Annotated in this window: 51 protein-coding genes, 1 tRNA gene and 2 pseudogenes (1 of these 54 running past the window's edge); 39 read left to right on the top strand and 15 right to left on the bottom strand. The window is 70.4% G+C overall.

What is annotated here, in order from left to right; genetic code table 11:
* From ACFCY7_RS15760 to ACFCY7_RS15700, 13 genes are all read right to left on the bottom strand, one after another.
* Positions 1 to 547: the 5' portion of a TauD/TfdA family dioxygenase gene (locus ACFCY7_RS15760; RefSeq protein WP_376485142.1), read on the bottom strand. Its footprint begins 209 nt before the window's first position; 547 of the gene's 756 nt are visible here — the first part of the coding sequence; the start codon lies at positions 545 to 547; the stop codon falls past the left edge of the window.
* A gap of 106 nt (positions 548 to 653) precedes the next feature.
* Positions 654 to 860 carry a hypothetical protein gene (locus ACFCY7_RS15755; RefSeq protein WP_376485139.1) on the bottom strand — a complete coding sequence of 69 codons (207 nt, stop codon included), beginning with the start codon at positions 858 to 860 and terminating at the stop codon, positions 654 to 656.
* A gap of 178 nt (positions 861 to 1038) precedes the next feature.
* Complete coding sequence (locus tag ACFCY7_RS15750) at positions 1039 to 2136, bottom strand: dipeptide epimerase (RefSeq protein ID WP_376485137.1); 1098 nt, start codon at positions 2134 to 2136, stop codon at positions 1039 to 1041.
* Between the two features lie 97 nt (positions 2137 to 2233).
* Entirely contained in the window at positions 2234 to 2917 is a 684-nt protein-coding gene (locus ACFCY7_RS15745; protein WP_376485134.1) for an RraA family protein, read from the bottom strand.
* Complete coding sequence (locus tag ACFCY7_RS15740) at positions 2914 to 4245, bottom strand: hypothetical protein (protein WP_376485132.1); 1332 nt, start codon at positions 4243 to 4245, stop codon at positions 2914 to 2916. Before ACFCY7_RS15740 ends, ACFCY7_RS15745 begins: the two co-directional genes overlap by 4 nt.
* Positions 4238 to 5179, bottom strand: coding sequence for an aminotransferase class IV (locus tag ACFCY7_RS15735; protein ID WP_376485130.1), 942 nt, complete (start codon positions 5177 to 5179; stop codon positions 4238 to 4240). The genes ACFCY7_RS15740 and ACFCY7_RS15735 overlap by 8 nt, the downstream gene beginning before the upstream one ends.
* Complete coding sequence (locus ACFCY7_RS15730; RefSeq protein WP_376485128.1) at positions 5163 to 5936, bottom strand: TenA family transcriptional regulator; 774 nt, start codon at positions 5934 to 5936, stop codon at positions 5163 to 5165. Before ACFCY7_RS15730 ends, ACFCY7_RS15735 begins: the two co-directional genes overlap by 17 nt.
* A 1-nt stretch (position 5937) precedes the next feature.
* Positions 5938 to 6939, bottom strand: coding sequence for a hypothetical protein (locus ACFCY7_RS15725; protein WP_376485126.1), 1002 nt, complete (start codon positions 6937 to 6939; stop codon positions 5938 to 5940).
* The gene (gene dapE, locus ACFCY7_RS15720; RefSeq protein ID WP_376485124.1) at positions 6936 to 8048 is read right to left on the bottom strand and encodes a succinyl-diaminopimelate desuccinylase; all 1113 of its coding nucleotides are present in this window, start codon (positions 8046 to 8048) and stop codon (positions 6936 to 6938) included. The genes ACFCY7_RS15725 and dapE overlap by 4 nt, the downstream gene beginning before the upstream one ends.
* Complete coding sequence (locus tag ACFCY7_RS15715) at positions 8045 to 9394, bottom strand: hypothetical protein (RefSeq protein WP_376485122.1); 1350 nt, start codon at positions 9392 to 9394, stop codon at positions 8045 to 8047. The genes dapE and ACFCY7_RS15715 overlap by 4 nt, the downstream gene beginning before the upstream one ends.
* Positions 9391 to 10791 carry an MFS transporter gene (locus ACFCY7_RS15710; RefSeq protein WP_376485121.1) on the bottom strand — a complete coding sequence of 467 codons (1401 nt, stop codon included), beginning with the start codon at positions 10789 to 10791 and terminating at the stop codon, positions 9391 to 9393. The genes ACFCY7_RS15715 and ACFCY7_RS15710 overlap by 4 nt, the downstream gene beginning before the upstream one ends.
* Entirely contained in the window at positions 10792 to 12201 is a 1410-nt protein-coding gene (locus tag ACFCY7_RS15705) for a DUF6025 family protein (protein ID WP_376485119.1), read from the bottom strand.
* Entirely contained in the window at positions 12198 to 12953 is a 756-nt protein-coding gene (locus tag ACFCY7_RS15700) for an aspartate/glutamate racemase family protein (RefSeq protein WP_376485153.1), read from the bottom strand. Before ACFCY7_RS15700 ends, ACFCY7_RS15705 begins: the two co-directional genes overlap by 4 nt.
* A 190-nt stretch (positions 12954 to 13143) precedes the next feature.
* Between ACFCY7_RS15700 and ACFCY7_RS15695 the strand changes: the two genes are divergently transcribed.
* From ACFCY7_RS15695 to ACFCY7_RS15630, 14 genes and pseudogenes are all read left to right on the top strand, one after another.
* The gene (locus tag ACFCY7_RS15695; protein WP_376485116.1) at positions 13144 to 14871 is read left to right on the top strand and encodes a B12-binding domain-containing radical SAM protein; all 1728 of its coding nucleotides are present in this window, start codon (positions 13144 to 13146) and stop codon (positions 14869 to 14871) included.
* A 16-nt stretch (positions 14872 to 14887) separates the two neighbouring features.
* Positions 14888 to 15484 carry a (S)-2-hydroxypropylphosphonic acid epoxidase gene (gene hppE, locus ACFCY7_RS15690; RefSeq protein WP_376485113.1) on the top strand — a complete coding sequence of 199 codons (597 nt, stop codon included), beginning with the start codon at positions 14888 to 14890 and terminating at the stop codon, positions 15482 to 15484.
* A gap of 103 nt (positions 15485 to 15587) precedes the next feature.
* Complete coding sequence (locus ACFCY7_RS15685) at positions 15588 to 16307, top strand: DUF402 domain-containing protein (protein WP_376485112.1); 720 nt, start codon at positions 15588 to 15590, stop codon at positions 16305 to 16307.
* 3 nt (positions 16308 to 16310) lie between these two features.
* Complete coding sequence (locus tag ACFCY7_RS15680; RefSeq protein WP_376485110.1) at positions 16311 to 17111, top strand: isopentenyl phosphate kinase family protein; 801 nt, start codon at positions 16311 to 16313, stop codon at positions 17109 to 17111.
* 12 nt (positions 17112 to 17123) lie between these two features.
* Entirely contained in the window at positions 17124 to 18116 is a 993-nt protein-coding gene (locus ACFCY7_RS15675; RefSeq protein ID WP_376485108.1) for a FomB family phosphonate monophosphate kinase, read from the top strand.
* Between the two features lie 31 nt (positions 18117 to 18147).
* Complete coding sequence (aepX, locus tag ACFCY7_RS15670; RefSeq protein WP_376485105.1) at positions 18148 to 19455, top strand: phosphoenolpyruvate mutase; 1308 nt, start codon at positions 18148 to 18150, stop codon at positions 19453 to 19455.
* Complete coding sequence (gene aepY, locus ACFCY7_RS15665; protein ID WP_376485103.1) at positions 19452 to 20603, top strand: phosphonopyruvate decarboxylase; 1152 nt, start codon at positions 19452 to 19454, stop codon at positions 20601 to 20603. The genes aepX and aepY overlap by 4 nt, the downstream gene beginning before the upstream one ends.
* The gene (locus ACFCY7_RS15660; protein ID WP_376485101.1) at positions 20600 to 21748 is read left to right on the top strand and encodes a phosphonoacetaldehyde reductase; all 1149 of its coding nucleotides are present in this window, start codon (positions 20600 to 20602) and stop codon (positions 21746 to 21748) included. Before aepY ends, ACFCY7_RS15660 begins: the two co-directional genes overlap by 4 nt.
* A gap of 1 nt (position 21749) precedes the next feature.
* Positions 21750 to 22568 (top strand): hypothetical protein, encoded by an 819-nt coding sequence (locus tag ACFCY7_RS15655; RefSeq protein WP_376485100.1) that lies wholly within the window; start codon positions 21750 to 21752, stop codon positions 22566 to 22568.
* A gap of 49 nt (positions 22569 to 22617) precedes the next feature.
* Positions 22618 to 23535 (top strand): ArsR/SmtB family transcription factor, encoded by a 918-nt coding sequence (locus tag ACFCY7_RS15650; RefSeq protein ID WP_376485098.1) that lies wholly within the window; start codon positions 22618 to 22620, stop codon positions 23533 to 23535.
* Positions 23536 to 23592: 57 nt separating this feature from the next.
* Complete coding sequence (locus tag ACFCY7_RS15645; RefSeq protein WP_376485096.1) at positions 23593 to 24561, top strand: phosphate/phosphite/phosphonate ABC transporter substrate-binding protein; 969 nt, start codon at positions 23593 to 23595, stop codon at positions 24559 to 24561.
* A gap of 37 nt (positions 24562 to 24598) precedes the next feature.
* On the top strand, positions 24599 to 25396 hold the full coding sequence (locus ACFCY7_RS15640) for a phosphonate ABC transporter ATP-binding protein (protein WP_376485094.1): 798 nt from the start codon (positions 24599 to 24601) through the stop codon (positions 25394 to 25396).
* Complete coding sequence (gene phnE / locus ACFCY7_RS15635) at positions 25393 to 27195, top strand: phosphonate ABC transporter, permease protein PhnE (RefSeq protein ID WP_376485093.1); 1803 nt, start codon at positions 25393 to 25395, stop codon at positions 27193 to 27195. The genes ACFCY7_RS15640 and phnE overlap by 4 nt, the downstream gene beginning before the upstream one ends.
* 745 nt (positions 27196 to 27940) lie before the next feature.
* A pseudogene (locus ACFCY7_RS15630) lies at positions 27941 to 28796 on the top strand (nuclease-related domain-containing protein).
* Between the two features lie 1358 nt (positions 28797 to 30154).
* On the opposite strand, the pseudogene ACFCY7_RS15625 reads toward ACFCY7_RS15630, so the two are convergent.
* Positions 30155 to 30756, bottom strand: a pseudogene (locus ACFCY7_RS15625) (YdcF family protein); the annotation flags it as partial.
* A gap of 305 nt (positions 30757 to 31061) precedes the next feature.
* Here ACFCY7_RS15625 and ACFCY7_RS15620 point away from each other — a divergent pair.
* Complete coding sequence (locus tag ACFCY7_RS15620) at positions 31062 to 31484, top strand: hypothetical protein (RefSeq protein ID WP_376485091.1); 423 nt, start codon at positions 31062 to 31064, stop codon at positions 31482 to 31484.
* Positions 31485 to 31701: 217 nt separating this feature from the next.
* Here the strand turns inward: ACFCY7_RS15620 and ACFCY7_RS15615 are convergent.
* Positions 31702 to 31773, bottom strand: a tRNA-Arg gene (locus ACFCY7_RS15615).
* 159 nt (positions 31774 to 31932) lie between these two features.
* Here ACFCY7_RS15615 and ACFCY7_RS15610 point away from each other — a divergent pair.
* The 24 genes from ACFCY7_RS15610 to ACFCY7_RS15495 all read left to right on the top strand — a co-directional run bounded on the left by ACFCY7_RS15610 (position 31933) and on the right by ACFCY7_RS15495 (position 57230).
* The gene (locus tag ACFCY7_RS15610; protein WP_376485088.1) at positions 31933 to 32595 is read left to right on the top strand and encodes a response regulator; all 663 of its coding nucleotides are present in this window, start codon (positions 31933 to 31935) and stop codon (positions 32593 to 32595) included.
* A gap of 210 nt (positions 32596 to 32805) precedes the next feature.
* Positions 32806 to 33831, top strand: a complete 1026-nt coding sequence (gene nrtL / locus ACFCY7_RS15605) for an ArgS-related anticodon-binding protein NrtL (protein WP_376485086.1) — start codon at positions 32806 to 32808, stop codon at positions 33829 to 33831.
* 13 nt (positions 33832 to 33844) lie between these two features.
* On the top strand, positions 33845 to 35236 hold the full coding sequence (lysA, locus tag ACFCY7_RS15600) for a diaminopimelate decarboxylase (RefSeq protein WP_376485085.1): 1392 nt from the start codon (positions 33845 to 33847) through the stop codon (positions 35234 to 35236).
* A gap of 140 nt (positions 35237 to 35376) precedes the next feature.
* Positions 35377 to 36669, top strand: a complete 1293-nt coding sequence (locus ACFCY7_RS15595; RefSeq protein WP_376485083.1) for a homoserine dehydrogenase — start codon at positions 35377 to 35379, stop codon at positions 36667 to 36669.
* Between the two features lie 6 nt (positions 36670 to 36675).
* Positions 36676 to 37746: a threonine synthase gene (thrC, locus tag ACFCY7_RS15590; RefSeq protein WP_367822041.1), complete on the top strand. Its 1071-nt coding sequence runs from the start codon at positions 36676 to 36678 to the stop codon at positions 37744 to 37746.
* A gap of 302 nt (positions 37747 to 38048) precedes the next feature.
* Entirely contained in the window at positions 38049 to 38966 is a 918-nt protein-coding gene (thrB, locus tag ACFCY7_RS15585) for a homoserine kinase (RefSeq protein ID WP_376485080.1), read from the top strand.
* Between the two features lie 430 nt (positions 38967 to 39396).
* Positions 39397 to 41451, top strand: a complete 2055-nt coding sequence (rho, locus tag ACFCY7_RS15580) for a transcription termination factor Rho (RefSeq protein WP_376485078.1) — start codon at positions 39397 to 39399, stop codon at positions 41449 to 41451.
* A gap of 195 nt (positions 41452 to 41646) precedes the next feature.
* Positions 41647 to 42738, top strand: coding sequence for an LCP family protein (locus ACFCY7_RS15575; protein ID WP_376485076.1), 1092 nt, complete (start codon positions 41647 to 41649; stop codon positions 42736 to 42738).
* A 134-nt stretch (positions 42739 to 42872) separates the two neighbouring features.
* Positions 42873 to 43094 carry a 50S ribosomal protein L31 gene (gene rpmE / locus ACFCY7_RS15570; RefSeq protein ID WP_351861495.1) on the top strand — a complete coding sequence of 74 codons (222 nt, stop codon included), beginning with the start codon at positions 42873 to 42875 and terminating at the stop codon, positions 43092 to 43094.
* Positions 43095 to 43187: 93 nt separating this feature from the next.
* Entirely contained in the window at positions 43188 to 44264 is a 1077-nt protein-coding gene (prfA, locus tag ACFCY7_RS15565; RefSeq protein WP_376485073.1) for a peptide chain release factor 1, read from the top strand.
* Between the two features lie 37 nt (positions 44265 to 44301).
* Entirely contained in the window at positions 44302 to 45147 is an 846-nt protein-coding gene (gene prmC, locus ACFCY7_RS15560) for a peptide chain release factor N(5)-glutamine methyltransferase (protein ID WP_376485071.1), read from the top strand.
* 49 nt (positions 45148 to 45196) lie between these two features.
* Positions 45197 to 45844 carry an L-threonylcarbamoyladenylate synthase gene (locus ACFCY7_RS15555; RefSeq protein WP_376485069.1) on the top strand — a complete coding sequence of 216 codons (648 nt, stop codon included), beginning with the start codon at positions 45197 to 45199 and terminating at the stop codon, positions 45842 to 45844.
* On the top strand, positions 45841 to 46488 hold the full coding sequence (locus ACFCY7_RS15550) for a protein-tyrosine-phosphatase (RefSeq protein WP_367822025.1): 648 nt from the start codon (positions 45841 to 45843) through the stop codon (positions 46486 to 46488). The genes ACFCY7_RS15555 and ACFCY7_RS15550 overlap by 4 nt, the downstream gene beginning before the upstream one ends.
* Before the next feature lie 36 nt (positions 46489 to 46524).
* Positions 46525 to 47772, top strand: coding sequence for a serine hydroxymethyltransferase (gene glyA, locus ACFCY7_RS15545; protein ID WP_376485066.1), 1248 nt, complete (start codon positions 46525 to 46527; stop codon positions 47770 to 47772).
* 107 nt (positions 47773 to 47879) lie between these two features.
* Positions 47880 to 49193, top strand: coding sequence for an MraY family glycosyltransferase (locus ACFCY7_RS15540; RefSeq protein WP_376485063.1), 1314 nt, complete (start codon positions 47880 to 47882; stop codon positions 49191 to 49193).
* Between the two features lie 264 nt (positions 49194 to 49457).
* A complete protein-coding gene (locus ACFCY7_RS15535; protein WP_367822019.1) occupies positions 49458 to 49871 on the top strand; it encodes a hypothetical protein in 414 nt (137 codons plus the stop codon).
* Positions 49872 to 50093: 222 nt separating this feature from the next.
* Positions 50094 to 50903 carry a F0F1 ATP synthase subunit A gene (atpB, locus tag ACFCY7_RS15530; protein WP_015036204.1) on the top strand — a complete coding sequence of 270 codons (810 nt, stop codon included), beginning with the start codon at positions 50094 to 50096 and terminating at the stop codon, positions 50901 to 50903.
* Between the two features lie 91 nt (positions 50904 to 50994).
* Positions 50995 to 51228 (top strand): ATP synthase F0 subunit C, encoded by a 234-nt coding sequence (atpE, locus tag ACFCY7_RS15525; protein ID WP_010474382.1) that lies wholly within the window; start codon positions 50995 to 50997, stop codon positions 51226 to 51228.
* A 38-nt stretch (positions 51229 to 51266) separates the two neighbouring features.
* Positions 51267 to 51812 carry a F0F1 ATP synthase subunit B gene (locus tag ACFCY7_RS15520; protein WP_367822016.1) on the top strand — a complete coding sequence of 182 codons (546 nt, stop codon included), beginning with the start codon at positions 51267 to 51269 and terminating at the stop codon, positions 51810 to 51812.
* Positions 51809 to 52624, top strand: a complete 816-nt coding sequence (locus tag ACFCY7_RS15515; protein ID WP_376485059.1) for a F0F1 ATP synthase subunit delta — start codon at positions 51809 to 51811, stop codon at positions 52622 to 52624. The genes ACFCY7_RS15520 and ACFCY7_RS15515 overlap by 4 nt, the downstream gene beginning before the upstream one ends.
* A gap of 140 nt (positions 52625 to 52764) precedes the next feature.
* Positions 52765 to 54363, top strand: coding sequence for a F0F1 ATP synthase subunit alpha (gene atpA, locus ACFCY7_RS15510; protein WP_033206791.1), 1599 nt, complete (start codon positions 52765 to 52767; stop codon positions 54361 to 54363).
* A gap of 20 nt (positions 54364 to 54383) precedes the next feature.
* On the top strand, positions 54384 to 55301 hold the full coding sequence (locus tag ACFCY7_RS15505; protein ID WP_376485057.1) for a F0F1 ATP synthase subunit gamma: 918 nt from the start codon (positions 54384 to 54386) through the stop codon (positions 55299 to 55301).
* Positions 55301 to 56743: a F0F1 ATP synthase subunit beta gene (gene atpD / locus ACFCY7_RS15500; protein WP_017236133.1), complete on the top strand. Its 1443-nt coding sequence runs from the start codon at positions 55301 to 55303 to the stop codon at positions 56741 to 56743. Before ACFCY7_RS15505 ends, atpD begins: the two co-directional genes overlap by 1 nt.
* 112 nt (positions 56744 to 56855) lie before the next feature.
* On the top strand, positions 56856 to 57230 hold the full coding sequence (locus tag ACFCY7_RS15495) for a F0F1 ATP synthase subunit epsilon (protein WP_366307668.1): 375 nt from the start codon (positions 56856 to 56858) through the stop codon (positions 57228 to 57230).
* Positions 57231 to 57278: the final 48 nt, after the last annotated feature.

Below are 57278 nucleotides of genomic sequence, written 5' to 3'. Positions count from 1 at the left end.
TGTTGTACGAGAAGCGGAACACCCGGCCGCCGTTGCGGTTCTCCAGGACCGGGTGCGCGACCCGGACGTCCACGCCGCGCCGCGAGAGGCCCTCGGTCGACTTCCACTCGTACGTCGTGTCGAACAGGCGCTGCCGCTCGTCCTCGGTGAACTCGTCGAGGATCTGGTTCCCGTCGAGCATGGTGGTCTCGCCGCCCTCGCCGGACGCCGGCGTGACGCACCACAGGCCCAGGTAGCGCGGCGGGACGCCGCGGAACTCGTAGCCCTCGCTGTGCGGCAGCAGCGACTTGCGGTTCTGCGCGTGATAGGTGTCGTCCATGTCGGCTTCGGGCTTCAGATCGCCGACGACGGTCCCCGTGGGCGTCGGCTGGAAGTCGCCGAGCTCCTTCAGGAACGCGACGTGGTCGAAGGACTTCGGCACGTTGACCACGTGCACGTACCCGTTGTTACCAAGCAGCTGGTGGAATGCGTAGCGGAGGACGCCGTCGGACAGGAGATCCCCGTTGACGTCGGTGCAGGACAGGACGCTATCCGGCAACTTGCTCACGATTCTTGACTTTCCGTTCTCTTGATGGATCGGTCGGATTCGAGTGCGTTTGCCGGAAGGTGAGACCCGGAGCTGCTTCGGACGTCGCCCCACCGACGTGCGCGCGCTAACCCCAGATGAGGTCCTCGAGTATCAGAGCCCCGTCCGTCGCGGCGCTCGCCACGTGATGACGGTCGTTCTCGGCGGCCGGTGCGGCCTGGGCCACCACGAACAGCGCCAGAATCACGGTCGCCGCCAGGTTCGTGGCCACCAGGAAGGATCGCTTCCCGGCAAGCTGGTCGTGGGTGTTGCGGGTGTGTGAATTGCGTGCCATGTTTGTGCTTCCGCTTCTCATGTTCGGGAAACGGCAGCGCCTTTGGTGAAGCGCTGCGAATTACGTAGGTGCTCAAGATTCTTGTGGAGCACCCGAACAGGGGCAAGGCTTCGAGCCTGGCGCGGAGAGGCCGTGGCAGCAATGGGCCGAGGTCCCCCCGGCCCCGCTCCCGACGCGCTCAGCCCAGCGGCTCCGGCACCGGCAGCACGCCGTCGACACCGAGGCCCGCGGCCTCCGGCAGTTCCAGGACAGGACCGCGGTAGGCGACTCCGCCCCGGACGGGGGAGGCGCCCAGCCACAGCGGCGCGTCGAGGTCGACATGGGTCACCGCGGTGCGCGCGGCGACCACGCTCGCGGCGGCGGTGATGGAGATCTCCGTCTCCAGGGAGCAGCCGATCATGCAGGTCAGCCCGGCCGCCTCGGCGATCGAGACGATGCGCAGCACGCCCCGCACGCCACCGCTCTTCTGCACCTTGACGCTCAGGATGTCCGCCGCCTCCTGGCGCACGACCTCCAGGGCGTCCTGCGGGGTGAGCACGCTCTCGTCGGCCACCACGGGGGTGGCGACCCGCTCCCGCACGAAGCGCAGCCCGCGCAGGTCCCGCGCCGCGACCGGCTGCTCGATGAGCTCGATGTCCGCCCCGCGGTCCTCCAGGAGCTGCACCGCCCGCACGGACTCCTTGGCGTTCCAGCCCTGGTTGGCGTCGAGGCGGAGCCGGATGTCGGGGCCCACCGCCTGGCGCACCGCCTCCACCCGCTGGACGTCGTGCGCGATGGCGTGGCCGACCTTCAGCTTGAGCGCCGTGAAGCCGTCCTTGACCAGCTCGGTCGCCCGCAGCGCCATCTCGTCCGGGGTGCCGAGGCCCACCGTGATGCTGGTCTCCATGGTCCCCCGGGCGCCGCCGAGCGCGCGGTAGAGCGGGACCCCGAGGCCGCGGGCGAAGGCGTCGTGCAGGGCGATCTCGACGCCGGCCTTGGCGCCGCCGTTCCCGAGGATGCTCCGCTCGACGAGGTCGCAGGTCTCCTCCAGGTCCTCGGTGCGCCGGCCGACGACGGCCGCGCGCAGCGGCCCGTTCAGCGCGGCCACCACGCTTCCCGGGGTCTCACCGGTCACGGCCGGCATGGACACGGCCTCGCCCCACGCCGAACTGCCGTCCTCCAGGACCAGTTCGACCAGGGTGACGTGGGCCACGTCGACGGTTCCCCGGATGACCGAGGAGTACGGCATCCGGAGGGGGACCTGACGGTGGTGGACGACAAGGTCGGTGATGCGCATGAACTGCCTTTCCTGTTCTCGTTCAACGTGACGCGTCGGGGCGCGCGACCGGGCACGCGGTCGCACGGCCCCGCCGTCGGATGCGGGAACGCCCCGCCTACGCCGTCCCGGGGCGCGACCGCTCCACGGGGCGGGACAACTCGTGGTACCCGAACTCCTGACGGGCGGCGGCCAGCGACTGCCCGGCCAGCACCGCCGCCACGATCCGCTCCTCGCGGTCCCTGATGTCGGCCACCAGACGGGCCACCTCCGCGGCTCGGTCCCGGGGCACCACGACCACCCCGGACTCGTCGGCGCAGACGAGGTCGCCGGGAGCCACGCGGACGCCGCCCACCTCCACGACGCCGCCCACCTCCCGCAGGCGCACCCGGTTCTTCCCGGAGCGCATGAACACCCCGCGGGCCCACAGCGGATGGCCCACCTCGCGACTGCCGCCGACGTCCCGGCACACGCCGTCGATCACGGTGCCGGCCACCCCCCGGTGACGGGCGACCCGGCTGAGCACGTCGCCCCACACCGTGGCCTCCGTCCGGCCGGAGTTGGCCACGACGACGACGGCCCCGGCGGGCACGTCGTCGAGGAAGTCGCCGGCGGGCCCGGCCTCGCCCTCGCGCACCGGCTCGAACCGGACCGTGAAGGCGGGGCCGGCGACGAACCCCCGGCCGGAGAGGTGGCGCAGCCCCGGCACGCAGCCGTCGAGCCGCAGCATGTCCAGCGCGTCGCTGACCGCCGCCGTGTCGGCGGCCGACAGCTCCGCCGGTACCGTCGCCGACTCGTTCACGAGGTGCTCCCCGAGACGCGGACGGACAGTTTGCGCCCGCCCTGGAAGACGTTCACGCGGTCACCGGTCGAGGCCTTCGCCCCGAATCCGACGAACCGCCCGCCCCAGACGAACGAGTCGAGGCTCACGGCCATCGGCACCGTCCTGCCGTCCTCGCACAGCACCGGGCAGGTCAGAGGCGGCACGTACTCCTGCAGCAGGCGGCCCTGCGCGGCCCCGTCGGCGACGGCGTCGCCCCAGACGTCGCCGCGCGTCGCCCGGCCCACGAGGACCCCGTCGCCGCGGATGTCGTACGGCTCCTTGAGGACGAAGTCCGCGGCCCGGGCCCGGATCTCCGCCTCGGGCGGCAGGCCGGCGCCCCCGCGCAGGGCGCGCGACCAGGGGAGGACCTCCGCCACGAGCGCGCGCTCGGCCGCGTCGAAGCGGTCGGCGAACCGCGGGTCCTGCACCAGCGCGAGCGCCAGCTTGCTCTCCGCCACGTAGCGGGCGCCCATCGGGTTGAGGTGCAGGAACCCCTCGTGCGCGAGGGCCAGGCACCACCGGTCGACCAGGTCCGCGGAGTCCTCCACGAGCCCGCGCCACAGCACGGTGTTCACCTTGTTCCAGCACAGGTCGGCCGGCCGTCCGGCGAACCGCACGGCACCGTCGACGAGCTCGATCTCGCGCGGGTCCGCCAGGAACGCCGTGGCGCCCCGCGCGTTCAACTGCGCGACCAGTTCCACCGATTCGATGCCGGCTGCGTCCCGGGGCTGGAGCACCGCCACCCGGATGCCGGCGGAGGGCGCGCCGTGCCGTCCGGCCTCGGCCAGGAGGTGGGCGGCGAAGGCGCGGTCGTCCCGGAAGGCGAAGTCGCCGGGATCGCCGCCGTCGAGGCCCAGCTGCCGGTGGACGTCCGCCACGACGGCGTTGATCCGCGGGGTGAAGACGGCGCCCGCCGGCGCGTCCGCGTTGTTCTCCAGGAACCGCGGCCGGCCGGTCCGCGCGTCCACGTAGCCGTCGATCCGCGCGACGCCCACATGGTCACGGCCGGCGTCGCACGCGAGGATCAGCCGCTCCGCGGCGGGGGAGAGTCCGAAGAAGGCCCGCACCTCCGGGTCCGCGCGGTACAGCGCGAGCACCCGGTCGAGGAGCGCGACATAGGCCTCGACCCGGGACACGTGGTCCGCGACGCGCGACGCCTCGACGAACAGCGCGCTCGGCGAGAGGGGGAAGGGGCGGTTGCGCAGCGGCGGGCCGGCCTCGACGCGCTCGGAGGTCAGGCCCAGCGCCCGGTCGGGGTACCGCGCGAGCTCGGCGGTGGTCACCCCGGTCCTGATCCAGTCAATCAACGGGGCTCCACGACACGTCGGTGGCCGGGACCTCGCCCCGTACCTCGGCGAAGTACCGGTCCACGAGGCGGCCCGTGACCGGGGACGCCGGCCACGCCCGCACCTCGGCGGCGTCGATCGCCCGCACGGTCGCGAACTCCAGGCCCGTGCCGCACAGGAACACCTCGTCGGCGCCGCGCAGGCGGTCCGCGTCGATCGCCGCCGGCGCGGCCGGGATGCCGAGGGTCCGGCACGCGGCCAGCACCCAGGCGCGGGTGACGCCCGGCAGGACGCCGTCGCTGAGCGGCGGCGTGCCGAGCACGCCGTCGCGGACGGTGCACAGGGTCGCGGTCGGGGCCTCGGCGACATGGCCCTTGGGCGTCGTCAGCAGGCAGCCGTCGTATCCGGCGGCCTTCGCCTCCATCAGGGCGACGCGCGAACCGGCGTACTGGGAGATGCTCTTGGCGTGGGTGGGCAGGACGGCGGCGGACGGCCGCTGCCAGCCGCTCACGTGCAGCCGCATGCCCTCCGACCGGGCCAGCCAGCGCTTGCGGCCCATCGGGCGCACGGTGACGGTGAGCGCCGAGCGGACCGGGGCGTCGATCAGGCCGGGGCCGTCCGCGCTGACGCTGATCCGGCAGTAGGCGTCGTCCGTCAGGCCGTTGAGCTCGGTCAGCTCGTCGACGATCTCCGCGAGCCGGTCGACACCGGGGTCGGGCAGCCGCATCGCGTCCATCGACGACCGGAGGCGCTCCACGTGCTGCGCCAGCAGCCAGGGCCGCAGTCCGCCGTCGGTGCGCCGGTAGAGCCGTACGCCCTCGAAGACCGAGAGTCCGTAGCGCAGCGCCATGCTGTCGACCCGCAGGGCCGCCTGGTCGGCGGGGACCGTCCGGCCGGCGTGGAACACCGTGTCCGCGGGTCCGGCGCCGTTCCGGAGGTCAGGCGTTGTCGTCATCACTGCCCTGCTGGTACCTGAAGACCGGTTCCGACGGGTCGTAGCCCGCGGCGAGGATCATGTCGAAGTGCCGGTGGCGCAGTTCGAGGGCGCGGGCGAGCGCGCCGCGGGCCCCCTCCTGCAGCTCGGGCGTCGTGCAGTAGCGGCGCAGCAACTCCCGCGCCGCGTCGGCGTGTTCGTCCTCCAGCTCGCTCACCGCGTCGGCGTCGTGGTCGGCCGAGGCGTGGTGCACGAAGAACTCGAGCCCCGACGCGGGGAGCGCGTACACGTCCCGCATGACGGAGAGCATGCTGTTCCCGCCGTCGCTGACGATCGGGGGCTGGCCCTCCATCAGCAGCAGTACGGAGGCGACGCCGGCGGTGAAGTGGACGTCCGAGTTGCACACCGACACGTTGTGCTCGATCACGGCCCGCGTCTCGGGGCGCGGGTCCTCGGTCGACAGCGACTCCCGGGGCACGCCCACCGAGACGCCGAAGTCGGCGAACGTCTCCAGATGGCGCTTGCTGCCGCTGAGGGCGCCGGTCTCCTCCTCGTAGACGTTCTCCACGAGGAGCGAACGCAGGCGGTAGTCCTCGATGCGCGAGGCGATGCCCAGGATGTTGCGGGTCCACATGCTCTTGATGGGCCAGCGGTGGCGCACGAACTCGGCGAGCAGGCGCTCGGTGGCCTTGCCCGTCAGGATCGTCTGGTAGAGCGGGCTGGTCATCTTGCGGCGCTCGCGGATCATCCGGTCGAGGCCGTCGACGAAGTCGGTCACGTCACTTCCGTTCTTCGAGGGTCAGGGAGGGCGGGGTGTCCGTGTCCCCGGTGCGGTCAGGCCCCCGGTGGGGGGCCGCGTCGACGAACGCCAGGATGTGGTCGAGCGACCGCGAGAAGAGGTGCCCGGCCTGGTCGATGTCCAGGTCGAGCACGCCCGCGGCCCAGGCCGCCGACTCCTGCCGCCGCCTCGTCGCCGTCTCCTCCCGCAGCACCCGGGCCAGCGGGGCCAGCGGCCGGAGCGTGAAGTCGTCCCGGCCCCGGGACCGCAGATAGGCGAGCAGCAGCTCCAGGACGAGGTTGCCGCCGCCCTTGCCGATGCCGTCGAACGACGCGTCGACGTGGGAGGCCCCCGCACGGAGCGCGGCCAGGGTGTTGGCGAGGGCGAGCCGCAGGTTGTCGTGCCCGTGGAAGCCGATCGGCACGGGCACGGCGGCGCACAGGGCCCGGACGAGCTCGTCGGCCGCGTCGGGGGTCAGGCTGCCGTTCGAGTCGGCGACGTACAGGGTGCCGGCGCCGAGCTCGGCCGCCGCCGCGGCGGCCTCGACCACCGCGTCCAGGACCTCCGAACTGACCCGGGTCAGGTTGACCGCCGTCTCCAGGCCCGCCCGGCGCGCCCGGTCGAGCACCGGCCCGATCTCCCCGGCCCGCGCCACGGACACCGGAAAGCGCACCGCTCCGACGCCGTGACCGGCGAGCGCGGCCCAGTCGGGCTCGTCGCCGAACGGCTTCACCATCATGACGACGGTGGCCGGACCCGCCGCCGCGACGAGCTCGCCCAGCAGCTCCCGCGAGGGGAAACCGGCCCCGGCGTTGGCGTACCCGACCTCGATCCGCCGGACCCCGGCGGCCGCGACGGCGTCGACGACGGCGTGCGCCTGGTCCGACGTCCACGCGTGGTCGTTGAGGTAGCCGCCGTCCCGCAGCGTCACATCGGTCACCTGGACGTCGGCGACGCGTTCGGCCGTACCCGGCCGCGGCCGGGCGAGCGCGGACCGGGTCATCCGGAGATCACCTGCTCCAGTACGTCGTACGCCTCGGCGAGTTCGTCCAGGCCGACCCGCTCGCGCGGGCCGTGCGCCAGTTCCGGGTCCCCGGGGCCGAAGTTCGCGGCGGGAATGCCGAGTTGGGCGAGCCTTCCGACGTCCGTCCAGCCGAGCTTCGGCCGCACCCGATCCCCGACGAGACCGCTCAGCCGGGTCAGCACGGGGTGGTCGAGGGACGGCGGCGCGGCGGGCGAGTCCAGCGTGACCTCCAGGTCCCGCGCGTCCGGTCCGAGGAGCTCCCGGAGCTCGGCGAGCACCTCGTCCCCGGTGCGGTTCGGGGCGTACCGGGCGTTCAGGTGCACCACGCACCGGTCCGGCACCACGTTGCTGTCGCCGCCCGCGGCGACCCCCACCACCTGCAGCGCCTGCGGGTAGCGCAGGCCGTCCAGCGTCACCACCTCCGGCTTGTGGGAGGCGCAGCGCTCCACGGCGGGCAGCGCCACCTCGACGGCGTTGACGCCCTGCCACGGGCGGGCGGTGTGCGCGGCACGGCCGTGGAAAGCGGCGCCGACCCGCAGGCTGCCCTGGCAGCCCGGCTCCAGCCAGCCGCCGGTGGGTTCGAGCAGGATCGCCGCGTCGGCCCGCAGGAGTTCGGGGTGCAGACGGCTCAGGCGGTGCATGCCGCTGCGGTGGCTGCCGACCTCCTCCTGGTCGTAGAAGACCAGCGTGCAGTCGTGCTCCGCCCCGCGCACCGCGTGCTCGGCGAGCCGCAGCAGGACGGCGAGGCCGCCCTTCATGTCGACGGCACCGCGTCCGGTCACCGCGCCGTCCGCCAACTCCGCCGGCTGCGGCGGGACCGTGTCCGGCACCGTGTCCAGATGCCCCGCCAGCAGGACCCGCCGGTCGCGGCCGAAGTCGCTGCGCGCGACGACCGCGTCGCCGAGCCGCAGCACCTCGAAGAACCCGAGCCGGCGCAGCCGCTCCTCCACGAAGTCCGCGACGGCCGCCTCGGAACCGCTCACCGACGGCATGCGGATCAGGCGCAGCGCGAGCTCGCCCAGTTCCCCGCCCAGCCGCCCGGTCCGCTCCGCGGCGCCGGGGACGCCCGGAGCACCGTACGGCGTCACAGCGCCCCGCCCGTGTCGGGCCCGTGGAAGGTGCCGCCGACGCGTGCGCCGGCGCCCATGCTGACCACGCCCACGTCCGGGTCGGCCACACCGCGCACGATCGCCCCGGCGTAGTGGTCGCCCGCCATGAAGACACCCCAGTTCAGCACGGAGGGCCGGGTGGCGTCGCCGTCCGTGAAGGCCTCAGGGGCCGGTGCGACACGGCGCTGTACGACGAACGGGCTGAGGAGCGCGTCGTCGAGCGCCCGGCGCCATTCGGCCTCGCTCATCAGCCAGCCGGCCGCGAAGCCCATGCCGCCGTGCAGCAGGCTGGGCTTGAGCACCAGGTCGGCGCGGTTCTCCACGCAGTACGCCTCCAGATCGACGTACGCGCCGCCCACCTCGACCTCGCCGCGGTGCACCCGCCGGGTCCAGGGGACGAAACGGTCGACCAGGGCGAGGTCCTCGGCGGACAGGGACTGCCGCACCCGCTCGTCGCCGAGCAGCGCCAGCGCCCGCTTGTTCCCGTACATCTCGGTGTCGAGGGGCGCGAAGACCGTGACGCCGCCGCTCTCGTGACAGCGCAGGACGGGCTCGATCAGTTCGAGTTCGCCCTGCTCCTCCAGCAGGTCCTCGATGATGAAGAACCGGTAGACGATGTCCACGGGCCGGTCCCCGACGTACAGCCGCCCGTCCCGGGCGTCGATCTGCCCGGTGTGGCAGGCCACCGCGTCGATGCCGTACGCGCCCAGCAGCTCCGCCATGAAGCCGAGCCTGCGCTCCAGGCCCGTGAAGCTGCTCGGGGTGTCGACGATCGCGACGAACGGGCGGTCGCCCCAGTACGGCGCCGTGTGGGTGTCCAGCATGACGCGGACGATCTCGCCGAGGGTGTCGACGTGCCGCAGCCGCTCCCGCTCGGCGAAGTCGGCGATCGCCGGCACGTTCCGCAGCGCGCGGTTGATCTCGGCGTTCTCGAAGCCGCCGAGGGCGCTGCTGATGTTGAACTCCAGCAGCCGGAAGCCCTCGCCGTCGTGGTACAGATCCGCACGGCCCAGCGGCACCGGCGGACGGTCCGCCGTCCGGCGGACCGCGTCGGCCTGCGAGGGCGTCATGCCGACGAGCTCGCAGTAGCGGGCCAGGTCGCCGTCGGCCACCAGATCCGGCAGCGCGGTCAGCAACCGGAAGACCCCGGCCAGGTCGCTGCCCAGACCCTCCTGCTGCGCGTGGTCGAGGAAGACGGGACGGTTCAGGAACGCCCCGCCGTAGGCGACGCGCAGGAGCTCGGCGTCCATGGTCTTCTGCACGGCGTCGCGGACCGCCCGGTCGTCGACGGACGCGACGTACCGCTGGGTGAGGTGGTTGGTCACGACTCTTCCTTCGTGGTGCGGCTCTCGGGAGTGGGCGCGGCGGTGGCGGTGGCGTGCGCGGGCGCGTGCGCGTCGCCCGGTCCGGACGTGTCGCCCGGCCCGGACGCTTCGCCCGGCCCGGACGTGTCACCCGCTCCGGACGTGTCACCCGGTCGGGACGTGACGTGCCGCAGGCCGAGGAACCAGGCGGCGGCCGTCGTCAGCACGCTGAGGACACCCGCGCCCAGGAACACCGGCGCCGGATCCCCGTGGTTCATCGTCGTCAGCGCGCCGCCGACGAGCGCCCCGACCGGGCTGGCGACCAGGGCGGTCACCCGGGCCGTGGCGGTGACCCGGCCGAGCAGGTGACGGGGCACGACGCTCTGGCGGACGGTGCGGATGATGACGACCGCGAGCACCGCGGAGGCGCTCATCGTGAGGTTCAGGAGCAGCAGCGGGACCAGCGACGTCGCCACACCGAGACCGGTCAGCGCGGTGCCCAGGCAGGCCGCGCCCAGGGTGATCAGGACCTCGTGGCGCACCTTGCCGCCCAGCCGGAAGGCGGCGGCCGCGCCCAGCACCCCGCCCACCCCGCCGGCGGTGACGACGACGCTCACCGCGGAGTCCCCGAGCTGCAGGGTGTTGCGGACGTAGAACACCAGGAGCGTCGCCACGGCCAGGAACAGGTTCGCGCTCGCCTGCAGACAGGTGATGACGAGGACGACCCGCAGCGAACGCAGGCACCGCATCCCCTCCGCCAGGTCCTTGCCGATCCCGCGCAGGGCCACCGGCAGCGGCACGGACGGCGCCGCGCCGGACTGTTCGCCCTTCAGCACGGTGAAGACCGTGGCGAACGACACCACGAACGTGCTCGCGGTCACGACGAGCGCCGCCTGCAGACCCACCACGGCCGTCAGGACGCCCACCAGACCGGGGCCGACGATCTGAGCGCTCTGATTGGCCGCTTCCAGGAGGGAGTTGGCCCGGTGCAGCCGGTCCTCCTCCACGTTGTCGCGCACGGCCACGGCCAGCGCCGTCTCGAAGAACACGCCGGCCGCCGCGGCCACGAAGGCCAGCCCGAGGATCACCGGGACCCGGAGCAGGGACAGCGCGCCCAGCGTGGCGAGCGTCGCGAAGACCGCGAACCGCACCGCGTCCATCACCAGCATCACGGTGCGCGGGTTCATCCGGTCCACCAGCGCACCCGCCGGCAGACCCACCGCCAGATAGCCGACGGTGCGGGGGATGGCCGCGAGGACCGCGGCCGACGGACTGCCGCTGATCTGCAGGACGAGCAGCGGGATCGCGAGGATCGCGAGCCCGTCGCCGATCAGCGACACGGTCTGGCCGCCGAGGAAGATCTTGAAGGCCAGTGCGGAGGGCCGGGCGGGCGCCACCGGGGGAGGGGCGAGCGCCATTCAGGCCACCGCCTCGACCAGGGCGCCGACCACCTGGCACGCCTGGCTCATGGTCAGGGTCGCGAACCCCGCCGGCTCGACCGGCTCCCCGGCCGGCAGCGGACGGCCGTCCGGCGACAGCCGGTCGCCCCACCTGATCTGCCGGCGGAACGCCGCCGAAAGCTCCGAACCCCCGGCCGCCAGCCATTCGGCCACGACCCGCTGGATCTCGGGGGCCGTCCGGTCCACCCGCTCGGGCCAGGCCGAGATCGCCGTACGGACCCGGGTGAGCAGGTCCTCGACCAGCTCCACGTCGCGCGGCTCGCGCGAGGACGGCCACAGCAGGAACGGCGCGGTGGGCGCGATGACGAACAGCAGGGGAGCGGCCCAGGGCAGGTCGCGCACCACGGCCTCGTACATCCACTTGGTCTTCTTCGCGCCGCTGAAGAAGTACCCGCGGCGCTGCGGCGGATAGCCGCCCATCGCCAGGGCGCCCCACTGCACGTGCACGTCGAAGTCCCCGCAGACCGGGGGCTGTCCGGGCTCGCGGTGGGTGCCGAGGACCGCGTACAGCAGGGTGACCGCGTCCACGGACAGCAGCGGCGCGTGCAGCGGCGGCGCGGCGTCCGCGACCGTGAACCGCTCGGCGGTGACCGCCGCCCGCGCGGGCAGCAGGCTCGCCGCGACCAGCGCCTCGGCCGTCGGGTAGGTGACGGGACCCAGCCGGTAGCCCGACTCGTCCAGGGCCGGCTTGAAGCGCTCCACCGTTCCGTCGCGGTGGACGATCCGGTCGAACACGAAGGCCAGCGCCCGGGAGTCCGGGCCCGCGGCGCGGAGCAGCGTGAGCAGCACCTCCGTGACCCGGTCCTCCTCGCGGGTCAGCAGGTCGGAGTGGAACGAGGCGTCGGGGAAGTGCGCGCGCATCCGGCGCCGGTGCAGCTCGGTCAGCGGCAGCCGCTCACCGTCCCACTCGGTCTCCGCGTACGGGACGAACAGCGAGCCCTCGCCGTCGTGCCGCACCATGCCCTCCGGCGACCAGCGCCGGAGCGGCAGCCTGCCGCGCACACCGGCGTCGATCACGGAGCCGGGCAGGAAGAGGGTGTCACCGCCCGCGAGGGCGGTGTCCTCGGTCTGGTTGAAGTCGTAGAGGAGGGGGCGGGCTAGCCCCGGTACACGGCAGACCACCCGGTTGTAGTCCAGGACGGTGCTGCGCCCGGAGGCGATGTCGCCCCAGTCGGCCAGGTGCCCCGTGCGGATCGGGGTCAGCGGCAACGCGGCGACAGCCGCGGTCAGTTCGGCCATCGGGAGCTGTACGCGTCCCAGGTGGCGGGCGACGAATGCCGAGCTCCCCGACCGGAGTTCGCCCCAGGCCTCCTCGTCCAGGCCGATCTCCAGCAGGCCCTGCGGGTCCAGCCCGAGCGCCGTGGTCATCGGGCGGACGCCAGGTCCAGGACGGCCCGGCCGAGGATGCGCGTCACGTCGTGCACGCGCGGCGGCAGTTCGGGCAGCAGCGGCGACAGGTCCGTGCAGCCGACGACGACGCCGTCCCCGGGTTTCGTCCACGGCCCTTCGATGGCCTTGCGCAGCTGGGCCGAAGCCTCCTGGACGCGACCGGACTTGACCATCTCGACGCATTCCTGGATGTCGCGCTGCGTCGCGGGGTCCGGGTAGACGGGCGTGAGGCCCGCGTCCACCAGTGCCCGGTGCAGCAGGCCCAGCTTCAGGGCGCCGTCCGTGGCGGCGAGGGCGGGGCGCAGGACGCCGGCCTCCCGGAGGCCGGCGGCGACGACCTGGAGCATGTCGACCACGGGAACGTCCACCGCGGCCGAGACCTCGGCGTAGTACGCCTGGGTGGTGACGGAGGGCATCGCGATCAACTGGGCCCCGGCGTCCTGGAGTCGTCGCGCCACCGACTGGAGCTGCGCCACCGGCGAAGGCCCGTCGGACAGGAGGTGGTCGAGCCTGCTGGGGATGGCGGGGCTGGAGAGGAGGAGGACCTCCGGGTGCTCCTGGTCGCTGCCGGCCGTCGTCAGCTCGACGAGACGCATGTAGAAATTAGCGCAGGCAAGCGGCCCAAGCCCGCCGATAATGCCTATCTTCTGCCAGTGGTCTATCGCGGCGTTACTCACGTAGTTCAGCCTGCTTCGGGCAGCGGCCGGAAAACAACCCCAAACCGATGGCATATGACGGTCATGGCGCATAAGTGTCAACGGGCAAGCGGTGCAAACCGGGCATCCCGCAAGGTGTTGCGTAAGAATGTTGACGACTTTCAGACCTGAGTATTACGTTGATCGCCACTTCACGCTCGACGCCGGGGGAACGGCGTAATGGGGCGCACCGAACTCTTGTCCTTGATGGTGCAGCGGCTACTGGTTGGGCACGTCCGAACGCTCGGACGGCGGCGTTTTCACCGGCATCGGAGAGTGGTATCTCCATGCGTTCATCCGGGTCCCTTTCACGAGAAACGCGGCGGTTTTGAGCACTAAACAGAATCTCATGACGATCGGTTCTCTGGGCTCCACCGAGTTTGCCCTGCACGGGAAGCCGGCCATCAGATGGGGCGATCTGCCCCAGCGTGTCGGAAAGCCGGAATCGCGGCGCTACCAGAAGGTGCTGCTGCTGAATCCCTCGGCCACGCTCTTCCGCCACGACCTTCCACGATGTACGTACCCCCTCGGTCTGGGGTACATCGCTGCCGTCCTCGAGAAGTACGGCTACGAGGTCAAGATCCTCGACGTCTTCGCGGAGGGCTACTACAACGCCCAGCCCGTCGACGGCGACGAGCAGTTCCTCCGCTACGGCCTCTCGGACGACGACATCGTCAAGGTCATGAAGGAGTTCGGTCCCGACGTCGTCGGCATCTCGAGCATCTTCAGCAACCAGGCCGACAACGTGCACCACCTGCTGAAGCTGGCGGATCTCGTCACGCCCGAGGCCGTCACCGCGATCGGCGGCGCGCATGCGCGCTACTTCCCGAAGGCCTGCCTGGACGACCCGAACCTCGACGCGGTGTTCCTCGGCGAAGGCGAGATGACCTTCCTGCTGTGGATGGAACACCTCAACGGAAACGTGCACGAGGACGAGGTCCACGGCATCGCGTGGCGTGACGCCAACGGCAAGATCCAGATCAAGCCCGAGCTGCCGCTGATCAGCTCGATGCGGCCCGAAGGCCCCGAGACGGGCAAGTCCTCTCCCATGCTGAGCATGGCCGGCGAACTGGACCACATCCCGTTCCCCGCCTGGCACCACTACAACATGGAGAAGTACTTCGAGATCAAGGCCTACCAGTCGCCCTACACGGTCGGCTCCCGGGTGGGCCAGCTCTACACCAGCCGCGGCTGCACGGCCCACTGCACCTTCTGCACGACCACCCACTTCTGGGGCCAGAAGCTCCGCCGTCGAAGCGTCCAGGACGTGGTCGACGAGGTCCTGAGGCTGCGCGACGAATACGGAATCGACGAATTCCATATTCAGGACGACAACATCACGAACGACATGGACCACGCCCGCGAGCTGTTCCGCGCGTTCAAGGAAGTCGGCCTCCCCTGGGCGACCCCGCAGGGCACCGCCCTGTGGCGCATGGACGAAGAGCTGCTCGACCTCATGGCGGAGTCGGGCGCCTATCAGGTGACGTTCGCCATCGAGAGCGGCGTGCAGCGCGTCCTCAAGGAACTCATCAAGAAGCCGCTCAATCTCGAACGGACCTCGCACCTCATCAAGTACGCGCGAAGCCTGGGAATGCACGTCCACGGCTTCTTCATCATCGGCATGCCGCCGATGTTCGGAAACGCCGGCGAAAGCATCGAGGAGATGCAGGCGTCCTACGACTATGCCGAGGAAGCCGGATTCAGCAGTGCTTCGTTCTTCGCGGCGTCGCCGATCGTCGGTTCCGAGCTCCTGCGCGAGTGCATTCGCCAGGGGTTCGTGGACCCGGAAGAGTCTCTTTACCGCATGACCTACAAGCAGGGGATCATCAACGTCCCCGGCCTGTGGGACGGCGAAGAGATCGCGGAGCTCGCCGCGAAATTCAACCGGGACTTCAATGCGCGGCGTGACCGGGACTACACGCCGCAGAAGCAGTGGAACGCAAACCAGTACTGAAATCTGGGAGGGCGAAATGAGCAACACCAAGACGGCGAGCACGGGCTTCGCGGAGCTCCTCAAGGACCGGCGCGAGCAGGTCAAGATGGACCACGCCGCCCTGGCCTCGCTCCTCGGGGAGACCCCCGAGACGGTGGCGGCCTGGGAGAACGGCGAGGGCGGCGAGCTGACGCTCACGCAGCTGGGCAAGATCGCCGACGTGCTCGGCACGTCGATCGGCGCCCTCACCCCGGCGGCGGGCAACGACCTCGACGGCGGCGTCATCATCCAGATGCCGGACGAGCGCCCGATCCTCAAGGGCGTGCGGGACAACGTCGACTACTACGTCTACAACTGTCTCGTCCGCACCAAGCGTGCGCCGTCGCTCGTCCCCCTCGTGGTGGACGTGCTGACGGACGACCCGGACGACGCGAAGTTCAACTCGGGCCACGCCGGCAACGAGTTCCTCTTCGTGCTCGAGGGCGAGATCCACATGAAGTGGGGCGACAAGGAGAACCCGAAGGAGGCCCTCCTCCCGACCGGCGCGAGCATGTTCGTGGAGGAGCACGTGCCGCACGCCTTCACGGCGGCCAAGGGCACGGGTTCCGCGAAGCTGATCGCCGTCAACTTCTGATCCGGTGAGGTACGGGTGGACTCCTCCACCCGTACCTCGCGGTCCCCTGAGGCAGCTCGGTCTGCCGAGTCGCCGAACGGACAGGACAGGACAGGGCAGGACGATGGCAGAAGCCGAGCACGAGGACACCGCGCCGCGCACGCCCGCCGACGTGGACACCGTGTCGCGTACGCACCCTGACGTGGCCACCGCGTCGCGCACGCGCCCCGACGTGGACACCGCGTCGCGCACGTTCTCCTACGGGGACGTCGTCGAGCGCCGTGACGAACTCGAAGGGCGGCCGTGGATCTCGTATCCCGTCCGCGTGGTGGCCGACACCCCCGACCTCGTCGCCGTCTACCTGTCGCACGGCACCCTCCTCACCTTCGGCGCCGGCCCGTTCGGCTGGGGCCCCCACCCCTGGGGGCAGTTCGGCGACCGGTGGCAGAGCGCCGGGATCCTGCAGCTGCACCGGCCCGGCCGGGGGCACTCCGTCTGGGTGCTCAGGGACGCCGGGACCGGCGCGTTCCGGGAGTGGTACGTGAACGTGGAAGCGCCGTGGCGGAGGACCCCCACCGGCTTCAGCACGCTGGACCACGAGATCGACCTCGTCGTTCCGGCGGAGTCGCGGACCTTCCGGTGGAAGGACCTGGAGAAGTTCGAGGAGCGGGCCGCGCTCGGGCACTTCTCGCCCGAGGAGGCGACCGCGATCCGGGCGGAGGCGGCGGACGTCGCGGGAGAGATCGCCGCGGGCGCCCCGTGGTGGGACGCGAGCTGGTCGCGGTGGGAGCCGCCGGCCGACTGGAACGCCCTCTTGCAGACTTTCGAGACCGAAGGACCCTAGGGAATGACGCCCGATTTCTTGGCCATCAAGGTTGGCGGCAGCCTGTTCTCCCGCAAGGACGAACCGGGCAGCATGGACGACGCGGCGGTGACGCGCTTCGCCCGGACCTTCGCACGGCTCGGCGAGGCGTACCGGGGCCGGATGGTGCTCATCAGCGGCGGCGGCGCCTTCGGCCACGGAGCCATCCGCGACCACGACACCAGCAACGCGTTCTCCCTCGCCGGCCTCACCGAGGCCACGTTCGAGGTGAAGAAGCGGTGGGCGCAGAAGCTCCGCGAGGCCGGGGCGGACGCCTTCCCGCTGCAGCTGGCCGCCCTGTGCACGCTCCGCGACGGCGCACCGGAGCTCCGCTCCGACGTCCTGCGCTCCGTCCTCGACCAGGGAGTCCTGCCGGTCCTGGCGGGCGACGCCCTGTTCGACGAGCACGGAAAGCTCTGGGCGTTCTCCAGCGACCGCGTCCCCGAGGTCCTCCTGCCCATGGTCGAGGGACGCCTCCGGGTCGTCACCCTCACCGACGTCGACGGCATCGTGACCGACGGCGCCGGCGGCGACACGATCCTGCCCGAGGTCGACGCCCGGTCGCCCGAGGAGGCGTACGCCGCGCTGTGGGGCAGCAGCGAATGGGACGCCACCGGCGCCATGCACACCAAGCTCGACGCCCTGGTCGCCTGCGCCCGCGCCGGCGCGGAGTGCTTCGTCATGCGGGGCCACCCCGACACGGACCTGGACTTCCTGACCACTCCGTTCTCTTCCTGGCCGGCGCACGTGCGGTCCACCAGGATCACCGCGACTGCTTCTGTGTAAGGGGAACGGTCAATGTTGGAACACCTCACGATCCGCAGCAGCCGCGTGGTCGACCTCAACCTGGTCAAGGTCAGGCTCTCCACCAACCTGGAGGAGTTCGCGGCGTACTCCTACTTCTCGGCCTTCGCCGAGGACGCGGACGCGACCGCCGACTACGAGGTCGTCTGCGTCGACCTGGACCGGGACGCCGTCCCGGCCGAGCTGTACGCCGACCGGACCGACCGGACCTTCCGCGGCAAGCGGTTCAAGGGCGGCTACTACCTCGTCCACTACTTCGGCGAACCCGCCCACCTCGTCACGGTGGGCCGCACGTTCTACGTGTTCGGCCGGAACCTCGAGAAGACCGTCTGGCCCTACTTCGTCAAGCACATCCTGACCGTCTTCTCCGCGGACCAGGGCTACCTGCACCTCAAGGCGGCCGGCTTCGAGCTGCCCGGTGCCGGAGCCACCCTGCTGGTCGGGCGCAACGGCGCCGGAAAGACGGTCTTCCTCGCCCAGGCGTGCCTCAACGGCGCCCGGTTCCTCAGCAACACCCACACGCTGGTCCGGGACGGGATCGCGCACGGCGTCCCCTCCTCGATCCGGGTGCGCCGCGACCAGTGCTTCGGTGACCTCATCGACAAGCACGACCTGACGGCGCACATGGAGTCGGGCGACTACGTCACGGACTCCTCGACTCTCTTCGAGAGTCCGCAGATCAGCACGGCACCCGTGCGGAACGTCGTCATCGTCGACTACGACCCCGCGCGCCCCCAGGGCCTCATGCCGATCTCGCCGGCCGCCGCCGGAACCTTCATGGAGCAGTTCTCCTTCGCGGTCACCACCTACGGCCTCAAGGACGATCTGCTCGCCCATCACGGGGACTTCGACACCTACGTCGACTCCCTGGCCCGGATGCGGGCGCAGCTCACCGAACTGGTCGAGGGCGCACGCTGCTTCCGGGCGAACGCAGACATGCTGGCCAAGGAAGTCCGGGATTCGACGCTCAAGCAGCTTGCCGAATGATGCGGCGCCCTAGCAGGGGAGTAACTGTCAAATGAACCGGCCGATCGTCTACGTCGGTATGAGTGCCGACCTCATCCACCCGGGCCACATCAACATCCTTTCCCGGGCCGCGGAACTCGGCGACATCACCATCGGTCTGCTGACCGATGCCGCCATCGCCAGCTACAAGCGCCTGCCGCACATGACGTACGAGCAGCGCAAGGCGGTCGTCGAGAACCTCAAGGGCGTCACCTCCGTGGTGCCCCAGAAGACCCTCGACTACGCCGAGAACCTCCGCACGGTCCGCCCCGACTTCGTCGTCCACGGCGATGACTGGCAGTCCGGCGTGCAGCGGCACACCCGCGAGCGGGTCATCGAGGTGCTGTCGGAGTGGGGCGGCAAGCTGGTCGAGATCCCGTACACGCCGGGGATCTCGTCGACCCGCCTCCACTCGTCCGTCAAGGAGGTCGGCACCACGCCCAACGTGCGGCTGTCCCGGCTCCGGCGGCTCCTCGACAGCAAGGACATCGTCCGGATCCTCGAGGTCCACAACGGCCTGACCGGCCTGATCATCGAGAACTCCAAGGTCATGGTGGACAACCAGGCCCGCGAGTTCGACGGCATGTGGTCCTCGTCCCTCACCGACTCCCTCGCCCGGGGCAAGCCGGACACCGAGGCCGTCGACGTCTCGTCCCGCCTGCAGATGGTGAACGAGCTCTTCGAGGTCACCACGAAGCCGCTCGTCTTCGACGGCGACACGGGCGGCAAGCCCGAGCACTTCGGCTTCACCGTGCGCTCCCTGGAGCGGCTCGGCGTCTCCGCGGTCATCGTCGAGGACAAGGAGGGACTCAAGCGCAACTCCCTCTTCGGGACGGACGTCCCGCAGACCCAGTCCAGCGTCGAGGACTTCAGCGAGCGCCTCAGGATCGGCAAGCGCGCGCAGATCACCGACGACTTCATGGTGATCGCCCGCATCGAGAGCCTGATCCTGGAGAAGGGCATGGCGGACGCCGTGCACCGCGCGGAGGCGTACGTCGACGCCGGCGCCGACGGCATCATGATCCACAGCCGCCAGTCGGACCCCGCGGAGATCTTCGAGTTCTGCCGCTACTTCGACAAGCTGCCCCGCCGGGTGCCCCTGGTCGTCGTCCCGACCAGCTACAGCAGCGTGCGCGAGTCCGAACTCGCCGACGCCGGCGTGAACATGGTGATCTACGCGAATCACCTCATGCGCGCGGTCTACCCCCAGGTGACCAAGGTCGTCCAGTCGATCCTGGAGCACGGCCGCGCCCACGAGGCCGAGTCCATGCTCGCCTCGATCAAGGACGCCCTGTCGATCATTCCGGAGAACGCCGGATGATCCGTCCCGACGTCCTCGCGGGACACCTGGCGACCGAAGGCGTCTCCCTGTACTGCGGTGTGCCGGACAGCCTGCTCAAGGAGTTCAACGCGTACGTCGGCGACGGCGCGTCCGGCGTCGACCACGTGATCGCCGCCAACGAGGGCAACGCCGTCGGCCTGGCCGTCGGCCACTACCTCCGCACCGGCACCCCCGCCGTCGTCTACCTGCAGAACTCCGGCATCGGCAACGCGGTGAACCCCCTCACCTCGCTCGCCGACCCCGAGGTGTACGGCATCCCGATGATCCTGCTCATCGGCTGGCGGGGGCAGCCGGGCGTGCCCGACGAGCCCCAGCACCGCAAGCAGGGCCGGATCATGCCGGCGCTCCTGGACGCCCTTGAGCTGCCCTGGTCGGTCCTGCCCGCCGAGGAGGAGGCGGCCGGCGACGCCGTCCGCAAGGCCGTCGCCGAGTCCGTCGCCACCGGCACCCCGTACGCCTTCCTGGTGGAGAAGGGGACCTTCGCCCCGGCGGGCGTCCCCGCCGCCGTCCCGACCGGCGGGCCGGAATCCGGCCCGCCCACCCGGGAGGAGGCCCTCGGCGCGCTGCTCGCGGAGATCGGCACCGGACAGGTCGTGGTGTCCACCACCGGCATGCTCAGCCGCGAGCTGTACGAGCACCGGGTGCGGGCCGGCGCGGAGGAGATCGACTTCCTCACCGTCGGAGGCATGGGACACGCCAGCTCCATCGCCCTGGGCATCGCGCTCCGGGAGACCGAGCGCGAGGTGTGGTGCCTCGACGGGGACGGGGCGCTCCTCATGCACCTCGGCGCCCTGCCCGTCATCGCGGAGCACGGCCCGTCCTCGTACTTCCACGTCGTCTTCAACAACGGCGTGCACGACAGCGTCGGCGGCCAGCCCACCTCCATCGGCCAGGTCGACGTGCCGGCGCTGGCGCGCCACTCCGGCTACCGGCACGCCGTCACACTGCCCTCCCTGGAGGACCTGCCGGAGGAACTGGCCCGGCTGCGGCGGACCGGCGGCCCCGCCCTGCTCGAACTGCGGGTCAGGCCGGGCAGCCGCGGCGACCTCGGGCGGCCCACCGTCACCCCGGCCGAGAGCGGAGCCGCCGTCAGGCGCGCTCTGACGGAGCGGGGGAACCCGTCATGAGCCCGCGCGGTCCCGTCGTCCACTACGGCCGGGGTGCCATCGCGTCGCTGCCCGGACTGGTGGAGGGGCTCGGCGCGGCCCGGGTGCTCGTGGTGCACGGCGCCCGGTCCTTCGAGGCCTCGGGCGCGTCACGGATGCTGGAGTCGTTCGCCCCGCGGACCGAGGTCCGCCGCTGGCACGACTTCTCGCCCAACCCCGCCGTCGACGACGTGGCCCGCGGGCTCGACGCCGTCCGGGAACTGCGCCCGGACGCCGTCGTCGGCGTCGGCGGCGGCAGCGCCATGGACATGGCCAAGCTGCTCTGCGTGCTCGACGGCGTCCCCCGCGCCGACCTGGAGGACCGGATCCGCTCGGGACCGGCGACCGGCACGCGCCGCATGAAGCTCGCCCTCGCACCGACCACCTCGGGCTCCGGCAGCGAGGCCACCCACTTCGCCGTGGTGTACGTCGGCGACGCGAAGCACTCCGTGGCCGGCCCCGCGCTGCTCCCGGACCTCGCCGTCATCGACCCCGCCCTCACCGAGAGCGGCTCCCCCCACCAGCGCGCCGCGTCCGGCGCCGACGCCGTCGCCCAGGGCATCGAGAGCCTCTGGGCCGTCGACGGCGACGACGAGAGCCGGAGCCTGGCCCGGCGCGGCCTGCGGCTCCTCCTCGCCGGCATCGAGGAGTTCGTCGCCGCCCCGCACGCCGGCGTCGCCCGCTCCATGGCGGTGGGCAGCCACCTCGTCGGCCGAGCCATCAACCGCTCCAAGACGACCGGCGCGCACGCCCTCTCGTACCGGCTGACCAGCCGCTACGGCGTCAGTCACGGACACGCCGTGGCGCTGAGCCTCGGCTCCTTCCTCGACGCGCACGCCCGGGCGGACGCCTCCGACCTGCGGACCTCCGTCCGGCCGTCGGAGTACCGGCGCGCCCTCGACGACATCGCCGGCGTCCTCGGCGCCTCCGGACCCGCCGACTCGGGCGCCCGCTTCGTGGCGCTCGCCCACCGCATCGGGCTCCCGATGCGCCTGTCCGACGTGGGCGTGCGGACCGAGCCCGAGGTCCGCGGCCTCGCGGCCGCCGTCAACGCGGAACGCCTGCGGAACAACCCGGTTCGTTTCTCCCAGGACGAACTCGCCGACCTGCTCATGAGGTGCTCCTGAGATGCTCATGTCGTACGGGAGAACGGACCCGGAGACCAACGGCCCCGCCGCCGACTGGCTCACCCCGCTCCAGGAGCGCAACCTCGTCCCGGCGGGCGTCCTGGCCGCGTTCGTCGTCGGCTCCGCCGCCCGCGGCTGGCACAACGCCCGCAGCGACTTCGACATCTACGTCGTCACCGCCGTCGAATGCGCCACGTCGGCGGACCGCCCCGGCAGCCCCGTACCCCTCGACCCGCCCTACGTGACCAGCGAGGTCTTCTACCGCCAGGACCGGCGCTGGGAGGTCACCTACTGGCTGGAGTCCCAGATCGGACAGGTCCTCTCGAAGATCTCCTGGGAGGCCTGCGAGGACGGCCGCATCACCGACGAGACCCTCACCCGGACCGAGGAACTGCTCCTCGCGCACCTGGAGACCTGCTCCCCGATCCTCGGCGAGGACTGGATCGGCAGGACGCGCGAGCGCCTGGTGAACTCCGCGTTCCGCTCCTTCGTCGTCGTCCGCTCCCTCGGCGCGACCGACGACGCCGTCGAGGACGCCCTCGGACAGCTGGAGGCCGGCGACCTGGAGAGCGCCACCATCTCCGCCCGCCTCGCCTTCGGACACGCGGTCGACGCCCTCCTGGAAGCCGAGGGGGAGTACGGCAGCCACCTCCCGAAATGGCGCGCCCACCGCTTCCGGGCCGCCGCACCCGCCGGGTTCCCGTTCGACCAGTACTGGCAGATCGAGACGATGCAGGGCTACGACCCCGCCGACCCGCGCCCGTGGATCAAGGAAGTCCTGACCCTCTGTCAGGACATCGCCATCCGGGTGACGGTGTGACGACCCGGGCCGTCGCAGGACGGCACACCGCACCCACGGCGGTCGCCCCGTGATCCGCCTCGACGTCGACGACGCCACCCTCAGCACCATCCGGCTCTCCTACAGCCCCCTGTGGGAGACGATCGGAAGCCTCGGCATCCTCGCCCGCTACCGCGGCGCCGCCCCCTCCCCGTACACGGACTGGGCCCGCCGCGTCCGCACCCGGCTGCCCGAGGAGCTCGTGCGGACCCTGGTGGAACCGCTGCGCCGCGGCGCCCCGACGCTCTTCCCGCCCGGCTTCGTCTCCCTGCCCGACCCGACGCGCAACACCCTGGTGGCGGAGCTCGCCCACGTGCGCGAGACGAACCCCGGCGACCCCGCCGCCGACCGGCTCCTCACCGCCCTCGAGGAGTACTGGGACCTCGCCGTCGCCCCGTACTGGAACTCCATCCGCTCCTCCCTCGAAGAAGAGATCCTCTTCCGCGGCCGCACCCTCGCCGTCGCGGGCGTCGAACCCATGCTCGCCGAGCTCGGCGGCCGGATCTCCTGGTCGCGCCCCGTCCTCACCGCGCCGTACCACCGCGACATGGACCTCACCGTCACCCGCTCCAAACTGCTCCTCGTCCCCACGGTCTTCGCCGGCGGCCTGCGGCTCTTCCACCAGGCGGACGCCGTCGTCGCCATGTCCTACCAGGCCCGCGCGACCGGCTACTTCCACGTCCTCACCGCCCGCGAACCCGCCCAGGCCGCCGAGGACCGCCTCGCCCTCCTCCTCGGCAAGAGCAGGGCCCAGGTCGTCCGCGCCCTCGACGAGCCGAGGACCACCACCGCCATGGCCCAGTCCCTCGGCATGGCCAAGAGCACCGTCTCCCAGCACCTGGCCGTCCTCAACGACTCGGGCATCGTCTGGAAGCAGCGCCTGGGCGGACGCGTCTTCTACCAGCTCGACCAGAGCGGCATCACCCTGCTGAGGGAACTCGGCATCTGACGCAACGTCATGTCATCGCACCGCCCCGCCCGTCCACGCCGGAGAGAAAGCATCGCCATGCCTGACACCACGTACGGCTCCACCGCCCGCTTCCGCACCCTCGCCCAGGGCGCGGCGGCCCTCGTCCTCACCCTGGGACTCGCCGCCTGCGGATCGAGCGCGGTCTCCGCCGATGGCGAGAACTCCGGGAAGGGCCGGAACCCCGACGAACTCGTCCTGGCCACCGTCCCCGACGAGAGCTCGTCGAGCGTCCAGTCCGAGTACGCGCCGCTCGCCAAGATGCTGGAGAAGGAGACCGGCAAGAAGATCCGGATCGAGAAGGCCACGACGTACGCCTCCGTCATCGAGGGCCAGCGCGCAGGCAAGATCGACATCGCCATGCACGGCCCGCTCTCCTACGTGGTGGCCCGGCGCAGCGGCGTGAAGGCCACCCCCATCGCCGCCCAGATCAAGACCAAGGGCGCCGACTCCGGCTACCGCTCGTACGGCATCGTCAAGAACGGCTCCGCCATCAAGGACCTGGCCGGCTACCAGGGCAAGAAGGTCTGCTTCGTCGACCCCACCTCCACCTCCGGCTACCTCTACCCGGTGGCGGGCCTCAGCAAGGCCGGCGTCACCGAGAAGGACATCAAGCCGGTGATGGCGGGCGGCCACGACGCCTCCGCGCTCGCCGTCCTGAGCGGCCAGTGCGAGGCCGGCTTCGCGTACGACGCGATGGTCGACAAGCTCCTCGTCGAGCGCAAGCACATGAAGGCCGGCGACCTCACGATCGTCTGGAAGTCCGACGTCATCCCCGGATCGCCCCTCACCGTCAGCGACGACCTCACGGCGGACCTCAAGACCAGGATCACCCAGGCGTTCCGCACCAAGGCGAACGCGGACTACCTGCAGCAGAACGGCTACTGCACCGGCGACGCCTGCAAGATCGACGGCTACTGGGGCTTCACGCCCACGGACGACGCGGACTTCGAGAGCGTCCGCGACGTGTGTCGCCGCGTCGGCGAAGACCAGTGCGTCGCCAACTGACCGGACGGACAACGACGACGGAGGGGCGCGAGGACCGATGAAGAAGGAAGAATCCGTGGTCCGCCTGACCGAGGTGGGCAAGGCGTTCGAAGGACACACCCGGCGCGTACACGCCCTGGACGGCGTGTCCTTCGACGTCCCCGCGGGACAGTTCGTCGCCCTCCTCGGCCCCTCCGGCTCCGGCAAGTCGACCCTGCTGCAACTCCTCAACGGCCTGCAGAAGCCCACCTCGGGCGTCGCGACCGTCCTCGGCGTCGACCCGAGCCGCTCCGGCAAAGCCGAACTGCGCGCCCTGCGCCGCCAAGTCGGCTTCATCTTCCAGGACTTCGGCCTCGTCGGCATGAGGAGCGTGCTGGAGAACGTCTGCTCCGGAGCGCTCGGCCGGCTCCGCGGCCCGCGCTCCGGCCTGCTCATGTACCCGCGGAAGCTGCGCGAACAGGCCCTCGCCCAGCTCGACCGGGTGGGCCTCGCGGACCAGGCCTTCCAACGCACCGACACCCTCTCCGGAGGACAGCAGCAGCGCGTCGGCATCGCCCGCGCCCTCATGCAGCGGCCCCGCATCCTCCTCGCCGACGAACCCGTCAGCTCCCTCGACCCCCTGTCGTCCCAGCAGGTCATGGAACTCCTCGCGGACATCGGCCGCACGGACTCCCTCACCACGATCTGCACCCTCCACCAGGTGGACACCGCGCTCACCTGGGCGGACCGCATCGTCGGCCTCAACACCGGCCGCGTGGTCCTCGACAGCCCCGCCGGCGACGTCCGCGACACGGACATCGCCCGCATCTACCAGGGCCCCCACGAGCCCGCCGTCCTGGCCGGTGTGCCCTCATGAGCACCCGAACCGAGGCCCGGAGCCTCCCCGGCCAGGCAGCCTCCCCCCACGCCGCACGCCTCGGCCCCAACCGAGGCGTGCGGCTCCCGCTGCCCCACCTCAGCCTGCTCGCCCTCGCCGGCGCGGCCTGCTGGGCCGTCGTCGACCTCCGCATCAACCTCGCCACGCTGATCGACGGCTTCCACAACGCGGTGGCCTTCGCCGGCCGCATGCTCCCCCTGGACTTCCCGCCCGCCGCCGACCTGGTCCGCCTCGCCGGCGAAACCCTGTCCATGGCCCTCTGCGCGACCCTGCTCTCCCTGCTCCTCAGCATCCCCGTCAGCCTGCTCGCCGCCCGCAACCTCACCCCGAACCGCTACCTCTCCGGCGCCGCCCGCTCCCTCATCGTCCTCGCCCGCGCCGTCCCCGACATCATCCTGGCCATCGCCGCCGTCCGCGTCTTCGGCCTCGGCGCCACCGCCGGCATCATCGCCATGGGCCTCCACTCCGTCGGCATGGTCGGCAAGCTCTACGCCGACGCCCTCGAAGAAACCCACGACGCCCCCCGCCGCGCCCTCCGCTCCGCCGGCGCCTCCTTCCCCCAGGAACTCGCCTCCGCCGTCCTCCCCCAAGTCCTCCCCTCCTTCATCGCCACCGCCCTCCACCGCCTCGACGTCAACCTCCGCTCCTCCGTCCTCCTCGGCTTCGTCGGCGTCGGCGGCCTCGGCTACGAGATCGCCCAGTCCTTCCAACGCCTCGACTACCGCCGCGGCATGGCCCTCGCCGCCGTGGTCCTCCTCCTCTGCCTCCTCATGGAACTCCTCTCCGGCACCATCCGCCGCACCCTCCTCCGCACCCCCCACCCCCGCACCCGCCGCAAGCCCGAAACCCCGGCCGGGGTCACGGCCACGGAGGCCAGCGCGGGCACGGGCGCGGGCACAGGCACAGGATTGGGCGCGGGCGCGGGCGCAGGACTGGGCTCGGGCGCGGCCCCGAACAAGGTCTCGAACAATCAGATGGCCCGACGGGCGTCGCCGCCGCCCACCACCCCACCCTGGACCGCGGCCCGCCTCCGACGCTGGGCATACGGCACGATCACGGCAGCGGTCCTGATCGCAGCGGTCAGGGGAGCGGAGCTGTCACCGCACCAACTCCTCACCGGCCTGGGCCAACTCCCCACGGTCCTGGGCCAGTACCTGCCGCCGACCGCCCCGGGCGGAATGGCGGGCCTGCTGGACGCACTGTGGGTGACGGTGAAGACGGCCCTGGCGGGAACGCTGCTCGGCATGGTCCTGGCCCTGCCGGTGGGTGTACTCGCAGCGCACAACGTCTCACCCTGGCCCCGACTGTCCCCGGCGTTCCGCACGCTCACGGTCGCGATCCGCGGCATCCCGGAGATCGTGCTGGCGATCGTCCTCGTCGTGATCACCGGCCTCGGCCCGGTGGCCGGCGCCCTGGCCCTGGCCGTCGGCTCCCTCGGCTTCCTCGGCAAACTCACCGCCGACTCCCTGGAGGAACTGCACCCCGGCCCCTCCCGCGCCCTCGCCGCCACCGGCGCCTCCCGCCGCCAGGTCTTCTTCGCCGCCGACTTCCCCCGCGTCCTCCCCGCCCTCCTCGGCCACGTCCTCTACCAACTCGACGTCAACATCCGCTCCGCCGCCCTCCTCGGCGTCGTAGGCGCCGGCGGCATCGGCTTCGAACTCCTCAACGCCGCCCGCGTCCTCGAATACGGCCTCGTCACCACCACCGTCCTCCTCCTCCTCGCCACCACCCTCCTCCTCGAAGCCTTCTCCTCCTGGACCCGCCACACCTTCACCTGACCCCACCTCTCCAACGCGTCGATCGCCCTCTCCTGGTACTGCCAAAGCGTGCTCGCAGCCAAGGTGCCACGCAGCAGTGGGACCAAGGTGCCCCGGTGGTGAACCAATCCGGGGTCGTCCAGCAGCGGGATACAAGCGGAGACAGCCGCTGCACGTACGTCGGCGTCGGGGTCGTCGAGGAACGCGGAGACGACCTGGAAGAGCAGCGGCTGAATCCGGCAGATCCAGCAGAATCCGCGATACGTCCTCAGCTGTCCCATAGGCATGGTCCAGAGCCGCTGCACGGATGACGTCTTCGTCCCGAAGTAACTCGGGCGCAAGACCTGCCTGTGGCTGGTGCGCCTCTCACCTGTACTGATGTTCCGCAGACGTTCGCGCTCGTCCACCGCTGTTCGTCGGCTTTGTCGCGCGGTCAGACACTCGGCACGCAACGGCCAATCGCGCACGGGGCGTTGTCAGTGCCGGCCTCTATCGTCTCAAGCGCGCGGTCGGCTTCCGGGGGTTCCAGCTCTGAAGGGAATGGTTGCATCCCCGGCCTGTCCGGGGGCGGCCCGGAGACTCGTCCGGGACCCAACCGACGGTCGGGCTCAGCCGATGGCCAGGAGACGACCCGCCAGCGCCGGCCGCGCACGCCTCTCACACGGCGAAAGTCGAGTCGAGGCCCCGGGCATCTTGTCCGGGGCCCCTCTCGTTTTGATCCCCATCCTTTGCGACGCTTCGAGCCGGGAGCGGACGAGGGGGACCCGTGGAGCTGAAAGTCACGCGCTGGAAGCGGTACGGACATGATCGCCTGTACGCGAACCTGCCCGACGGCACCGCGGTCGGTTGGGCGGACGTGAGAACGGGGGACATCACCGTCCTGGCTTCCGAGCATCGCGATGACGTGACCGCCGCGCTGACCCACCACTTACGGGACATCCCCGACTCGCTCTCACCGCAGGCGGCGTCCGGGGCTGAAGCCTGCCCGCCGCTGCCACCTCTACTGCCGGCCGACGACCTGTCCACGAACCGTCCCGGCGAATCCCTCCGCGACCTGCTCGCGAAATCCGGCCCGGGGCTCATCGAGCGAGTCCTCTCACAGCTACTGAGGCGTCCCACCGAGTGGGACTCATGGCGGAAGGGACTGGCGGGCGAGAAGCGAGTGGGAGCCGAACTGAACCGCTTGACGCGTCACGGATGGCGGGTCCTGCACTCCATCCCCCTGGCCGACCACGTCGACGTCGACCACTTACTGATCGGCCCTGGAGGGGTTTTCAGCATCAATACGAAGCACCACCACAACAAGGCCGTATGGGTCGGCAACGATGCCGTGAAGGTCAACCACGGAAAACCGGCCCCTTACCTACGCAAGAGCCGCGCGGAGGCCAAGCGCGTGACCCGGGTGCTTGAGCACCACTGCGGCTTCCCCGTACCGGTCGAGCCGGTCCTCGTCTTCGTCGGCGTCACCGCCCTCAAGGTCGTCGCCACACAGCTCGACGTCCGGGGTGTACCAGGAACGCCAAGTAGCCACCCTGGCACCCCTCTCAGGGGCGTTGACGGCCGAGCAGGTCGAGCAGGTGTACAGCGTCGCCCGCCATCGCCAGGCATGGAGCCAAGCTTGAGCCGCGTCCTCAGGCAGGGCAGCGGTCCTTGCCCTCTCCCGGACCTCACCCGCGACGATGCCCCAAGACCTCGTCCACACCTCATCCGCGAACCCCGACATGCGCCCGCTCACCCCGGCACACACCTGCACGTACAACAAGACCCCGCACCCAGCGTTTCCGCTGATCACGGGGTCTGTTCGGCACTTCTTGCGAAGTGCCCCCGGCAGGATTCGAACCCGCGCACACGACTTCGGAGGCCGTCTTTCTGCATGACTTTCTTCGCAGGTCAGATGCTGGGGTGGGATCTGGGGGAGCTTTGCCGTCCACGTATAGGCCGCAGGCCGCGAGAGACACCACCAGCGTCGGCTGGTCATGGATAACCGAGTGTCGTCCACCCAGGCGAAAGACGGCCGTATGCGTAGTTCACCAGAGAACGTGTTGCGCCCAGTGATGATGACACGTGGCGCGAGTGCAAGTTTGCCCAGAGTCGGATTCCTGGTAGGAAGGACAGGGATAGTCAGGGTCAAAGCATTGCGCGCACACAGAGACCCCTTCCTTCAGTTCCAGTACCTCACGTGCCCTCTTATGCACGTCTAGAAGTCGAGCCTCAGCCTCAGTCAGCTCAGCGAGAATTTTCCTCTGAGCATCAGTCAGGTTGGAATCGACAGGCATGGGTATCACGCCCTTCCAGCCATGCGTCGCAACCCCAAGGACCGTCTTGTCGTGCGGTCTTACCTTTCCAGCATTACACCGGTGGGCCGCTGACGCACTCCCTGGCCACGGATGCGACCACGGCAGCCGCAGGTCAGGACTCAGACACGCAGGATGCGGCCGCTCCCCAGCGCAACTCGAAGCCGAGTTGGAGCCGGGCGCGCTCCTCGACGGCCTCATCTCGGCGGGATCTAACGGGCGGTCGCGTGACAGTTGCACACATCTACGTTCGGCGCACACTGGAGATTGAGCCCGCGTCACAGAGTTGCCGATGCGCTCGCCCTCACACGGAGCGGGCAGAAGCAAATAGCGGCGTAGGAGGGATCTTGCCATGCCCGAAGAAGCTGAGATTCGCGGTACCGTCAGCAAAGCGGGAGAGGAAACGGTCGAGGTCTACAAGATGTCCATCGACCTCGATGAAGCATCACGAGAGAAGCTGAAGGCGGACCCTAGCGGGGTCCTGAAGCGCTTTCTGGAATCTCAGGGGTACACGGTCAACGCCCTGAAAATGCCAGATTTGCAGGCCAACGAGGATGTGTGGCCCTCGGGGTGGCTCCACATTCCCAGCGGCCCAGACAAGTCCCATTGGTATCCGATTTACCTGTAGGCAGCACGGAAAGATCGGGCATCACCTGCGCCGGAATCCATGTGGGCTTGAGGGCCTTGCCCTCGCTGTCTCGCAGCAGGCGCTTTGCGTATCCACCCTCGGAGAGACGGTCGTACGCGTCGAGCACGTCGGCTGGGACCTGCTGGCTGATCATGAAGCCGTGCTCCGGGTAGACCAGCAGTCTCTGGAGGGCTCCTACGAGCATGTCGATGACCAAGCGGGCGTCTCCGATGGAGTCGACGTAGTCCCGGAGCGTCATCGGGCTTGAGGCGCTGACGATCTCGACAGCTGGCCACAGCTTCCGTGCCGTGGCGTACGAGCGTCGCTCCTCATACGGCTTGCTGATCAGCAGGACGGAGGGCACGGTGATGCCGGCCTCGGCCAGGAGGTCCGGGGAGAACCGGCTGCTCTCGCCGGTGCTCCGGGCCCGCGGTTCCACCATCACCGCTGAGGCGGGAACGCCCAGTTCGATCGCCAGCTCCTGATAGTGCACGGCCTCGCCGCGGGGCATGCGCTCGCGTGTGGTCGGGCTGGTCGCCCCGGTGAACACGAGGAGGGGGGCTATGCCGCGCCTGTACAGGTCGACTGCGGTGTCGGCCACGCCCAGGTCATGGCTGCCGAGTCCGATCGCTACCGAGCACGGGCGGGTGTGTGGCCCATCTGGTGCTAGTCCCAGAGGCGTTGGGTGTCGGTCCAGTCCTGCGTGGAGATCACTGCTGGGCTCCCTTGTCCTTTGCGGAGTCGGGGGCCCTTGAAGTCGTACTCCCATGCAAAGCGGGAGGACAAGGCCCTGGGGCCTGTCCCGGGGCCTTCGTCGTTTGTGGCCTCTCACCTGTGGCGATGCCCAGAGGCGGAGCACGTATTGAAGCCCGGTGTGCGAGGCCGGGTGATCGAGCGAGGTGCGCTGTCGGTGCCTTCCCTTACGCTGCGCTTCCACTACGACGACTCAAAGGGGAGGGACAAGGATGGGCGGTAACGCGTGGACGCAGACGGGCTCGTATCAGCCTGATCTGGCGGCGGCATTCCGGCAGGCCCAGGAACGGAGCCTGGCTGAGGACGACCACGGCTTCGGAGGACGAACCGTCGAGGAGCTGTGGCGCGATTCGGACTGGGCCGAGTACATCTTCACCGGTGGTACGTGCACAGTGCTGGACTTCCCCGAGATGATCGATGCCACGGATCGGAACGATGGGCCGTTCATGCGGCCGCTGACCGACAGCGAAGTGCGGGCATGGTCTCCGGGTGGCCGACCCACCTACGAGGACTGGGACGAGGCCCTGCACATCGGGCGGTTGGAGTTCCCTAGGCGTGGACGAGGGAACTGCACGGTGCTCTATCGCGACGGCCGGCCGGACCTGATCGGCTACTGGGGAGTGACCGCCGACTAGCCGGACCACATCGCTCCAACGCGAGGCCCTGGGACCCGTCCTGGAGCCTTCGTCGTTTCCCGGCTCCCACCTGCACCGTGCCCCACGGCCCAGGCCGCGAAGAGGCCGCGGCCTCTGCCATACGGCCGCTCACCCCGGCACCTGCCTGCACATACAACAAGACCCCGCGTCCAGCGTTTCCGCTGATCACGGGGTCTGTGTGGCACTTCCTGCGAAGTGCCCCCGGCAGGATTCGAACCTGCGCACACGGCTCCGGAGGCCGTTGCTCTATCCCCTGAGCTACGGGGGCGTTCGTCGCTGTTGTGGCGACGGGTAGAACCCTACCAGCTTGGGGGGTGTGCCCGTGAACAGGGATTTCGGGGGTGTCATGGGGGGTGGGGTCCCTCGCACGGGTCAGAAGTGGGTAAAACCCGGACGCAGCTGGTGAGGGGGTCCTACTCTCGTGTGTGTGTCAGGCGTGTCCGGTCGGGTGCTCGTTGTCGATGACAACAAGGTGATCCGGCAGTTGATCAGGGTCAATCTCGAACTCGAGGGGTTCGAGGTCGTGACCGCGGCCGATGGTGCCGAGTGTCTGGATGTCGTGCATCGGGTTTGTCCTGATGTCGTCACCCTGGACGTCGTCATGCCCCGCTTGGACGGGATCAAGACCGCGGAGCGACTGCGGGCGGATCCGCGGACCAGTCATCTGCCGGTGGCGATCATCAGTGCGTGCGGAGAACACGACGTGGCCGGTGGGGCCGTGTCCGGTGTCGATGCCTTTCTCGCGAAGCCCTTCGAGCCTTCCGAGCTCGTGCGCGTGGTGCGTCAGTTGATGCATCGCGAGCGACGAGAGCGGAGGGATGCGAACGGGCAGGACGGGGGAGAGGAGCCGGCCGCAGCCGGCGTACGCCAGGAGCCGGGCGGTGGGCCGGCCGGTGCGGATGTCCGGCAGGACTCCGGCGGCCGCGGGCGCGAACGTGCGTGCGCATGGCAGGACCAGTCACAGACCCCGGCCCAGGTCCAGACCCACGCACAGACTCAGACTCATACCCAGACCCAGGCCCGGGCAGAGGACCAGGCCTCCGGCGAGAGACAGGACACTGCCGGGCTGTTGGACAAGTTCGGGCGGTAGACCGGGGTCGGGGTGGAGTGGGGTGGGGTCGGGGTAGGACGACTCGCCGGGAGCCAGCGCCCCGGCGTGCGTGACACACCCCCGTCCCCAGCGTGCGTGACACCCCCCGCCCCGGCGCAGAGGACCGCAAGAGTGCTGGTCGTGGGTGTGGGTGACCGGATGGCGAAACCGGTTCGCGTGGGGACCCCCCTTCTCCCCTAGGCTTGGAGCGTGACCCCCGCGGACCTGTCTCTGACCGTGCTGCACGCCGTGCGGCGTGCGGTCGATGACGGGGTTTTGCGGGTCGAGGTGCCGCCGCGGGTGAAGGTCGAGAGGGCCAGGCCGGGGGGTGCGGGGGAGTACGCGAGCAATATCGCGTTGACGCTCGCGCGGCCGGCCGGGCGGAGTGGGCTCGAGGTCGCAGGGATCATCGAGGAGCGGCTGCGGGATGTGCCGGGGCTTGCGGGTGTGGAGATCACCGGGCCCGGGTTTTTGAACTTCACTCTTCGGGGCGATGTGGGGCGTGGGCTGGTCCGCGCGATCGTCGGTGCGGGGAGTGCGTACGGGCACGGCACCGCCCTCGCGGGGAACCGCGTGCGCTTCGCCGAGGTGAGCGAGGCGCGGGCCGGGGTCGTCGTCGAGACCGTCGTGGGGCTGTTGAGGAGCCAGGGGGCGGACGCCGCGTACGGCGGTGGTGACGAGCGGATGTACGTGCGTCCCGGGGCGTACGCGGTGGACGAGCTCGGGGTCGACGCCGCGCGGTGGTCGCTGCTGCGGGCCGCGCCGCAGGACCGGCCCCTGGAGGGCGCGCCGCTGCTCGTCCAGCATGAGCGCAACGGACTGTTCCGGGTGCGGTACGCGTACTCGCGGGTACGGAGACTGCTGGTCAACGGCGAGCAGCTCGGTGTCACCCCCGCGTACGAAAACGAGTACGCGTACGAGAACGAGTACGCGTACGAGATGACCGTCGACACCCCCCTCCACACCTCCCCCCACCCCCGCGACCTGCTCTCCGCCCTGGCCGACTACCCCCTCGTCCTGCTCGCCGCGGCGCGGCTCCGGGCGCCCGACAGGGTTGCGCGGCACTTGGAAGTGGTGGCGGACGGGCTGCTCGGGTTCCAGCACACCGTGCTGCCGCTCGGTGACGAGAAACCCTCGGCCGCCCATCGTTCCCGGCTGGCGGTTGCCGAAGCCGCCGGGACGGTGCTTGCCGGTGGCCTGTCCGTGCTCGGCATCAGCGCACCCGATCGGATTTGAAAGAGCAGACGACATGAGCCGTTCCGCCCACCCCGCAGGCCCCCGCCACGCCGACGTCCTCCCCGAGGGCCACTACTCCGCGCCGCCCGCCGACCTCAACGTGCTCGACCCGAAGGTGTGGTCGAGGACCGTCACGAGGGACGAGCGGGGGGTCACCACCGTCGGCGGCATCGGCGTCGACGCGCTCGCAGAGGAGTTCGGCACGCCTGCGTACTTCCTCGACGAGTCCGACTTCAGGGCCCGCTGCCGTGCTTGGGCGGAGGCGTTCGGCAAGGACGCGGACGTCTTCTACGCGGGCAAGGCGTTCCTGTCCCGGGCCATCGTGCGGTGGCTGAAGGAGGAGGGGCTGAACCTGGACGTGTGTTCCGGTGGTGAGCTGACGACGGCGCTGTCCGCCGGGATGCCCGCCGAGCGCATCGCGTTCCACGGGAACAACAAGAGCGAGGAGGAGATCCGTACGGCCGTGGAGGTCGGGGTCGGGCGGATCGTGCTCGACTCGTTCCAGGAGATCGTGCGGGTCGCTCACGTCGCGCAGTCGCTGGGGAAGCGGCAGCGGGTGCAGATCCGGGTGACGGTCGGCGTGGAGGCGCACACGCACGAGTTCATCGCCACCGCGCACGAGGACCAGAAGTTCGGCATCGCGCTGGCCGGCGGGCAGGCGGCGGAGGCGGTGCGGCGGGCGCTGAAGCTGGACGGCCTGGAGCTGATCGGCATCCACTCGCACATCGGCTCGCAGATCTTCGACATGGCCGGCTTCGAGGTGTCCGCCCGCCGTGTGGTGCAGCTGCTGGCCGAGGTGCGGGACGAGCACGGGGTGGAGCTGCCGGAGATCGACCTCGGTGGCGGCCTGGGCATCGCGTACACCTCCGACGACGACCCGCGCGAGCCGCACGAGATCGCCAAGGCGCTGAACGAGATCGTGGCGAGGGAGTGCGAGGCCGCCGGGCTGGCGACGCCCCGGATCTCGGTGGAGCCCGGCCGCGCGATCGTCGGGCCGACGGCCTTCACGCTCTACCGGGTGGGCACGATCAAGCCGCTCGAAGGGCTGCGGACGTACGTGAGCGTCGACGGCGGCATGTCGGACAACATCCGGACCGCGCTGTACGACGCCGAGTACAGCGTCAGTCTCGTCTCGCGGACCAGTGAGGCCGAGCCGATGCTGGTCCGTGTGGTGGGCAAGCACTGCGAGAGCGGCGACATCGTGGTGCGGGACGCGTTCCTGCCCGCGGACGTGGCGCCCGGCGATCTGATCGCGGTGCCGGCCACGGGGGCGTACTGCCGCTCGATGGCCAGCAACTACAACCACGCTCTCCGGCCGCCCGTCGTCGCGGTCCGCGACGGCGAGGCGCGGGTGATCGTGCGGCGCGAGACGGAGGAAGATCTCCTGCGCCTTGACGTGGGCTGACGAAATAGTCGCGTGGTGAAATAGTCGAGTGATGAAATCGATGTCTCAGGATCCGGACGAGGGGCGGAAACCCCCGTCCGGTGAGTGAGACTGGTTCCCACCGTAGAGATACGCAACAGAAGTACGAGAAACGAGGTCGGATGATGCGTACGCGTCCGCTGAAGGTGGCGCTGCTGGGCTGTGGAGTGGTCGGCTCAGAGGTGGCGCGCATCATGACGACGCACGCCGACGACCTCGCCGCGCGCATCGGCGCCCCGGTCGAGCTCGCCGGTGTGGCGGTCCGCCGCCCGGACAAGGTCCGCGAGGGCATCCCCGCGGAGCTGATCACCACCGACGCCACCGCCCTGGTCAAACGCGGCGACATCGACGTCATCATCGAGGTCATCGGCGGCGTCGAGCCGGCCCGCACCCTCATCACCACCGCCTTCGAGCACGGCGCGTCCGTGGTCTCGGCGAACAAGGCGCTGCTCGCCCAGGACGGCGCGACGCTGTACGCCGCCGCCGAGAAGAACGGCCAGGACCTCTACTACGAGGCCGCCGTCGCGGGTGCGATCCCGCTGATCAGGCCGCTGCGCGAGTCCCTCGCCGGCGACAAGATCAACCGGGTCATGGGCATCGTCAACGGCACCACGAACTTCATCCTCGACAAGATGGACACGTCGGGTGCCGGCTACTCCGAGGCGCTCGACGAGGCCACCGCCCTCGGGTACGCCGAGGCCGACCCGACCGCGGACGTCGAGGGCTTCGACGCCGCCGCCAAGGCCGCCATCCTCGCCGGGATCGCGTTCCACACGCGCGTGCGCCTCGACGACGTCTACCGCGAGGGCATGACCGAGGTCACCGCCGCCGACTTCGCGTCCGCCAAGCAGATGGGCTGCACCATCAAGCTGCTCGCGATCTGCGAGCGGGCCGCGGACGGCGGGTCCGTCACCGCGCGGGTGCACCCGGCGATGATCCCGCTCAGCCACCCGCTGGCCTCGGTCCGCGAGGCGTACAACGCGGTCTTCGTCGAGGCCGACGCCGCCGGGCGGCTCATGTTCTACGGCCCTGGCGCCGGCGGTTCGCCGACCGCGTCGGCCGTGCTCGGCGACCTCGTCGCCGTGTGCCGCAACAAGCTCAACGAGGCCAACGGCCCCGGCGAGTCCGCGTACACCCAGCTGCCCGTGAGCTCCATGGGCGAGGTCGTCACGCGGTACCACATCAGCCTCGACGTGGCCGACAAGCCGGGCGTCCTCGCCCAGGTCGCGACGGTCTTCGCCGAGCACGGCGTATCCATCGATACGGTGCGCCAGCAGGGCAAGGACGGCGAGGCCTCCCTCGTCGTCGTCACCCACCGCGCGCCCGACGCCGCCCTCTCCGGGACCGTCGAGGCGCTGCGCAAGCTCGACACCGTGCGCGGTGTCGCCAGCATCATGCGTGTTGAAGGGGAGTAAGGACCCATGACCGACAAGGGCACCCACCAGTGGCGCGGCATCATCGAGGAGTACCGGGACCGTCTTCCGGTCACGGACACGACGCCGGTCGTCACGCTCCGTGAGGGCGGCACGCCGCTCGTCCCCGCTCAGGTTCTCTCCGAGCGCACGGGCTGCGAGGTGCACCTCAAGGTCGAGGGCGCCAACCCCACCGGCTCCTTCAAGGACCGGGGCATGACCATGGCCATCTCCAAGGCCAAGGAGGAGGGGGCGCAGGCCGTCATCTGCGCCTCCACCGGCAACACCTCCGCGTCGGCCGCGGCCTACGCGGTCCGCGCCGGCATGGTGTCGGCCGTCCTGGTGCCCCAGGGCAAGATCGCGCTCGGCAAGATGGGCCAGGCCCTCGTGCACGGCGCGAAGATCCTCCAGGTCGACGGCAACTTCGACGACTGCCTGACGCTGGCCCGCTCCCTCTCCGAGAACTACCCGGTGGCGCTGGTCAATTCGGTCAACCCGGTCCGCATCGAGGGCCAGAAGACCGCCGCGTTCGAGATCGTCGACATGCTCGGCGACGCCCCCGACATCCATGTGCTCCCCGTGGGCAACGCCGGCAACATCACGGCGTACTGGAAGGGGTACCGCGAGTACGCCGAAGACGGTCTCGCGACGCACCGGCCGCGCATGTGGGGCTTCCAGGCCTCCGGCTCCGCGCCGCTCGTGCGCGGCGAGGTCGTCAAGGACCCGTCGACGATCGCCACCGCGATCCGCATCGGCAACCCGGCCTCGTGGGACTACGCGATCGCCGCGCGCGACGAGTCGGGCGGCTTCATCGACGAGGTGACGGACCGTGAGATCCTGCAGGCCTACCGCCTGTTGGCGGCGCAGGAGGGCGTCTTCGTCGAGCCCGCCTCGGCCGCCTCGGTCGCCGGTCTGCTGAAGGCCGCCGCGCAGGGCAAGGTCGACCCGGGGCAGCGGATCGTCTGCACCGTGACCGGAAACGGTCTGAAGGACCCCGACTGGGCCGTGGCCGGCGCGCCGCAGCCGGTCACCGTCCCGGTCGACGCCGCGGCCGCCGCCGAGCGCCTCGGTCTGGCCTGATCTCACCCCCCTGCGCGGGGAAAGCCCTGATCGACAGCCGATCAGGAACGTACATAGGCGCACAGGTTGGCTCGCGACACGCATCGTGCGCCTCCTGTGCGCCCTATGTCGCCACAGAACCTTCCTTCGATAGGCTGTACCCAACCCGCCCCGACGCATATGCGCGGTGTCGTTGCCGTTGTCGCCTTCGTGGCCGAAACGGCCCCCGGGTCCTTGGGTGCGTCGCCTTCCGCACTCGCTGTGTGAAGCCCCACCCGCTGTTCCAGATGTTTGTTGCCGCAATCAAGGAGAGTCAACGAGCGATGGCCGGTCCAGCGTTCCGCGCCGCCGCCGTACGGGTGCGCGTCCCCGCCACCAGCGCCAACCTCGGCCCGGGCTTCGACGCCTTCGGCCTGTCGCTGGGGCTCTACGACGACGTCGTCGTCCGGGTCGCCGACTCCGGGCTGCACGTCGACATCGCCGGCGAGGGCGCCGAGACGCTCCCGCGCGACGAGCGGCACCTGCTCGTACGCTCCCTGCGCACGGCCTTCGACCTGCTCGGCGGGCAGCCCCGCGGCCTCGAGGTCGTCTGCGCCAACCGCATCCCGCACGGCCGCGGCCTCGGTTCCTCCTCCGCCGCCATCTGCGCCGGCATCGTCGCCGCCCGCGCCGTGACCATAGGCGGGGACGCCAAGCTCGACGAGGCCGCCCTCCTCGAACTCGCCACCGAGATCGAGGGGCACCCCGACAACGTCGCCGCCTGTCTGCTCGGCGGATTCACGCTCGCCTGGACCGAGTCCGGCGCCGCGCGGGCGATCAGGATGGATCCCTCCGATTCCATCGTTCCGGTGGTTTTCGTGCCCGGGAAGCCCGTGCTCACCGAGACCGCCCGCGGACTGCTGCCGCGCACCGTCCCGCACGTGGACGCCGCGGCGAACGCCGGGCGCGCCGCGCTCCTCGTCGAGGCCCTGACCCGCCGCCCCGAGCTGCTGCTCTCGGCCACCGAGGACCGGCTGCACCAGGAGTACCGGGCCCCCGCGATGCCGGAGAGCATCGCCCTTGTGAACCGGCTGCGCGCGGACGGCGTCCCCGCGGTCATTTCCGGCGCGGGCCCCACGGTGCTCGCGCTGGCCGAACACGGGACGGCCGACAAGGTCGCCCGACTGGCGGGCGAGGGATGGGCCGCGAACCGGCTCGACCTCGACGCGTCCGGAGCGGTCGTGCTGCCGCTGGCGCCCTAGGGCGCGGCGGCGGGGGACGCCGGGCAGCGTCCCCCCGCAGTACTCCGGACACGAGATTGCCGGTGAGGGAGAGGGGGAATGTTTGTTGGAGCCGGTAGTGTTAACCTCAAGTCTGCACCCGACCTCTTTGTGGAGCGGTGCGGAGAGTCCCCATCAGGGACCACCATTCTTCCGGGAGCCTCCTCAACTGCCTGAGCAGCCTGCCTGAGCAGTTTTGAGCACGCTCCGGAACCGGCACGACACCCCTCGCTCTTCTGCGTGAGGGCCGAGCAGGGGGCGCTCGGGCCGGACCCACAGCACGTTTTCTCCCTTCCGCCGTACCCGGCGGGACCACCGCCCCGGACACGGTCCACAAGCCAGGACCGCTGCCGGACAGCACAACCGGTCGCCGAGCCAGATGGCCGACGTCCGCTCCAGGGAAGGACCCTTCGTGAGCGACACCACCGATCTGATGGGCGTGACTGCCGACAACAGTGTCGACACCGCCGCGCCCGCCGCAGGTGCTGCCACCGGCGGCACCGCACGGCGCCGCCGCTCCGGCACCGGCCTCGACGGCATGGTCCTGGCCGAGCTGCAGCAGGTCGCGTCGGGCCTCGGCATCAGGGGCACCGCGCGGATGCGCAAGAGCCAGCTGATCGAGGTCATCAAGGAGGCGCAGGCCGGGGGATCCCAGGCCGCCGCCCCGGCCAAGGCCGACGCCGCCGCCGACACCAAGCCGAAGCGCCGCGCCACCTCCAAGGCCCGCACGGGCGACACCGCTGCCGAGGCCGCCGAGCCCAAGGCGGAGAAGGCCGAGAAGGCCGTCGCCCAGCAGCAGATCGACATCCCGGGCCAGCCGGCCTCCGACGACCAGCCGGCCGGTGAGCGCCGTCGTCGTCGTGCCACCGCCCCCGCCGGTTCGCCGGAGGGCGAGGCCAAGGCCGAGGCCGCCCAGGTCGTCAAGACCGAGGCCCGCACCGAGGTCAAGGCCGACGCGCAGGCCGAGGCCGCCGTCGACGCCGCCGAGGGCCGCGGCCGTCGTGACCGCGGCGAGCGCGGGGAGCGCGGCGACCGCCGTGACCGCCGCGACCGTCAGCGCGACCGCGCCAAGGGCGACGAGCAGCAGGGCGGTGGCCAGGGCGGCCAGCGTCAGCGCCAGGGCGGCCAGGGCCAGGGCGGCCAGGGTCAGGGCCAGGGCCAGCAGCTCCAGGGCCAGGGTCAGCAGGGCGGCCAGCAGGCCGGTCCGCAGGACGACTACGACGACGCCGAGGGCGGTCGCCGCGGGCGTCGCGGGCGCTACCGCGACCGCCGTGGCCGTCGTGGCCGTGACGACTTCCAGGCCGGCGAGCCGCAGGTCGCCGACGACGACGTCCTGATCCCCGTCGCGGGCATCCTCGACATCCTCGACAACTACGCGTTCATCCGGACCTCGGGCTACCTGCCCGGCCCGAACGACGTGTACGTCTCCCTCGCCCAGGTCCGCAAGAACGGCCTGCGCAAGGGCGACCACGTCACCGGCGCGGTGCGTCAGCCGAAGGAGGGCGAGCGCCGCGAGAAGTTCAACGCGCTGGTCCGCCTGGACTCCGCGAACGGCATGGCCGCCGACTCCGGCCGCGGCCGCCCGGAGTTCAACAAGCTGACCCCGCTCTACCCGCAGGACCGGCTCCGTCTGGAGACCGACCCGGGCGTGCTGACCACGCGGATCATCGACCTCGTGTCGCCGATCGGCAAGGGCCAGCGCGGTCTGATCGTGGCCCCGCCGAAGACCGGCAAGACCATGATCATGCAGGCCATCGCCAACGCGATCACGCACAACAACCCCGAGTGCCACCTGATGGTCGTCCTGGTCGACGAGCGTCCGGAAGAGGTCACCGACATGCAGCGGTCGGTCAAGGGCGAGGTCATCTCCTCGACCTTCGACCGTCCGGCCGAGGACCACACCACCGTCGCCGAGCTGGCCATCGAGCGCGCCAAGCGCCTCGTGGAGCTGGGTCACGACGTGGTCGTCCTGCTCGACTCGATCACCCGCCTGGGCCGCGCGTACAACCTCGCGGCGCCGGCCTCCGGCCGCATCCTGTCCGGTGGTGTCGACTCGACCGCGCTCTACCCGCCGAAGCGCTTCTTCGGTGCCGCGCGCAACATCGAGGACGGCGGCTCGCTGACCATCCTGGCCACCGCGCTGGTCGACACCGGCTCGCGGATGGACGAGGTGATCTTCGAGGAGTTCAAGGGCACCGGCAACATGGAGCTCAAGCTCGACCGGAAGCTCGCCGACAAGCGCATCTTCCCGGCGGTGGACGTCGACGCGTCCGGTACCCGCAAGGAAGAGATCCTGCTCGGCGCCGACGAGCTCGCCGTCACCTGGAAGCTGCGTCGCGTGCTGCACGCGCTCGACCAGCAGCAGGCGATCGAGCTGCTCCTGGACAAGATGAAGCAGACGAAGTCGAACGGCGAGTTCCTGCTCCAGATCCAGAAGACGACGCCCGGAGCGAGCAACAACGACTGACGCGAGAGCTGCGTCACACGACGACAGCCGGGCCCCGCGCCCGTAACCCCGTCGTGACCTGCGTAAACCACCGCGCCCACCGTGCCCCGCACGGTGGGCGCGGTGCGTCGCCCATCGAAACCTCACAGGGAGCCGTGCAACCCTTTCGGGTGCATCGCCGTCACAGAAGGTGAACCGAGGGCCCGAGGGGTGACGATGACCGAGCAGAACGACAGCGGCGCCAGGCGCGGCGGCAGCGGCCGTCGCCGCAAGCCGCAGGCCAAGCGCCGCAAGGCGCCGATCCTGATATCCGGGGCCGCCGCGGTCCTCGTGCTCGGCGGCGCCGCCCTCGGCTACGCGTACCTGAAGCTCGACGGCAACATCCAGGGCGTCGACATCAACGCCCAGCTGGGCACCGCCCGCCCCGAGAACGTCGACAACGGCTCCATGGACATCCTCGTCCTCGGCTCCGACTCCCGCTCCGGCGACAACGGCGCCTACGGCAAGGACGAGGGCGGCGCCCGCTCCGACACCGCGATGGTCGTCCACGTCTACGAGGGCCACAAGAAGGCGAGCGTCGTCTCCATACCCCGCGACACCCTCATCGACCGGCCGTCGTGCACCGACGGCCGGGGCGGCACCGCCGCCGGCGAGAAGCGGGCCATGTTCAACACCGCGTACGAGGTCGGCGGCCCCGCCTGCGCCGTGAAGACCGTCGAGTCGATGTCCGGCATCCGCATGGACCACTACATCGAGGTCGACTTCACCGGCTTCAAGAAGCTCATCGACGAGCTCGGCGGCGTGGAGATCACCACCACGCAGGCCATCAAGGACTCCAAGAGCCACCTCGACCTCGCCCCCGGCACCCACACCCTCGACGGCGAGCAGTCCCTCGGCCTCGTCCGCACCCGCAAGAGCGTCGGCGACGGCAGCGACCTCGGCCGCATCCAGCTCCAGCAGGCCTTCATGAAGGCCTTCATCGACCAGGTCAAGGACGTCGGCGTCCTCACCAACCCGAAGAAGCTCCTCGACCTCGCCGACGCCGCCACCAAGGCCGTCACCCCGGACTCCGAACTCGACTCCGTCCAGGAGCTGATGGGCTTCGCCAAGGGCCTCTCCGGCATCGGCGCCCAGAACGTCCACATGATCACCCTGCCGGTCGAGTACGACCCCCGGGACCCCAACCGCGTGGTCCCGCTGGAGGCCGCCTCCCGGCAGGTCTGGACGGCGCTCAAGGGCGACCTGCCGATCCCCGCGTCGGCGACGAAGGACGCCGCCACCGGCGAGGCCGACGGCGTGGTGAAGTAGCCCGGGAATACCTTCGGCCCGACCCCCGTTTTGGGAGATGCGGCCGGTCCTGGCAGACTGGTACGTCGGCCCCGGTTCACGCTTGCCGCAACCCGCGGCGGCGACCCGGAGCCCTCCCGAAACTAGGAGACACCTTGAAGCGCGAGATCCACCCCGAGTACGTCGAGACCCAGGTCAGCTGCACCTGTGGCGCGTCGTTCACCACCCGTAGCACCCTGACCGAGGGCACCATCCGTGCCGAGGTCTGCTCCGAGTGCCACCCGTTCTACACGGGCAAGCAGAAGATCCTCGACACCGGCGGCCGTGTCGCCCGCTTCGAGGCCCGCTTCGGCAAGGCCACCGGCTCCGCCAAGTAGCGAGCCCCTGCGCCGGTCCACGGTCGCCCCGCGCGGGTGGCCGGGACCGGCGCTTTGCCGTCCCGTAGAACTGACGAAAACCAGGAGCCCCCGATGTTCGAGGCGGTCGAGGAACTGGTCGGCGAGCACGCCGACCTGGAGACGAAGCTCGCGGACCCTTCGGTCCACGCCGACCAGGCGAACGCGCGCAAGCTGAACAAGCGCTACGCCGAGCTGACCCCGATCGTCGCCACCTTCCGGGCCTGGAAGCAGACCGGTGACGACATCGAGACCGCCCGCGAGTTCGCCCACGACGACCCCGACTTCGCCGCCGAGGTCAAGCAGCTGGAGAAGGACCGGGAGGAGCTCACCGAGAAGCTCCGTCTGCTCCTCGTCCCGCGCGACCCGAGCGACGACAAGGACGTCATCCTGGAGATCAAGGCGGGCGCCGGCGGCGACGAGTCCGCGCTCTTCGCCGGCGACCTGCTCCGCATGTACCTCCGGTACGCCGAGCGCGTCGGCTGGAAGACCGAGATCATCGACGCCACCGAGTCCGAGCTGGGCGGCTACAAGGACGTCCAGGTCGCCGTGAAGACCAAGGGCGGCAACGGCGCCACCGAGCCCGGCCAGGGCGTCTGGGCCCGCCTCAAGTACGAGGGCGGGGTGCACCGCGTGCAGCGCGTGCCCGCGACCGAGTCCGCCGGCCGCATCCACACCTCCGCCGCCGGCGTGCTCGTCACGCCCGAGGCCGAGGAGGTCGAGGTCGAGGTGCACGCCAACGACCTGCGCATCGACGTCTACCGCTCGTCCGGCCCCGGCGGCCAGTCGGTCAACACCACCGACTCCGCCGTCCGCATCACGCACCTGCCGACCGGCATCGTCGCCTCCTGCCAGAACGAGAAGAGCCAGCTCCAGAACAAGGAGCAGGCCATGCGCATCCTGCGCTCGCGGCTGCTCGCCGCCGCCCAGGAGGAGGCCGAGTCGAAGGCCGCCGACGCCCGCCGCAGCCAGGTCCGCACGGTCGACCGGTCCGAGAAGATCCGCACGTACAACTTCCCGGAGAACCGGATCTCCGACCACCGCGTCGGCTTCAAGGCGTACAACCTCGACCAGGTCCTCGACGGCGACCTGGACCCCATGATCCAGGCGTGCGTCGACGCCGACTCGGCCGCCAAGCTCGCCGCGGCCTGAGTTCCGTAAGCCACACCCCGCACCACGGAGGACCAGCGTGAACCTGCTGCTTGCCGAGGTGGCCCAGGCCACCCAGCGGCTGGCCGACGCCGGCGTTCCCTCACCGCGTTTCGACGCCGAGGAGCTCGCCGCGTTCGTGCACGGCGTCAAGCGGGGGGAGCTGCACAACGTCAAGGACGCGGACTTCGACGCCCGCTACTGGGAGGCGGTCGCCCGCCGCGAGGCGCGCGAACCGCTCCAGCACATCACCGGGCGGGCGTTCTTCCGCTACCTGGAGCTCCAGGTGGGCCCCGGCGTCTTCGTGCCCCGCCCCGAGACCGAGTCGGTCGTCGGCTGGGCCATAGACGCCGTCCGCGCCATGGACGTCGTCGAACCGCTGATCGTCGACCTGTGCACCGGCTCCGGCGCCATCGCCCTCGCCATGGCCCAGGAGGTCCCGCGCTCGCGCGTGCACGCCGTCGAGCTGTCCGACGACGCCCTCCGCTGGACCCGCAAGAACGCCCAGGACTCCCGCGTCACCGTCCACCAGGGCGACGCGCTCAGCGCGCTCCCCGAGCTGGACGGCCAGGTCGACCTGGTCATCTCCAACCCGCCGTACATCCCGCTCACCGAGTGGGAGTACGTGGCACCCGAGGCCCGCGACCACGACCCGGAGATGGCCCTCTTCTCCGGCGAGGACGGCCTCGACACCATCCGCGGCATCGAGCGCACCGCCCACCGCCTGCTGCGGCCCGGCGGCCTCGTCGTCATCGAGCACGCGGACACCCAGGGCGGGCAGGTGCCGTGGATCTTCAACGAAGAGGCCGGCTGGGCCGACGCCGCCGACCACCCGGACCTGAACAACCGGCCGCGCTTCGCGACCGCCCGCAAGGCCATGCCATGACCGGCATGACCGCCATGACGAACCACGCGTACGAGGAGGCCGGGAACTGATGGCACGGCGATACGACTGCAACGAGGCGACCGACCGCGTGACCGGTCTGCGCGAAGCCGCGTCCGCCGTCCGCCGGGGCGAGCTGGTCGTGCTGCCCACCGACACCGTGTACGGGATCGGGGCGGACGCCTTCAGCAGCGAGGCCGTGGCGGACCTGCTCGCCGCCAAGGGCCGGGGCCGCAACATGCCCACGCCCGTGCTCATCGGCTCCCCGAACACCCTCCACGGCCTGGTCACCGACTTCTCCGAGCAGGCCTGGGAGCTCGTCGACGCCTTCTGGCCCGGCGCGCTCACCCTGGTCGCCAAGCACCAGCCGTCCCTCCAGTGGGACCTCGGCGACACCCGCGGGACCGTCGCGATCCGGATGCCGCTGCACCCGGTCGCCATCGAGCTGCTCACCGAGGTCGGCCCCATGGCCGTCTCCTCGGCCAACCTCACGGGACACCCGTCCCCGGAGGACTGCGACGCGGCCCAGCAGATGCTCGGCGACTCCGTCTCCGTGTACCTCGACGGCGGCCCGACGCCCGGCATCGTCCCCTCGTCCATCGTCGACGTCACGGGCAAGGTGCCGGTGCTGCTGCGCGAGGGCGCACTGTCCCCGGAGGAGCTCCGGAAGGTCGTACCCGACCTCGAGGTGGCCAGTTGACCGCCCCTGAGGGGCGTGGCATAGCGGGGTTCGACGACAGCAGCACCTTCCGCATCCTCCACGTCAGCACCGGCAACGTCTGCCGCTCGCCCATCACCGAGCGGCTGACCCGCCATGCCCTGTGCGACCGTCTCGGCGACCCCCTCGGCGGCGGCCTGATCGTGGAGAGCGCCGGCACCTGGGGCCACGAGGGCGCCCCCATGGAGGCCAACGCCGAGCTGGTCCTCGCCGACTTCGGCGCCGACTACAGCGGCTTCGTGGGCCGCGAGCTCCTCGACGAGCACGTCATCCGCGCCGACCTCGTCCTCACCGCGACCCGCGACCACCGGGCCCAGGTCATCTCCATGGGCCACTCGGCGGGCCTGCGCACCTTCACCCTGAAGGAGTTCACCCGCCTGGTCCGGGCGATCGACCCCGCCACCCTGCCCGACCCCCGCGACGAGGGGATGGTCGAGCGCGCCCGCGCCCTGGTCCGCGCCGCCGCGGCTCTACGCGGGTGGCTCCTCGCCCCCTCCGTCGACGCCGACGAGGTCAACGACCCCTACGGCGCCCCCATCACCTTCTTCCGCTCCATCGGCGACGAGATCAATCAGGCTCTCGACCCCGTCGTCACCGCTCTGACGGGCGTCTCCGCCCGCCGCTGACGGGCGGGGCGGCGGGGGCGCGCCTACATTGGTGGCATGCCGGTCACCGCGCCCCCCGATGAGGATCTGGATGTCCTGCGCCGGCAGGACCCGGAGATCGCCGACGTGCTCCTGGGGGAGGTGCGGAGGCAGGCGGACAGCCTGCAGCTGATCGCGGCGGAGAACTTCACGTCGTCGGCGGTGCTGGCGGCGCTGGGCTCGCCACTCGCGAACAAGTACGCCGAGGGGTATCCGGGCGCGCGCCACCACGGCGGTTGCGAGTACGCCGACGCGGCGGAGCGGATCGCCGTTGAGCGGGCCACTGCGCTCTTCGGAGCCGACCACGCGAACGTGCAGGCACACTCGGGCTCCTCGGCCGTCCTGGCGGCGTACGCGGCCCTCCTGAGGCCCGGTGACACGGTCCTGGCCATGGGCCTCGACCACGGCGGGCACCTCACGCACGGGTCGCCGGCGAACTTCTCCGGCCGGTGGTTCGACTTCGTGCCGTACGGCGTCGACGCCGAGACCGGGCTCATCGACTACGAGCAGGTCGCCGCGCTCGCCCGCCACCACCGCCCCAAGGCGATCGTCTGCGGCTCGATCTCCTACCCCCGCCACCTCGACTACGCGGTCTTCCGCGAGATCGCCGACGAGGTCGGCGCCTACCTCATCGCCGACGCGGCGCACCCCATCGGCCTGGTCGCCGGGGGAGCGGCCCCCAACCCCGTCCCGTACGCCGACGTGGTCTGCGCGACGACGCACAAGGTGCTGCGCGGCCCGCGCGGCGGAATGATCCTGTGCGGCAGGGACCTGGCGGGCCGGATCGACCGCGCGGTGTTCCCGTTCACGCAGGGCGGCGCCCAGATGCACACGATCGCGGCGAAGGCGGTGGCCTTCGGCGAGGCGTCCACCCCGGCGTTCACCGCGTACGCCCATCAGGTGGTGGAACACGCGAAGGTGCTCGCCGCCGCGCTCGCCGCCGAGGGCTTCGCGGTGACCACCGGCGGCACGGACACCCACCTCATCACCGCCGACCCGTCCCCCCTCGGCGTCGACGGCCGCACGGCCCGCGCCCGGCTCGCCGCCGCCGGCATGGTGCTCGACACCTGCGTCCTGCCGTACGGGGAGGGGCGCGGGATCCGGCTCGGCACGGCCGCCGTCACCACGCAGGGGATGGGCGCCCCGGAGATGGCCAGGATCGCCGCCCTGTTCACCGTCGCCCTCCGCGATGACGTGACGGAAACGGCCCGGGTACGGGCGGAGGTACGGGAGCTGACCGGCCGATTTCCCCCGTATGGTCGCTGAGCGGAGGCCGCCCGCAACCGTTCGGGCGGCCCCGGTGTCTCCAACCACATGGACGGCACGGCTAGGGTGTGGGGCTGAGATGGCCAGCGATTCCTGTGGGGCAGCCCGTGCGTGATTACCTGCTGACGCTCTGTGTCACGGCCGCGGTGACCTATCTGCTCACCGGTCCGGTGCGGAAGTTCGCCATCGCGACCGGGGCGATGCCGGAGATCCGCGCCCGCGACGTACACCGAGAACCGACTCCGCGGCTCGGTGGCATCGCCATGTTCTTCGGGCTGTGCGCGGGACTCCTCGTCGCCGCGCACCTGCAGAACCTCGGCAGCGTCTTCGAACTGTCCAACGAGCCCCGCGCGCTGCTGTCGGGCGCCGCGCTGATCTGGCTGATCGGCGTCCTCGACGACAAGTTCGAACTGGACGCGCTGATCAAGCTCGGCGCGCAGATGATCTCCGCCGGCGTGATGGTCGCGCAGGGTCTGACGATCCTGTGGCTGCCGATCCCGGGCGTCGGCACGGTCGCCCTCACCCCCGGGCAGGGCACGCTCCTCACGGTCGCCCTGGTCGTCCTCACGATCAACGCGGTGAACTTCGTCGACGGCCTCGACGGCCTCGCCGCCGGCATGGTCTGCATCGCCGCCGCGGCCTTCTTCCTGTACGCGTACCGCCTCTGGTACGGCTACACGATCGAGGCCGCCGCCCCCGCGACGCTGTTCGCCGCCATCCTCATGGGCATGTGCCTGGGCTTCCTGCCGCACAACATGCACCCGGCGCGGATCTTCATGGGCGACTCGGGCTCGATGCTGATCGGCCTGATCCTCGCCGCCTCGGCCATCTCGATCACCGGGCAGGTCGACCCCGACGTGCTGAAGCTGTTCGAGGGCTCGACCCGTCAGGCCACGCACGCCGCCCTGCCCGTGTTCATCCCGCTGGTGCTGCCGCTGACGATCATCGCGATCCCGATGGCGGACCTGATCCTGGCGATCGTGCGCCGGACGTGGAAGGGCCAGTCGCCGTTCGCGGCCGACCGCGGCCACCTGCACCACCGGCTCCTGGAGATCGGGCACTCGCACAGCCGCGCGGTGCTGATCATGTACTTCTGGTCGGCCCTGATCGCCTTCGGCACGCTGGCGTACTCGGTCCACTCGACGTCGATGTGGATCGTCCTCGGTGTCGTCGCGCTGAGCGCCATCGGCCTGGTGCTGCTCCTGCTGCCGCGGTTCGCGCCGCGCGCGCCCCGCTGGGCCGAGTCGGTCGTGCCGCCCCGGTACCGCCGGCGCAAGCGGATTTCGGCGCCGGAGCCCGTCGCGGAGGCCCCGGTGGTCGAAGAGGAGCGCGTTCCGGTGCCCGCGGGCATCAACGGAGCCACCGCCATCGGCAACCGCGCGCGCTTCCCCGACCGGCGGAAGGCCGGAACGCCGAGTTGACGAAAGCCGCATTCGCGGCCATTACCAGACACGGTGCCCCCGTGTCGCGCACACACGCGCGCCGTAACTCTCATGTGTGACGGTTGGCACACCTTATGGGTAAAGACCTATTCAAATAGTTTGTGATACCGTTCACGAGACCCGGCGACAGTGCCGAAAGACCGTAGTGCGACGGTCTGTTGGCCCCGAGACCCACCTCGGACCGGGCTTACGCTCGTCCATGACGACACCATCGCCCCCTCCATCACAAGCGGAGACACCGCCATGCCGTCCAACGACGCACGCACCCTGCTGCATACCGCCGTACCCACCGCTGCCGTCGGCGTCATCGCCACGGTCGTCAGCGGGGTGGTCGCCGGTGGCAAGGGTGCGCTCGGCGCCGTCGCCGGCACCCTGGTCGTGCTCCTCTTCATGGGTGTGGGGCTCGTGGTGCTCCAGCGGACGGCTAAGTCGCTGCCGCAGCTGTTCCAGGCCATGGGGCTCATGCTCTACACGGCCCAACTGCTGCTGCTCTTCATCTTTTTGGCCTTGTTCAAGGACACGACGCTGTTCGACTTCAAGGCCTTCGCCTTCACGCTGCTGGCGACGACCGTGGTGTGGGTCGCCGCTCAGGCCCGGGCCTACATGAAGGCCAAGATCATGTATGTCGAGCCCGAGAAGTCGGGGTCGAAGCAGTGAAGGGTAGGGCCGGGATAAAGCCGCGTTCGGCTTCCTGCTATCGTCCGGTGCCAACTGCGGCACTGCGGGCGCGGGCATCCGAGACGCCTGTCCCAGCGCGAGGCTCGATGCCGAACCGCCGCCCCCTTATCCGTAAGACCAGTCCAGTGCCGACCCGCGGCTGCGTGCCGCGCCGACACAACGAGGTTGCCGTACCTATGCGCCACGCTGAAGGAGCCCGCGGTGAGTGCTGACCAGACGCTTGCCTTCGACCCGGATTGCCACATCTTCACCGGATGTGGCTTCCCGGCGCCGGGCCTGCACACGTTCATGTACGAGCCCATGTTCTCCGTGGGTGGCTTCGACTTCACCAAGCCGATGCTGCTCGCCATCCTGGGTTCGCTCGTGGTCGTCGGGTTCTTCTGGGCCGCCTTCAACAAGCCCAAGCTGATCCCCGGCAAGATGCAGATGGTCGGTGAGGCCGGTTACGACTTCGTGCGCCGCGGCATCGTCTACGAGATCATCGGCAAGAAGGACGGCGAGAAGTACGTCCCGCTGATGGTGTCGATGTTCTTCTTCGTGTGGATGCTGAACCTCTGGTCGATCATCCCGCTCGCCCAGTTCCCGGTCACGTCGCTGATCGCCTTCCCGGCGGCTCTCGCGCTGATCGTGTACGTCCTCTGGGTCTCGCTGACCTTCAAGAAGCACGGCTTCGTCGGCGGCTGGAAGAACATCGTCGGCTACGACAAGTCGCTCGGCCCGATCCTGCCGCTCGTCGTGGTCCTCGAGTTCTTCTCGAACCTGCTCATCCGGCCCTTCACGCACGCGGTCCGACTGTTCGCGAACATGTTCGCCGGTCACCTGCTCATCGTGATGTTCTCGCTTGCCACCTGGTACCTCATGAACGGCCTGGGCTTCGTCTACGCCGGCGCCTCGTTCGTGATGGTCCTCGTGATGACCGCCTTCGAGCTCTTCATCCAGGCCGTCCAGGCGTACGTCTTCGTGCTCCTGGCCTGCAGCTACGTCCAGGGCGCGCTCTCCGAGCACCACTGAGTCCGGCCCTGACCGGCAGCACCACCCCCTAACCAACAGTCGTCCGGTGGCCAACCCCCACCGGGTCCTTGAAAGAGAAGGAAGAACCGGCATGTCCGCTCTCGAGACTCTCGCCGCCGTCAACGGAAACGTCGCCTCCATCGGCTACGGCCTCGCGGCCATCGGCCCCGGCGTCGGCGTCGGCATCATCTTCGGTAACGGCACCCAGGCCCTCGCCCGTCAGCCCGAGGCGGCCGGCCTGATCCGCACCAACCAGATCATGGGTTTCGCGTTCTGTGAGGCGCTCGCCCTCATCGGCATCGTCATGGGCTTCGTCTACAAGTAAGCCGGACCGACAGCCCAACTTTTACGGAAGGCACTGATGTGAACGCTCTGCTTCTTGCGGAAGCGGCGGAGGAGCAGCCCCCGCTCATCCCGCATCTCGACGAGCTCGTCATCGGCCTGATCGCCTTCGTCATCGTCTTCGGTTTCCTCGCCAAGAAGCTCCTCCCGAACATCAACAAGGTTCTGGAGCAGCGCCGCGAGGCCATCGAGGGTGGCATCGAGAAGGCCGAGTCGGCCCAGATCGAGGCTCAGAGTGTGCTGGAGCAGTACAAGGCCCAGCTCGCCGAGGCCCGCCACGAGGCCGCGCGTCTTCGCCAGGAGGCGACGGAGCAGGGCACCGCGATCATCCAGGAGATGAAGGCGGAGGGCCAGCGCCAGCGCGAGGAGATCATCGCGGCCGGCCACACGCAGATCGAGGCCGACCGCAAGGCCGCGTCCGCGTCGCTGCGCCAGGACGTGGGCAAGCTCGCCACCGACCTGGCCGGCAAGCTGGTCGGCGAGTCCCTCGAGGACGTCGCCCGCCAGAGCCGCACGATCGACCGCTTCCTCGAAGAGCTTGAGGAGAAGGCCGAGGCCGTCCGATGAACGGAGCGAGCCGCGAGGCACTGGCTGCCGCCCGTGAGTCCCTCGACGCACTGACCGACAACACGTCGGTCGACGCGACGAAGCTCGCGGACGAGCTGGCCGCCGTCACCACGCTGCTCGACCGCGAGGTGTCGCTGCGCCGGGTCCTGACCGACCCCGCACAGTCGGGTGAGGCCAAGGCCGAGCTCGCGCAGCGACTCCTGAGCGGTCAGGTGGGCGGCGAGACCGTCGACCTGGTCTCGGGCATGGTGCGTTCCCGCTGGTCGCGTTCGCGCGACCTGGTCGACGCGGCCGAGGAGCTGGCGAACATCGCCGACCTCACCGCGGCGCAGAAGGCGGGCGCGCTCGACGATGTCGAGGACGAGCTGTTCCGCTTCGGCCGGATCGTGTCCTCCAGCAACGAGCTCCGCTCGGCGCTGACGGACAAGGCCGCCACGGCGACCGCCAAGGGCGAGCTGCTCCGCAGCCTGCTCGGCGGCAAGGCCCACGCGTCGACCGAGCGCCTGGTCGTCCGTCTGGTGACCCAGCCCCGGGGACGTAGCCTGGAAGCGGGACTCGAGTCCCTGTCCAAGCTCGCCGCGGCGCGCCGGGACCGGATGGTCGCCGTCGTCACCTCGGCCGTGCCGCTGTCCGACCAGCAGAAGCAGCGCCTCGGTGCCGTCCTGGCCAAGCTGTACGGCCGCCAGATGCACCTGAACCTGGACGTGGACCCCGCGGTCCTCGGCGGGATCACCGTGCAGGTCGGCGACGAGGTCATCAACGGCTCCATCGCGGAGCGTCTCGACGAGGCGACCCGCCGACTGGCCGGCTGACGACAGCCACCGCAGCACACAGCTACACAGCATCACCAGCGGCCCGGTTGGGCCGTGCAGAGATTGCAGAAGATTCCTGGGGGTCGGCCCCCAGACCCCTTAAGAAACTTCGGGCCCAACAAGGAGAGCAGGGAACCCAGATGGCGGAGCTCACGATCCGGCCGGAGGAGATCCGGGACGCACTGGAGAACTTCGTCCAGTCGTACCAGCCGGACGCGGCCTCGCGCGAGGAGGTCGGCACGGTCAGCCTGGCCGGTGACGGTATCGCGAAGGTCGAGGGTCTTCCCTCGGCCATGGCGAACGAGCTGCTGAAGTTCGAGGACGGGACCCTCGGTCTCGCCCTGAACCTCGAAGAGCGCGAGATCGGCGCGATCGTCCTCGGCGAGTTCAGCGGCATCGAGGAGGGTCAGTCGGTGCAGCGCACCGGCGAGGTCCTCTCCGTCGGTGTCGGTGAGGGCTACCTGGGTCGCGTCGTCGACCCGCTCGGTAACCCGATCGACGGTCTCGGCGAGATCGCGACCGAGGGCCGCCGCGCCCTCGAGCTGCAGGCCCCGGGCGTTATGGCCCGTAAGTCGGTGCACGAGCCGATGGAGACCGGCTACAAGGCCGTCGACGCCATGACGCCGGTCGGCCGCGGCCAGCGTCAGCTGATCATCGGCGACCGCCAGACCGGCAAGACCGCGCTGTGCATCGACACGATCATCAACCAGCGCGACAACTGGCGCTCGGGCGACGTGAACAAGCAGGTCCGCTGCATCTACGTCGCCGTCGGCCAGAAGGGCTCGACCATCGCGTCCGTTCGCGGCGCCCTGGAAGAGGCCGGTGCGCTCGAGTACACGACGATCGTCGCCGCCCCGGCGTCCGACCCGGCCGGCTTCAAGTACCTGGCGCCGTACACCGGCTCCGCCATCGGTCAGCACTGGATGTACCAGGGCAAGCACGTCCTGATCGTCTTCGACGACCTGTCGAAGCAGGCCGACGCCTACCGCGCCGTGTCGCTGCTGCTGCGCCGCCCGCCGGGCCGTGAGGCCTACCCGGGTGACGTCTTCTACCTGCACTCGCGTCTCCTCGAGCGCTGCGCGAAGCTCTCGGACGAGCTCGGTGCGGGTTCGATGACCGGTCTTCCGATCGTCGAGACCAAGGCGAACGACGTGTCGGCGTTCATCCCGACCAACGTCATCTCCATCACCGACGGCCAGTGCTTCCTGGAGTCCGACCTGTTCAACGCCGGCCAGCGTCCGGCCCTGAACGTCGGTATCTCGGTCTCCCGTGTCGGTGGCTCCGCCCAGCACAAGGCGATGAAGCAGATCTCCGGTCGCCTCCGTGTCGACCTGGCCCAGTTCCGTGAGCTGGAGGCGTTCGCCGCCTTCGGTTCCGACCTGGACGCCGCGTCGAAGGCGCAGCTGGAGCGCGGTCAGCGGATGGTCGAGCTGCTCAAGCAGGCTCAGTACCAGCCGATGCCCACCGAGAACCAGGTCGTCTCCGTCTGGGCCGGCACCACCGGCAAGATGGACGACGTCCCGGTCGCCGACATCCGTCGCTTCGAGGCCGAGCTGCTGGCGTACCTGCGCCAGAACCACTCGGGTCTCATGACCTCCATCCGTGAGGGCGGCAAGATGTCCGACGACACCCTGCAGTCCGTCGGTGACGCCATCGCGGAGTTCAAGAAGCAGTTCGAGACCTCTGACGGCAAGCTGCTGGGCGAGGACGCTCCTGCCGCCGTCAACGTCTCGAAGTGACGACGGAAGGGACCTGACTCATGGGAGCGCAGCTCCGGGTCTACAAGCGTCGCATCAAATCCGTCACCGCGACGAAGAAGATCACCAAGGCGATGGAGATGATCGCCGCCTCGCGTGTCGTCAAGGCGCAGCGCAAGGTGCAGGCGTCGACTCCGTACGCGACCGAGCTGACGCGCGCGGTCACGGCGGTGGCCACGGGTGCGAACGACAAGCACCCGCTGACCACCGAGGCGGAGAACCCGGTCCGCGCCGCGGTACTGCTCCTCTCGAGCGACCGCGGTCTGGCCGGTGCCTTCAACTCCAACGCCATCAAGGCGGCGGAGAAGCTGACGGCGAAGCTGGAGAGCGAAGGCCGCGAGGTCACGATCTACGTCGTCGGCCGTCGTGGTATCGCGCACTACAACTTCCGTGAGCGGAAGCTGGCCGGCACGTGGACCGGGTTCACGGACCAGCCGTCGTACGGCGACGCCAAGACGATCGCGGCTCCGCTGATCGAGGCGATCGAGAAGGACACGGCGGAGGGTGGTGTGGACGAGCTCCACATCGTCTACACCGAGTTCGTCTCGATGATGACGCAGACGGCGGTCGAGGCCCGGCTGCTGCCCCTCAGCCTCGACGAGGTGGCGAAGGAGGCCGGCGACACGGACACGCTCCGTCCGCTGTACGACTTCGAGCCGTCGGCGGAGGACGTCCTCGACGCCCTGCTGCCCCGGTACGTCGAGAGCCGGATCTACAACGCGCTGCTCCAGTCGGCTGCCTCCAAGCACGCTGCCACGCGCCGCGCGATGAAGTCGGCGACCGACAACGCGGGAGACTTGATCAACAACCTCTCCCGACTTGCCAACGCGGCCCGCCAGGCCGAAATCACCCAGGAAATCAGCGAGATCGTCGGTGGCACCGCAGCCCTGGCCGACGCGACCGCGGGGAGTGACAAGTAATGACGACCACTGTTGAGACGGCCGCCGCCACGGGCCGCGTCGCCCGGGTCATCGGCCCGGTCGTCGACGTGGAGTTCCCCGTCGACGCGATGCCGGAGATCTACAACGCGCTGAACGTCGAGGTTCCGGACCCGGCCGAGGAGGGCGCGACCAAGACGCTGACCCTCGAGGTCGCCCAGCACCTCGGTGACGGCGTCGTCCGCACCATCTCCATGCAGCCCACCGACGGTCTGGTCCGCCAGGCCCCGGTGACCGACACGGGCACGGGCATCACCGTCCCGGTCGGTGACGCCACCAAGGGCCGCGTGTTCAACACGCTGGGCCAGGTGCTGAACGCCGACGAGTCCACCGTGGCCGACGCGCCGCGCTGGACGATCCACCGCAAGGCCCCGGCCTTCGACCAGCTCGAGTCCAAGACCGAGATGTTCGAGACCGGCCTGAAGGTCGTCGACCTCCTCACCCCGTACGTCAAGGGTGGAAAGATCGGTCTGTTCGGTGGTGCCGGTGTCGGCAAGACCGTTCTGATCCAGGAGATGATCGTCCGTGTGGCCAAGCTGCACGACGGTGTCTCCGTCTTCGCGGGCGTCGGCGAGCGCACCCGTGAGGGCAACGACCTCATGGTCGAGATGGAGGAGGCCGGCGTTCTCGACAAGACCGCGCTGGTCTTCGGCCAGATGGACGAGCCCCCGGGCACCCGTCTGCGCGTGGCCCTCGCCGGTCTGACCATGGCGGAGTACTTCCGCGATGTGCAGAAGCAGGACGTGCTGTTCTTCATCGACAACATCTTCCGCTTCACCCAGGCCGGTTCCGAGGTCTCCACGCTGCTCGGCCGCATGCCCTCCGCGGTGGGTTACCAGCCGAACCTGGCCGACGAGATGGGTCTCCTCCAGGAGCGCATCACGTCGACCCGTGGTCACTCGATCACCTCGATGCAGGCGATCTACGTCCCCGCGGACGACCTGACCGACCCGGCCCCGGCCACCACCTTCGCCCACCTCGACGCGACGACGGTTCTCTCCCGTCCGATCTCCGAGAAGGGCATCTACCCGGCCGTGGACCCGCTGGACTCCACGTCCCGGATCCTGGACCCGCGCTACATCGCGCAGGACCACTACGACGCCGCCACGCGCGTCAAGGGAATCCTGCAGAAGTACAAGGACCTCCAGGACATCATCGCGATCCTCGGTATCGACGAGCTGAGCGAGGAGGACAAGCTCGTTGTCCACCGCGCCCGCCGTGTCGAGCGCTTCCTGTCCCAGAACACCCACGCGGCGAAGCAGTTCACCGGTGTGGACGGTTCGGACGTTCCGCTCGACGAGTCGATCGCCGCGTTCAACGCGATCTGCGACGGTGAGTACGACCACTTCCCCGAGCAGGCGTTCTTCATGTGCGGTGGTCTTGAGGACCTCAAGAACAACGCCAAGGAGCTCGGCGTCTCCTGAGCCCCGTGCTCACCCGAGGGGGGTGGGATCCGTCCCGCCCCCCTCACCACGCCCACTAGAATTGACCCCAACACCCGGCACGACCGCCGGGTGGTGACCCGAGGAGCCACCCTTGGCTGCTGAGCTGCACGTCGAGCTGGTCGCCGCGGACCGGAGTGTCTGGTCCGGCGAGGCCACCTTGGTCATCGCGCGTACCACCTCCGGCGACATCGGCGTCATGCCCGGCCACCAGCCGCTGCTCGGTGTGCTGGAGTCGGGCCCGGTGACCATCCGTACGAGCGAGGGCGGGACCGTCGTCGCCGCCGTCCACGGCGGATTCATCTCGTTCGCCGACGACAAGCTGTCTCTGCTCGCGGAGATCTGCGAGCTGGCGGACGAGATCGACGCCCAGCGCGCCGAGCGCGCGCTGGAGCGTGCGAAGACGGACGAGGACGGCGCCGCCGAGCGTCGCGCCGAGGTCCGGCTGCGCGCGGTGTCGGTCCGCTGACGGTCCGCACCGACTGGTAGTGCCCTCAGCCGCGGCACGGTCCGGAAT

This window comes from Streptomyces sp. NPDC056361 (assembly GCF_042262805.1).
Classification (GTDB): Bacteria; Actinomycetota; Actinomycetes; order Streptomycetales; family Streptomycetaceae; genus Streptomyces.
Note: the sequence above shows the minus strand (reverse complement) of the source record. Positions and strands in the feature narration are given on the sequence as shown.

What these genes read in the sequence shown, in the direction of transcription:
- ACFCY7_RS15675 (WP_376485108.1), top strand. Translation starts at nt 17,124, where the DNA reads ATGTTGGAACACCTCACGATCCGCAGCAGCCGCGTGGTCGACCTCAAC.
- atpE (WP_010474382.1), top strand. Translation starts at nt 50,995, where the DNA reads ATGTCCGCTCTCGAGACTCTCGCCGCCGTCAACGGAAACGTCGCCTCC.
- ACFCY7_RS15735 (WP_376485130.1), bottom strand. Translation starts at nt 5,179, where the DNA reads ATGACGACAACGCCTGACCTCCGGAACGGCGCCGGACCCGCGGACACG.
- ACFCY7_RS15535 (WP_367822019.1), top strand. Translation starts at nt 49,458, where the DNA reads ATGCCGTCCAACGACGCACGCACCCTGCTGCATACCGCCGTACCCACC.
- ACFCY7_RS15645 (WP_376485096.1), top strand. Translation starts at nt 23,593, where the DNA reads ATGCCTGACACCACGTACGGCTCCACCGCCCGCTTCCGCACCCTCGCC.
- atpA (WP_033206791.1), top strand. Translation starts at nt 52,765, where the DNA reads ATGGCGGAGCTCACGATCCGGCCGGAGGAGATCCGGGACGCACTGGAG.
- ACFCY7_RS15750 (WP_376485137.1), bottom strand. Translation starts at nt 2,136, where the DNA reads ATGCGCATCACCGACCTTGTCGTCCACCACCGTCAGGTCCCCCTCCGG.
- ACFCY7_RS15680 (WP_376485110.1), top strand. Translation starts at nt 16,311, where the DNA reads ATGACGCCCGATTTCTTGGCCATCAAGGTTGGCGGCAGCCTGTTCTCC.
- ACFCY7_RS15505 (WP_376485057.1), top strand. Translation starts at nt 54,384, where the DNA reads ATGGGAGCGCAGCTCCGGGTCTACAAGCGTCGCATCAAATCCGTCACC.
- atpD (WP_017236133.1), top strand. Translation starts at nt 55,301, where the DNA reads ATGACGACCACTGTTGAGACGGCCGCCGCCACGGGCCGCGTCGCCCGG.
- aepX (WP_376485105.1), top strand. Translation starts at nt 18,148, where the DNA reads ATGAACCGGCCGATCGTCTACGTCGGTATGAGTGCCGACCTCATCCAC.
- ACFCY7_RS15710 (WP_376485121.1), bottom strand. Translation starts at nt 10,791, where the DNA reads ATGGCGCTCGCCCCTCCCCCGGTGGCGCCCGCCCGGCCCTCCGCACTG.
- ACFCY7_RS15620 (WP_376485091.1), top strand. Translation starts at nt 31,062, where the DNA reads ATGGGCGGTAACGCGTGGACGCAGACGGGCTCGTATCAGCCTGATCTG.
- lysA (WP_376485085.1), top strand. Translation starts at nt 33,845, where the DNA reads ATGAGCCGTTCCGCCCACCCCGCAGGCCCCCGCCACGCCGACGTCCTC.
- ACFCY7_RS15725 (WP_376485126.1), bottom strand. Translation starts at nt 6,939, where the DNA reads ATGACCCGGTCCGCGCTCGCCCGGCCGCGGCCGGGTACGGCCGAACGC.
- ACFCY7_RS15640 (WP_376485094.1), top strand. Translation starts at nt 24,599, where the DNA reads ATGAAGAAGGAAGAATCCGTGGTCCGCCTGACCGAGGTGGGCAAGGCG.
- ACFCY7_RS15575 (WP_376485076.1), top strand. Translation starts at nt 41,647, where the DNA reads ATGACCGAGCAGAACGACAGCGGCGCCAGGCGCGGCGGCAGCGGCCGT.
- ACFCY7_RS15515 (WP_376485059.1), top strand. Translation starts at nt 51,809, where the DNA reads ATGAACGGAGCGAGCCGCGAGGCACTGGCTGCCGCCCGTGAGTCCCTC.
- hppE (WP_376485113.1), top strand. Translation starts at nt 14,888, where the DNA reads ATGAGCAACACCAAGACGGCGAGCACGGGCTTCGCGGAGCTCCTCAAG.
- glyA (WP_376485066.1), top strand. Translation starts at nt 46,525, where the DNA reads ATGCCGGTCACCGCGCCCCCCGATGAGGATCTGGATGTCCTGCGCCGG.
- ACFCY7_RS15555 (WP_376485069.1), top strand. Translation starts at nt 45,197, where the DNA reads ATGGCACGGCGATACGACTGCAACGAGGCGACCGACCGCGTGACCGGT.
- ACFCY7_RS15655 (WP_376485100.1), top strand. Translation starts at nt 21,750, where the DNA reads ATGCTCATGTCGTACGGGAGAACGGACCCGGAGACCAACGGCCCCGCC.
- ACFCY7_RS15595 (WP_376485083.1), top strand. Translation starts at nt 35,377, where the DNA reads ATGATGCGTACGCGTCCGCTGAAGGTGGCGCTGCTGGGCTGTGGAGTG.
- ACFCY7_RS15755 (WP_376485139.1), bottom strand. Translation starts at nt 860, where the DNA reads ATGGCACGCAATTCACACACCCGCAACACCCACGACCAGCTTGCCGGG.
- ACFCY7_RS15705 (WP_376485119.1), bottom strand. Translation starts at nt 12,201, where the DNA reads ATGACCACGGCGCTCGGGCTGGACCCGCAGGGCCTGCTGGAGATCGGC.
- aepY (WP_376485103.1), top strand. Translation starts at nt 19,452, where the DNA reads ATGATCCGTCCCGACGTCCTCGCGGGACACCTGGCGACCGAAGGCGTC.
- thrC (WP_367822041.1), top strand. Translation starts at nt 36,676, where the DNA reads ATGACCGACAAGGGCACCCACCAGTGGCGCGGCATCATCGAGGAGTAC.
- prfA (WP_376485073.1), top strand. Translation starts at nt 43,188, where the DNA reads ATGTTCGAGGCGGTCGAGGAACTGGTCGGCGAGCACGCCGACCTGGAG.
- ACFCY7_RS15685 (WP_376485112.1), top strand. Translation starts at nt 15,588, where the DNA reads ATGGCAGAAGCCGAGCACGAGGACACCGCGCCGCGCACGCCCGCCGAC.
- ACFCY7_RS15700 (WP_376485153.1), bottom strand. Translation starts at nt 12,953, where the DNA reads ATGCCATCGGTTTGGGGTTGTTTTCCGGCCGCTGCCCGAAGCAGGCTG.
- ACFCY7_RS15660 (WP_376485101.1), top strand. Translation starts at nt 20,600, where the DNA reads ATGAGCCCGCGCGGTCCCGTCGTCCACTACGGCCGGGGTGCCATCGCG.
- phnE (WP_376485093.1), top strand. Translation starts at nt 25,393, where the DNA reads ATGAGCACCCGAACCGAGGCCCGGAGCCTCCCCGGCCAGGCAGCCTCC.
- thrB (WP_376485080.1), top strand. Translation starts at nt 38,049, where the DNA reads ATGGCCGGTCCAGCGTTCCGCGCCGCCGCCGTACGGGTGCGCGTCCCC.